The sequence below is a fragment of the Actinoallomurus rhizosphaericola genome (assembly GCF_024055675.1).
Lineage (GTDB): Bacteria > Actinomycetota > Actinomycetes > Streptosporangiales > Streptosporangiaceae > Actinoallomurus > Actinoallomurus soli.
In genome coordinates this window covers 114,047-171,717 of record NZ_JAMXMW010000008.1, presented here as the reverse complement: position 1 = coordinate 171,717, position 57,671 = coordinate 114,047, and the positions used below count along the sequence as shown (strand labels likewise).

49 protein-coding genes (1 of these 49 cut by a window edge) are annotated in these 57,671 nt (G+C 72.5%); 20 read left to right on the top strand and 29 right to left on the bottom strand.

Features of this window, described 5'->3' with window-relative positions:
- Nucleotides 1–143 precede the first annotated feature (143 nt).
- Nucleotides 144–1,394: a GDSL-type esterase/lipase family protein gene (locus NE234_RS19715; protein WP_252781924.1), complete on the top strand. Its 1,251-nt coding sequence runs from the start codon at nt 144–146 to the stop codon at nt 1,392–1,394.
- A 25-nt stretch (nt 1,395–1,419) separates the two neighbouring features.
- Here the strand turns inward: NE234_RS19715 and NE234_RS19710 are convergent, their stop codons facing one another.
- Complete coding sequence (locus NE234_RS19710) at nt 1,420–1,893, bottom strand: MarR family winged helix-turn-helix transcriptional regulator (RefSeq protein WP_252781923.1); 474 nt, start codon at nt 1,891–1,893, stop codon at nt 1,420–1,422.
- 122 nt (nt 1,894–2,015) lie between these two features.
- Here NE234_RS19710 and NE234_RS19705 point away from each other — a divergent pair, with 122 nt between their 5' ends.
- From NE234_RS19705 to NE234_RS19690, 4 genes are all read left to right on the top strand, one after another.
- Complete coding sequence (locus tag NE234_RS19705; RefSeq protein ID WP_252781922.1) at nt 2,016–2,783, top strand: pirin family protein; 768 nt, start codon at nt 2,016–2,018, stop codon at nt 2,781–2,783.
- A gap of 86 nt (nt 2,784–2,869) precedes the next feature.
- Nucleotides 2,870–3,373 (top strand): VOC family protein, encoded by a 504-nt coding sequence (locus NE234_RS19700; protein WP_252781921.1) that lies wholly within the window; start codon nt 2,870–2,872, stop codon nt 3,371–3,373.
- A gap of 145 nt (nt 3,374–3,518) precedes the next feature.
- A complete protein-coding gene (locus NE234_RS19695; protein WP_252781920.1) occupies nt 3,519–7,172 on the top strand; it encodes a hydantoinase B/oxoprolinase family protein in 3,654 nt (1,217 codons plus the stop codon).
- Between the two features lie 60 nt (nt 7,173–7,232).
- Nucleotides 7,233–10,007 (top strand): cation-translocating P-type ATPase, encoded by a 2,775-nt coding sequence (locus tag NE234_RS19690; RefSeq protein ID WP_252781919.1) that lies wholly within the window; start codon nt 7,233–7,235, stop codon nt 10,005–10,007.
- A gap of 8 nt (nt 10,008–10,015) precedes the next feature.
- Here the strand turns inward: NE234_RS19690 and NE234_RS19685 are convergent, their stop codons facing one another.
- From NE234_RS19685 to ftsH, 4 genes are all read right to left on the bottom strand, one after another.
- Entirely contained in the window at nt 10,016–10,444 is a 429-nt protein-coding gene (locus NE234_RS19685) for a CBS domain-containing protein (protein ID WP_252781918.1), read from the bottom strand.
- Nucleotides 10,445–10,515: 71 nt separating this feature from the next.
- Complete coding sequence (locus NE234_RS19680; protein ID WP_252781917.1) at nt 10,516–10,998, bottom strand: universal stress protein; 483 nt, start codon at nt 10,996–10,998, stop codon at nt 10,516–10,518.
- A 74-nt stretch (nt 10,999–11,072) separates the two neighbouring features.
- Entirely contained in the window at nt 11,073–11,321 is a 249-nt protein-coding gene (locus NE234_RS19675; protein ID WP_252781916.1) for a hypothetical protein, read from the bottom strand.
- A 162-nt stretch (nt 11,322–11,483) separates the two neighbouring features.
- On the bottom strand, nt 11,484–13,430 hold the full coding sequence (gene ftsH, locus NE234_RS19670) for an ATP-dependent zinc metalloprotease FtsH (RefSeq protein WP_252781915.1): 1,947 nt from the start codon (nt 13,428–13,430) through the stop codon (nt 11,484–11,486).
- 290 nt (nt 13,431–13,720) lie between these two features.
- On the opposite strand from ftsH, the gene NE234_RS19665 reads away from it, so the two are divergent.
- Nucleotides 13,721–14,605, top strand: coding sequence for a universal stress protein (locus tag NE234_RS19665; protein ID WP_252781914.1), 885 nt, complete (start codon nt 13,721–13,723; stop codon nt 14,603–14,605).
- 30 nt (nt 14,606–14,635) lie between these two features.
- Here NE234_RS19665 and NE234_RS19660 read toward each other — a convergent pair whose 3' ends face one another.
- From NE234_RS19660 to NE234_RS19635, 6 genes are read right to left on the bottom strand one after another with little or no spacing between them, the layout of a single operon-like run.
- Complete coding sequence (locus tag NE234_RS19660; protein ID WP_252781913.1) at nt 14,636–14,878, bottom strand: acyl carrier protein; 243 nt, start codon at nt 14,876–14,878, stop codon at nt 14,636–14,638.
- Nucleotides 14,875–16,344, bottom strand: a complete 1,470-nt coding sequence (locus NE234_RS19655) for a 2-oxo acid dehydrogenase subunit E2 (protein ID WP_252781912.1) — start codon at nt 16,342–16,344, stop codon at nt 14,875–14,877. Before NE234_RS19655 ends, NE234_RS19660 begins: the two co-directional genes overlap by 4 nt.
- Nucleotides 16,337–17,329: an alpha-ketoacid dehydrogenase subunit beta gene (locus NE234_RS19650; protein ID WP_252781911.1), complete on the bottom strand. Its 993-nt coding sequence runs from the start codon at nt 17,327–17,329 to the stop codon at nt 16,337–16,339. Before NE234_RS19650 ends, NE234_RS19655 begins: the two co-directional genes overlap by 8 nt.
- Nucleotides 17,326–18,303: a pyruvate dehydrogenase (acetyl-transferring) E1 component subunit alpha gene (gene pdhA, locus NE234_RS19645; protein ID WP_252781910.1), complete on the bottom strand. Its 978-nt coding sequence runs from the start codon at nt 18,301–18,303 to the stop codon at nt 17,326–17,328. Before pdhA ends, NE234_RS19650 begins: the two co-directional genes overlap by 4 nt.
- On the bottom strand, nt 18,300–20,063 hold the full coding sequence (acsA, locus tag NE234_RS19640; protein WP_252781909.1) for an acetate--CoA ligase: 1,764 nt from the start codon (nt 20,061–20,063) through the stop codon (nt 18,300–18,302). The genes pdhA and acsA overlap by 4 nt, the downstream gene beginning before the upstream one ends.
- Nucleotides 20,064–20,112: 49 nt before the next feature.
- A complete protein-coding gene (locus NE234_RS19635; RefSeq protein WP_252781908.1) occupies nt 20,113–20,709 on the bottom strand; it encodes a CBS domain-containing protein in 597 nt (198 codons plus the stop codon).
- A 246-nt stretch (nt 20,710–20,955) separates the two neighbouring features.
- Between NE234_RS19635 and ppsA the strand changes: the two genes are divergently transcribed.
- Nucleotides 20,956–23,346 carry a phosphoenolpyruvate synthase gene (gene ppsA, locus NE234_RS19630; RefSeq protein ID WP_252781907.1) on the top strand — a complete coding sequence of 797 codons (2,391 nt, stop codon included), beginning with the start codon at nt 20,956–20,958 and terminating at the stop codon, nt 23,344–23,346.
- Between the two features lie 34 nt (nt 23,347–23,380).
- Here ppsA and NE234_RS19625 read toward each other — a convergent pair whose 3' ends face one another.
- Genes NE234_RS19625 through NE234_RS19615 form a run of 3 tightly spaced genes read right to left on the bottom strand, consistent with a single transcriptional unit; the run spans nt 23,381 to nt 26,204 of the window.
- Nucleotides 23,381–24,502: an N-acetylglucosamine-6-phosphate deacetylase gene (locus NE234_RS19625; protein ID WP_252781906.1), complete on the bottom strand. Its 1,122-nt coding sequence runs from the start codon at nt 24,500–24,502 to the stop codon at nt 23,381–23,383.
- Complete coding sequence (locus NE234_RS19620) at nt 24,499–25,251, bottom strand: glucosamine-6-phosphate deaminase (protein ID WP_252781905.1); 753 nt, start codon at nt 25,249–25,251, stop codon at nt 24,499–24,501. The genes NE234_RS19625 and NE234_RS19620 overlap by 4 nt, the downstream gene beginning before the upstream one ends.
- 35 nt (nt 25,252–25,286) lie before the next feature.
- A complete protein-coding gene (locus tag NE234_RS19615; protein WP_252781904.1) occupies nt 25,287–26,204 on the bottom strand; it encodes a LysR family transcriptional regulator in 918 nt (305 codons plus the stop codon).
- A gap of 124 nt (nt 26,205–26,328) precedes the next feature.
- Between NE234_RS19615 and NE234_RS19610 the strand changes: the two genes are divergently transcribed.
- The 8 genes from NE234_RS19610 (at nt 26,329) to NE234_RS19575 (ending at nt 34,250) form a co-directional block, all read left to right on the top strand.
- A complete protein-coding gene (locus tag NE234_RS19610) occupies nt 26,329–27,321 on the top strand; it encodes a fumarylacetoacetate hydrolase family protein (RefSeq protein ID WP_252781903.1) in 993 nt (330 codons plus the stop codon).
- A complete protein-coding gene (locus NE234_RS19605) occupies nt 27,311–28,273 on the top strand; it encodes a cyclase family protein (RefSeq protein ID WP_252781902.1) in 963 nt (320 codons plus the stop codon). Before NE234_RS19610 ends, NE234_RS19605 begins: the two co-directional genes overlap by 11 nt.
- Before the next feature lie 17 nt (nt 28,274–28,290).
- A complete protein-coding gene (locus NE234_RS19600; RefSeq protein WP_252781901.1) occupies nt 28,291–29,418 on the top strand; it encodes an FAD-dependent oxidoreductase in 1,128 nt (375 codons plus the stop codon).
- A complete protein-coding gene (locus tag NE234_RS19595) occupies nt 29,415–30,446 on the top strand; it encodes an amidohydrolase family protein (protein ID WP_252781900.1) in 1,032 nt (343 codons plus the stop codon). The genes NE234_RS19600 and NE234_RS19595 overlap by 4 nt, the downstream gene beginning before the upstream one ends.
- Complete coding sequence (locus tag NE234_RS19590; RefSeq protein WP_252781899.1) at nt 30,443–31,381, top strand: VOC family protein; 939 nt, start codon at nt 30,443–30,445, stop codon at nt 31,379–31,381. The genes NE234_RS19595 and NE234_RS19590 overlap by 4 nt, the downstream gene beginning before the upstream one ends.
- A gap of 24 nt (nt 31,382–31,405) precedes the next feature.
- Entirely contained in the window at nt 31,406–32,350 is a 945-nt protein-coding gene (locus tag NE234_RS19585) for a fumarylacetoacetate hydrolase family protein (protein WP_252781898.1), read from the top strand.
- The gene (locus tag NE234_RS19580) at nt 32,347–33,099 is read left to right on the top strand and encodes an SDR family NAD(P)-dependent oxidoreductase (protein ID WP_252781897.1); all 753 of its coding nucleotides are present in this window, start codon (nt 32,347–32,349) and stop codon (nt 33,097–33,099) included. Before NE234_RS19585 ends, NE234_RS19580 begins: the two co-directional genes overlap by 4 nt.
- A 302-nt stretch (nt 33,100–33,401) precedes the next feature.
- Nucleotides 33,402–34,250: an FHA domain-containing protein gene (locus tag NE234_RS19575; RefSeq protein WP_252781896.1), complete on the top strand. Its 849-nt coding sequence runs from the start codon at nt 33,402–33,404 to the stop codon at nt 34,248–34,250.
- A 5-nt stretch (nt 34,251–34,255) separates the two neighbouring features.
- Here NE234_RS19575 and NE234_RS19570 read toward each other — a convergent pair whose 3' ends face one another.
- On the bottom strand, nt 34,256–35,827 hold the full coding sequence (locus tag NE234_RS19570; protein WP_252781895.1) for a serine/threonine-protein kinase: 1,572 nt from the start codon (nt 35,825–35,827) through the stop codon (nt 34,256–34,258).
- 83 nt (nt 35,828–35,910) lie between these two features.
- On the bottom strand, nt 35,911–36,660 hold the full coding sequence (locus NE234_RS19565; RefSeq protein WP_252781894.1) for a TetR/AcrR family transcriptional regulator: 750 nt from the start codon (nt 36,658–36,660) through the stop codon (nt 35,911–35,913).
- A gap of 114 nt (nt 36,661–36,774) precedes the next feature.
- On the opposite strand from NE234_RS19565, the gene NE234_RS19560 reads away from it, so the two are divergent.
- Nucleotides 36,775–38,004, top strand: a complete 1,230-nt coding sequence (locus NE234_RS19560) for a saccharopine dehydrogenase family protein (RefSeq protein ID WP_252781893.1) — start codon at nt 36,775–36,777, stop codon at nt 38,002–38,004.
- An 8-nt stretch (nt 38,005–38,012) separates the two neighbouring features.
- Here NE234_RS19560 and NE234_RS19555 read toward each other — a convergent pair whose 3' ends face one another.
- The 4 genes from NE234_RS19555 to NE234_RS19540 form a co-directional block, all read right to left on the bottom strand.
- The gene (locus NE234_RS19555; protein ID WP_252781892.1) at nt 38,013–38,216 is read right to left on the bottom strand and encodes a hypothetical protein; all 204 of its coding nucleotides are present in this window, start codon (nt 38,214–38,216) and stop codon (nt 38,013–38,015) included.
- Between the two features lie 137 nt (nt 38,217–38,353).
- A complete protein-coding gene (locus tag NE234_RS19550; RefSeq protein ID WP_252781891.1) occupies nt 38,354–39,370 on the bottom strand; it encodes a tellurite resistance/C4-dicarboxylate transporter family protein in 1,017 nt (338 codons plus the stop codon).
- A gap of 116 nt (nt 39,371–39,486) precedes the next feature.
- On the bottom strand, nt 39,487–40,965 hold the full coding sequence (locus tag NE234_RS19545; protein ID WP_252781890.1) for an FGGY-family carbohydrate kinase: 1,479 nt from the start codon (nt 40,963–40,965) through the stop codon (nt 39,487–39,489).
- A gap of 81 nt (nt 40,966–41,046) precedes the next feature.
- Nucleotides 41,047–41,664 (bottom strand): TetR/AcrR family transcriptional regulator, encoded by a 618-nt coding sequence (locus tag NE234_RS19540; protein WP_252781889.1) that lies wholly within the window; start codon nt 41,662–41,664, stop codon nt 41,047–41,049.
- A gap of 117 nt (nt 41,665–41,781) precedes the next feature.
- On the opposite strand from NE234_RS19540, the gene NE234_RS19535 reads away from it, so the two are divergent.
- Together NE234_RS19535 and NE234_RS19530 are read left to right on the top strand one after the other, a co-directional pair.
- Nucleotides 41,782–42,747 carry an amidohydrolase family protein gene (locus tag NE234_RS19535; protein WP_252781888.1) on the top strand — a complete coding sequence of 322 codons (966 nt, stop codon included), beginning with the start codon at nt 41,782–41,784 and terminating at the stop codon, nt 42,745–42,747.
- Nucleotides 42,748–42,823: 76 nt separating this feature from the next.
- Entirely contained in the window at nt 42,824–43,120 is a 297-nt protein-coding gene (locus NE234_RS19530; protein ID WP_252781887.1) for a hypothetical protein, read from the top strand.
- 17 nt (nt 43,121–43,137) lie between these two features.
- Here NE234_RS19530 and NE234_RS19525 read toward each other — a convergent pair whose 3' ends face one another.
- The 3 genes from NE234_RS19525 to NE234_RS19515 all read right to left on the bottom strand — a co-directional run bounded on the left by NE234_RS19525 (nt 43,138) and on the right by NE234_RS19515 (nt 47,946).
- A complete protein-coding gene (locus tag NE234_RS19525) occupies nt 43,138–45,015 on the bottom strand; it encodes a bifunctional metallophosphatase/5'-nucleotidase (RefSeq protein ID WP_252781886.1) in 1,878 nt (625 codons plus the stop codon).
- A 222-nt stretch (nt 45,016–45,237) separates the two neighbouring features.
- Entirely contained in the window at nt 45,238–46,848 is a 1,611-nt protein-coding gene (locus NE234_RS19520; RefSeq protein ID WP_252781885.1) for a glycoside hydrolase family 27 protein, read from the bottom strand.
- A 12-nt stretch (nt 46,849–46,860) separates the two neighbouring features.
- Nucleotides 46,861–47,946, bottom strand: coding sequence for a cellulose binding domain-containing protein (locus NE234_RS19515; RefSeq protein WP_252781884.1), 1,086 nt, complete (start codon nt 47,944–47,946; stop codon nt 46,861–46,863).
- A gap of 181 nt (nt 47,947–48,127) precedes the next feature.
- Between NE234_RS19515 and NE234_RS19510 the strand changes: the two genes are divergently transcribed.
- Nucleotides 48,128–49,873 carry a glycoside hydrolase family 15 protein gene (locus NE234_RS19510; RefSeq protein ID WP_252781883.1) on the top strand — a complete coding sequence of 582 codons (1,746 nt, stop codon included), beginning with the start codon at nt 48,128–48,130 and terminating at the stop codon, nt 49,871–49,873.
- 45 nt (nt 49,874–49,918) lie between these two features.
- Here the strand turns inward: NE234_RS19510 and NE234_RS19505 are convergent, their stop codons facing one another.
- The 4 genes from NE234_RS19505 to NE234_RS19490 all read right to left on the bottom strand — a co-directional run bounded on the left by NE234_RS19505 (nt 49,919) and on the right by NE234_RS19490 (nt 53,478).
- Nucleotides 49,919–50,422, bottom strand: a complete 504-nt coding sequence (locus NE234_RS19505; protein WP_252781882.1) for a MarR family winged helix-turn-helix transcriptional regulator — start codon at nt 50,420–50,422, stop codon at nt 49,919–49,921.
- A 9-nt stretch (nt 50,423–50,431) separates the two neighbouring features.
- Nucleotides 50,432–51,172: a polysaccharide deacetylase family protein gene (locus NE234_RS19500; RefSeq protein WP_252781881.1), complete on the bottom strand. Its 741-nt coding sequence runs from the start codon at nt 51,170–51,172 to the stop codon at nt 50,432–50,434.
- A gap of 126 nt (nt 51,173–51,298) precedes the next feature.
- Complete coding sequence (locus tag NE234_RS19495) at nt 51,299–52,330, bottom strand: class I mannose-6-phosphate isomerase (protein WP_252781880.1); 1,032 nt, start codon at nt 52,328–52,330, stop codon at nt 51,299–51,301.
- 203 nt (nt 52,331–52,533) lie between these two features.
- On the bottom strand, nt 52,534–53,478 hold the full coding sequence (locus NE234_RS19490; protein ID WP_252781879.1) for an alpha/beta hydrolase: 945 nt from the start codon (nt 53,476–53,478) through the stop codon (nt 52,534–52,536).
- A gap of 407 nt (nt 53,479–53,885) precedes the next feature.
- Between NE234_RS19490 and NE234_RS19485 the strand changes: the two genes are divergently transcribed.
- Nucleotides 53,886–54,689: a rubrerythrin family protein gene (locus NE234_RS19485; protein WP_252781878.1), complete on the top strand. Its 804-nt coding sequence runs from the start codon at nt 53,886–53,888 to the stop codon at nt 54,687–54,689.
- 8 nt (nt 54,690–54,697) lie between these two features.
- Here the strand turns inward: NE234_RS19485 and NE234_RS19480 are convergent, their stop codons facing one another.
- Both NE234_RS19480 and NE234_RS19475 read right to left on the bottom strand, forming a co-directional pair.
- Nucleotides 54,698–57,415 (bottom strand): cation-translocating P-type ATPase, encoded by a 2,718-nt coding sequence (locus tag NE234_RS19480; protein ID WP_252781877.1) that lies wholly within the window; start codon nt 57,413–57,415, stop codon nt 54,698–54,700.
- A gap of 244 nt (nt 57,416–57,659) precedes the next feature.
- On the bottom strand, nt 57,660–57,671 hold the 3' end of the coding sequence (locus NE234_RS19475) for a V-type ATP synthase subunit D (protein ID WP_252781876.1). 600 nt of this gene lie beyond the right edge of the window; the window shows 12 of its 612 coding nt (coding positions 601–612); its start codon lies off the right edge, out of view; its stop codon occupies nt 57,660–57,662.

Below are 57,671 nucleotides of genomic sequence, written 5' to 3'. Positions count from 1 at the left end.
CCGTGGCGCGGGAGGCACCTGCTGGGGAGAATGCGCCGCCCAAGGGTCTTCTGGCGCGCGAAGCACGGAGTTATGTTGCAGGGCGCAACATATTCGCCGGTACGCCGCTGACCCCCTGCGGGCCCCTGTCGACGGAGAACCTGATGATGACGCTTCGACTGCCCGCGATCCTCGCCGCGGCCGGTGCCGTGCTCCTGGCCTCCGGCACCACGGCGAGCGCCTCCCCGCCCCGTCCGGCGTCCCCGTCGATCACCGTGACGGAGTCCGCGCTGGAGGGCGTCCACGGCACCTCCCCCGACGCGACCGTGCGCAACGTCCTCACCGTCACCGCCTCCGGCACCCGGCTGCGCGTGCGGTTGAGCAATCCGTTCGGCGACGGCCCGGTGAACGTCCGGTCGGTGTGGGTCGGCCTGCAGCCGTCCTCCGACTCCCCGGCGCTGAGGCCGGGCTCGGACCGTCACGCCACGTTCCACGGGGCCCGCACCGTCAGCATCGCGCCGGGCGCCGGCGCCTGGACCGACCCTCTCCCCATCCGCGTACGGCCGGGCGACCACGTCTCGGTGAGCGTCTACGCTCCCGGCGCCCCCGTCGACGACCACACCTTCCCGCCGCCGCAGGCCGACACTCCCGGCTCGTTCCTGTCGACGACCGCGGGTGACGCGGGATCGGACGTGACCGGGACGGCCTTCGGCGAGTTCCAGCCCGGAACGCTGTGGTGGGCCGACGCGGTCAGCGCCGTGTCGCCGGCGCACGGCACGATCGTCGCCCTGGGCGACTCCATCACCGACGGCTACAACGCGGAAGGCGGCGGCCCGCGCTGGACCGACGTGCTCGCCGAGCGGATCAACGCCTTGCCGCCCGGACGGCGGCTCGCCGTCGCCAACGCCGGAATCAGCGGCAACACGGTCAGCGTCCAGCCGAACCCGTACGACCCGACGGGCCAGTGCTGCGGACCTCCCGCCCCCGAGCGGCTTGACCGCGACGTCCTGTCGCTGCCCGGCGTCCGCTACGTCCTGCTGCTCGAGGGGACCAACGACATCGGCGGCGGAACGTACGCGCCGTCCGCCCCTGCCCGGCAGGTCATCGACGCGATGCGCGGCATCGCCGCCCGCGTGCACCGCGCCGGTCACCGGATCGTCGGCGCCACCATCCTGCCGATGTGCAACACCGCCGGCAGTGCCCGGGAACAGACCCGGCTCGCGGTGAACGCCTGGATCCGCACGTCCGGGACGTTCGACGCCGTCCTGGACTTCGACGCCGTCCTCCGCGATCCGGACGACCCCACCGTGATCTACGAACCCTGGCGTCACGACTGCTACCACCCGAACGCCGCCGGCGACCTGCGGCTCGGCCGGTCGATCGACCTGTCCGCGTTCGGCCTGCCCGGCCACTGACGCCGTCGGCGGCTGCTCCGCGGCGTCAGTCGCCGGTGTCGGCGCCCGTGTCGAGCCGGGCGAGCACCTGGTCGGACACCTGCCGGAGCGTGGCGAGCTGGTCGCGGGTGAGCCCGTCGAGGAACAGGCGTCGTACGGTCTCGACGTGCCCCGGGGCGGCGGCGACGATGGCGCGACGGCCCTCGTCGGTCAGCGCGATGAGGGCGCCGCGGCCGTCCTCGTCGCACTCCTCCCGCGTCACCAGGCCACGGCGCTGCATCCGGGTGAGGTGATGGGACAGGCGGCTCTGCTCCCACTGCAGGCCCCGCTGCAGCTCGAACGGCCGCAGCCGCCCGTCCGGGGCGTCGGTGAGCTGGACGAGCACCTCGTAGTCGGCCAGTGAGAGCCCGGAGTCGGTCTGCAGCTGCCGGTTGAGCCGGGCGGTCAGTCGCCCGTGCATGCGGATGAACGCACGCCAGGCGCGCTGCTCCTCGTCGTCGAGCCACCGGGTGCCGCTCATGAGCCCCACTTCGGATCGTGGATGACACGTCTCGTACCGAGGGAAATATATGACGTGTCATGTGGGTTGGGCGGCCTAGATGATGCATCATCTACCTCGACGATCGAATGAGAGGCCACCTCATGCGCACCCCGATGAGCCCGCAGATCGACGTCCGCCGTGCGGACGACCGCTTCAAGACCGAGATCGGCTGGCTCGACTCGAAGCACTCGTTCTCCTTCGGGCATCACCACGACCCCCGCAACACCCACCACGGGCTGCTGCTCGTCAACAACGACGACGTGGTCACTCCCGGCATGGGCTTCGAGACCCACCCGCACCGTGACATGGAGATCGTCACCTGGGTCCTCCGCGGTTCGCTGGTCCACCAGGACTCCACCGGCCACAACGGGGTGATCTACCCCGGTCTCGCCCAGCGGATGAGCGCCGGCACCGGCATCCTGCACTCCGAGAAGAACGACTCCTGGCATCTGCAGGGCGAGCGGCACGATGAGCCGGTGCACTTCGTCCAGATGTGGGTGGTGCCCGATGAGGCCGGCATCACCCCCGGCTACGAGCAGCTCGAGATCGACGAGAAGCTGCTGTCCTCCGGCGCGCTCGTCCCCGTCGCCTCCGGGATGGAGCGGCACGACGGCGAGGCCGCGATCCGGATCAAGAACCGGTACGCCGCGTTGTACGCCGCCCGTCTGGCGCCCGGTCAGACCGCCGAGCTCCCCGACGCTCCGTTCCTGCACCTGTTCGTCGCACGCGGCGCCGTGAACCTCGAGGACGCCGGTCCGCTCGGCACCGGTGACGCCGTGCGCTTCACCGCCGTCGGCGGGCAGCGGGTCACCGCGACGGAGCCGGCGGAGATCCTGGTGTGGGAGATGCACGCCACGATCGCCGCCTGACCGGCCGCGCACGACCGTCCACGGGCGGGGAGTCCATCCCCCGCCCGCGGGCAGGGAACCACCACCATCCCGATTCGGAGGAGACCATGACCGACACCCCGACCGATCTCGGCGCGATCGAGGCCGAGCGGCAGCGCATCCGTGACGCTCATCTCCGCCCCGCCGCCGAACGTCCTCCGTCCACGGCACGCGGCCTGCATCACACCGCCCTGATCAGCAGCGACGTCGAGCGCACCATCCGCTTCTACCAGGACGTGCTGGGCTTCCCGCTCACCGAGCTGATCGAGAACCGGGACTACCCCGGCTCCTCGCACTTCTTCTTCGACATCGGCAACGGCAACCTGCTCGCCTTCTTCGACTTCCCCGGCCTCGACCTCGGCCCGTACGCCGAGGTCCTCGGTGGCCTCCACCACTGCGCGATCTCCGTGGAGCCCGCGCGCTGGGAGGAGATCGTGCGCCGCCTGGACGAGGCCGGCGTCGAGCACGTCGTCCACAGCGAGGTCTCGGTCTACTTCCGCGACCCCGACGGCGCCCGTATCGAGCTGATCGCAGACCCCTTGGGCGAGATGTACGGCAACCAGGTGCTGTGACGAGCGGACGGCCCGCCGGCGACGGGCGGGCCGCGGCGGAGGAACGCCGGGCCGGGCGTGACCTTCGGCCCTTCCCCGCCTCGCCCTCCGTCGTCGAACGTGGTGTCCATGGCGCGAGACGCTCATCGAGGTCACGGGCGCTGAGATGGCCGGGGGCTGGGAGTTCTGGATCGACCGTGGCGGCACGTTCACCGATGTGGTCGGCAGGCGGCCCGACGGCGTGCTGGTCATGCACAAACTGCTCTCGGAGAGCCCGGGACGTTACACGGACGCCGCCGTGGCCGGGATCAGGCATCTCCTGGGGGTCCCCGCCCACCTCCCGATCGAGCCCGGGCTGATCGAGTCCGTCCGTCTCGGCACGACGGTGGCCACCAACGCCCTCCTCGAACGCAGGGGCGAGCCGACGGTGCTGGTGATCAGTGCGGGTTTCCGCGACGCGCTGCGGATCGCGTACCAGGACCGGCCGCGTCTGTTCGACCGGCGGATCGTGCTCCCCGAACCGCTCTACTCACGGGTCATCGAGGCGCGCGAGCGCGTCGGCGCGAACGGCGACGTGATCCTTCCTCTCGACGAGGAGGCGGTCACCGGGGACCTGCGGGAGGCGTACGAGGCGGGGTTCCGGTCGGTCGCCGTGGTCTGCCTGCACGGCTACCGGTACCCCCGGCACGAGACGCGCATCGGGGACATCGCGCGCCGGATCGGTTACACCCAGATCTCGGAGTCCCACCGGACCAGCCCGCTCATGAAACTGGTGCCGCGCGGCGACACGACGGTCGTGGACGCCTACCTGTCCCCCATCCTCGACCGGTACGTCGGCCAGGTGTCCCGTGAGCTCCGCGGCGTACGGCTGATGTTCATGCAGTCCAACGGGGGGCTCACCGACGCTCGTACCTTCCGCGGGAAGGACTCCATCCTGTCCGGTCCGGCGGGAGGCGTCGTCGGGATGGCCCGCACGTCCGCCGCGGTGGGCCACCGCCGCGTCATCGGCTTCGACATGGGCGGGACCTCCACCGACGTCTCCCACTACGCGGGCGAGTTCGAGCGGCGGTACGAGACCGAGGTGGCCGGGATCCGGATGCGGGCTCCGATGCTGACGATCCACACCGTCGCGGCGGGCGGTGGTTCGATCCTTCACTTCGACGGCGGCCGGTACCAGGTCGGCCCCGACTCCGCCGGTGCCGACCCCGGGCCCGCGTCCTACCGGCGAGGCGGTCCGCTGACCCTCACCGACGCCAACGTCATGCTGGGCCGGATCCAGCCCGGGCACTTCCCGCGCGTCTTCGGGCCGGCGGGCGATCTGCCGCTCGACTCCGAGGTCGTCCGCCGGCGCTTCACCGCCTTGACCGCGCGGATCGGTGACGGTCGCACGCCCGAGCAGGTCGCCGCGGGTTTCGTGGAGATCGCGGTCGCGAACATGGCGAACGCGATCAAGAAGATCTCCGTTCAGCGCGGTTACGACGTGACGCGGTACGTGCTCGCGACCTTCGGCGGGGCGGGCGGCCAGCACGCCTGCGCGGTCGCCGACGCCCTCGGTATGACGAAGGTGCTCATTCATCCGCTCGCGGGCGTGCTGTCGGCCTACGGGATGGGCCTGGCCGACCTGACGGCGATGCGCGAGGCGGCGATCGAGCGGTCACTGGGCGCGGACGTTCCGCCGGAACTCACCGCGGTCCTCCAGAGGCTGGAAGCGGAGGGCCGGGCCGAGATCCGGGAGGAGGGCGTGACGGCCGACCGGATCCGCGTGGTGCGACGGGCGCACCTGCGGTACGCGGGCACCGACACCGCGCTGCAGATACCGGTCGGCACGGCACCGGCGATGGTCCGGGAGTTCGAAGAGCGGTACCGGCGGCATTTCTCCTTCCTCATGCCGGGCCGGACGATCGTCGTGGAGGCGGCGTCGGTCGAGGTCGTCGGCGAGTCCGGCGAGGCGCCGCCCGCGCCGGGCCGGCGTCGGCGGCGTGGCTCTTCGGCGTCCGTGCGGGTCCCGGCGTACGTGGGCGGGTCCTGGTCCCGGATCGCCCTGCACCACCGGGACGGCCTCCGCCCGGGGGATTCCGTCAGGGGACCGGCGATCATCGCCGAGGCCAATGCGACGACCGTCGTCGACCCGGGCTGGGTGGCCGTGGTCGACGACCTGGAGAACCTGGCCCTCACGCGTGTCGAGGCGCGCCTCACCCGGCGGGCGATCGGAACGGAGGTCGATCCCGTCCGATTGGAGATCTTCAACAATCTCTTCATGTCCATCGCCGAGCAGATGGGCGTGCGGCTGCGGAGCACCGCGCACTCGGTCAACATCAAGGAGCGGCTGGACTTCTCCTGCGCGCTCTTCGACCCGGCGGGCAACCTCATCGCCAACGCTCCGCACATCCCGGTGCACCTCGGCTCGATGGGCGAGAGCATCAAGGAGGTGATCAAGCGCCGTACGGGCCGGATGAGGCGCGGCGACGTCTACGTTCTGAACGATCCCTACCACGGCGGCACCCACCTGCCGGACATCACCGTCGTGACCCCGGTCTTCGGCGAGGGAACGAAGGACGGGGCCGGATCGTCCACGGGCCCGCGCGACGGACCGGAGCGGCTCCTCTTCTTCGTGGCGTCCCGTGGTCACCACGCGGAGATCGGCGGCATCACCCCCGGCTCGATGCCGGCGTTCAGCACCCGGATCGAGGAGGAGGGCGTCCTCATCGACGTCCGGCTCCTCGTCGACGGCGCGGCGGGCGACGCCGACGGCGGCCGGTTCCGGGAGCCCGAGACGATCGACCTGCTCCGCTCCGCGGCGCACCCTTCCCGCGACCCGCTCGACAACATCGCCGACCTGCGCGCCCAGGTCGCCGCCAACGCGAAGGGCGTCCAGGAACTCCACGCCATGGTCCGCCACTTCGGTCTCGACGTCGTCCACGCCTACATGCGCCATGTCCGGCAGAACGCCGCGGAGGCCGTACGCCGCGTGATCCCGCTGCTGCGGGACGGCTCCTGCTCGTACGAACTCGACAACGGCGCGGTCATCCAGGTCGCGGTCCGCGTCGACCGCGCCACCCGGACCGCCGAGATCGACTTCACCGGCACCTCGCCCCAGCTGACGGACAACTTCAACGCCCCATCGTCCGTCGCCATGGCCGCGGTGCTCTACGTCTTCCGGACCCTGGTCGCGGCGGACATCCCGCTGAACGCCGGATGCCTCGAACCGATCCGGGTGCGGATTCCGCCCCGGACGATGCTCTCTCCCGAGTACCCCGCCGCCGTGGCCGCGGGCAACGTCGAGACCTCACAGGCGGTCACGGGGGCGCTGTACGCCGCGCTCGGCGTCATGGCCGAGGGCTCCGGCACGATGAACAACGTCACCTTCGGCGACGAGGAGTATCAGTACTACGAGACGGTGGCGGGCGGCTCCGGTGCCGGCGAGGGCTTCGACGGGACCTCCGTCGTGCAGACCCACATGACCAATTCCCGGCTCACCGACCCCGAGATCCTGGAGTGGCGTTACCCGGTGCGCCTGGAGGCGTTCGAGATCCGCCGGGGCAGCGGTGGTGCCGGACGCCGGCGAGGAGGCGACGGCGGCAGGCGCCGGATTCGTTTCCTGCGGCCCATGACCGTGACCACGCTGGCCGGTCACCGGCGCGTCCCGCCGTACGGCATGGCCGGCGGCGGACCCGGCGAGGTCGGCCGGCAGTGGGTGGAGCACGCGGACGGCTCCGTGACGAAGATGCGGGGGTGCGACTCGCTGCCGGTGGACTCCGGAGACGTCTTCGTCATCGAGACCCCGGGCGGCGGCGGTTACGGCCGTCCGGGCCCGTCGTGACACCGTCGCGCCCTGCCCGGGGGTGGCGACGGACGCCACGGGGTACTGATCCGGGTGCCGATGAGACATGAGGCTTGGCTCCAGCCGCCCGGCGTCGACCCGGAGGAGGCCGCCGAGCTGTTGCTGCGCGATCTGCGCAGTTCTCAGCGGGGGCTGTCCGGCGCGGACGCGCGGCGGCGGCTGCTGCAGTACGGCCGCAATGAGCTGCGGCGTCGCGGCGGGCGACGCTGGCCGAGGGAACTGGCCCGTCAGCTGACCCATCCCCTGGCCCTGTTGCTGTGGCTGGCCGCGAGCCTGCTGCTGATCGTCGGGTCGGTCGTCGTCGCGGTCGCCGTCGTCTCGATCATCGTGCTGAACGCCGCCTTCGCGTTCGCGCAGGAACTGCAGGCTGAGCGGGCCGTGGAGGCGCTGGCGGAGTACCTTCCGCTCCGCGCGAAGGTACTCCGCGACGGCGGTTCGACGGAGATCGACGCCGCCGAACTGGTGCCGGGCGACATCGCGATCATCGAGGAGGGCGATCGGATCGCCGCGGACGTGCGGCTCCTGGCCGGTGCGATCGAGGTGGACATGTCGGCGCTGACCGGCGAGGCCGTCCCGGCGGTGCGGTCGGCGTCCATCCTGGACGTCGACGTGCCCGTGCTCAGAGCGCACGACCTGGTGTTCAGCGGGACGAGCTGCACGGGAGGCCAGGCTCGGGGCGTGGTGTTCGCCACCGGCATGGCGACCGAGCTCGGTCGCATCGCGGCGCTGTCCGAACGCGTCCGGCAGGATCCCAGCCCCTTGGAGCGGCAGGTCCGCCGGGTCGCCTGGCTGATCGCGGTGGTCTCGGTCGTGCTGGCGATCGCGTTCATCCCGATGGCCACCTTCGGCGCTCACCTGTCGGTGCTGAACGCGCTGGTCTTCGCGGCCGGGCTGCTGGCCGGAATGGTGCCGGAGGGCCTCCTGCCCGTCATCACACTGGCGCTCGCGGTGGCGGTACGGGTGCTCGCGACGCGGGGCGCGCTGGTCAAACGGTTGAGCGCGGTTGAGACCCTCGGCTCCACGGACGTCATCTGCACCGACAAGACCGGAACGCTCACCGAGAACCGGATGCGTCCCGTGGCGGTCTGGACCGCGGCGGGCGTCGTCGACGGGCTCACCGCAGGGCGGGGCCCGGCCGCCGGCCGGCCCGGCGCGACGGTGAGCGCGGCGGGCAGAATCGCCGCCGCGTGCAACAACGCGCGTCTCCGGCCGGGCGAGGAGCCGATCGGCGATCCGACGGAGATCGCCCTCCTGCTCGCGGCGCAGGCGCTGGGCGCCGACGTCGAAGCGGACCGCAGGGAGGCCGGGCGCCGCTGGCAGTTCCACTTCGACCCGGAGCTCAAGCTGATGTCGACCATCGACCTGCACCGCGACGGGCTCTTCGTCCATACGAAGGGAGCGCCCGAGGCTCTGCTGCCCCGCTGTTCGGAGTTCCTGCGCGACGACGGCCGACGCGTCCCGCTCGGCGCGGCCGACCGGCGCCGCATCACCGCCCAGGTGGACTCCTTCGCCCTCGACGGACTTCGCGTCCTCGCGCTGGCCGAGCGCGCCCTGCCACCGCGTGAGCGTCCACCGCATCGGCGCGCGGACGCCGAACGCGACCTGTGTTTCGTCGGGCTGATCGCCATGCTCGATCCGCCGCGCCCGGGAGTCACCGAGGCGGTCGCGCATTGCCGGACCGCCGGCATCCGCGTCATCATGATCACCGGCGACCATCCGCTGACCGCCGTCGCGATCGCCCGCCGGGTCGGCATCACCGACCGCCATCCCCGTGTGGTCACCGAGGGGGAGCTGGACCGGCTGCACGACCATCAGCTCGATGAGCTCCTGCGGGACGAACGCGACGTGATCTTCGCCCGCGCGACACCAGAGGCCAAGCTGCGCATCGCCGACGCGCTGCGCGGCCAGGGGCACGTGGTCGCCATGACCGGCGACGGGGTCAACGACGCCCCGGCGCTGCACCGCGCCGACATCGGTGTGGCGATGGGCCGCTCGGGCACCGACGTGGCCCGTGAGGCGGCCACCATGATCCTCACGGACGACGACTTCACCTCGATCGTCGAAGCCGTACGGTCGGGACGGCGCGTCTACGACAACGTCCGCAAGTTCATCATCTACATCTTCGCCCACGCCACCCCGGAGGTGGCCCCGTTCCTGGTCTTCGCGCTCGCCGGCGGGGCGGTGCCGCTGCCCCTGACGATCCTGCAGCTGCTGGCCTTCGACGTCGGCAGCGAGACGCTCCCGGCCCTCGCGCTCAGCCGTGAGCCCGCCGAGCCGGGCGTCATGGAGCGCCCGCCCCGGCCGCGGTCCGAAGGCGTGATACGCGCGCCCATGCTGCTGCGCGCCTGGCTCTTCCTCGGCATGCTGGTCGGCGTCCTGCAGCTGGCCGGTTTCTTCCTCGTGCTGACCCGGGCGGGCTGGCATCCCGGTGCGCCGACCGGCGTCGGCGACCCTCTGCATCACGCCTACCGGCAGGCGACGACCATGACATTCCTCGGAATGGTCGCGGGGCAGATCGGGACGGCCTTCGCCGTGCGCACGCAGCGCACGTCGCTGCGCTCCGTGGGCGTCCTGTCCAACCGTTACCTGCTGGCGGGAATCGCCGGAGAGCTGCTCCTCGTGGCGCTGTTCGTGTACGCCCCGGTCTTCCAGGACCTGCTGGGCACCGCCCCGCTTCCCACCGGCGATCTGCTCCTGTTGCTCCCGTATCCGTTCATCGTCTGGGGAGCCGACGAGCTGCGCCGCCACCTGGTCCGGCGCCATGCCGGCCGTACGGCGGGAACCCGCGCAGACTCGCCGGCGCCACTGCGATGAGGCCGTCGTCAGTGCGACGTGGTGGAGATGGCGGACACGAGCTCACCGACCTTGTCCTCGGGCAGCTTCGCCGCCAGATCGGCCTGGCTGATGATCCCGATCAGGTGGTCGTTCTCCATCACGGGCAGGCGCCGGACACGGTGCTCCATCATCTCGTGAAGGACGTTGTCGATGTCGCTGGCGGCGTCGACGTAGAAGACCTCCTCGCCCTCGCCGATGAGGTCTCCGGCGCGAACCTCGGCGGGGTTCCTGCCCTGCGCGATGGCCTTCACGACGATGTCGCGGTCGGTGATGATCCCCTTCAGCCGGCCGTCCTCTCCGCAGACCGGCAGCGCGCCCACGTCCGACTCGGCCATGCGGCGGGCGGCCGTGGTGAGATCCTCGTTGAGCGACAGGCACTCACAGCCGTGGTGCATGACCTCGCGTGCGGTTGTCATGATCAAATCCCCCTTTTCGACGCCTCTTATTCGGAATCTGCTCTCTCGTGCTGAGCCCGAAACGGGCCTGCTCAGCCTCCGGTCTGCGGATCGGTGTCCTCCGGCTTACCGGGGACCATCACCACCGGACACGACGCGTAGGAAAGGCAGTAGTGGCCGACCGACTGAGCGGTGAGGCGTCGTCTGCCGGGACGGTCGTGGGTGGCCAGGACGAGCAGCGACGCGTTCCGGGCGAGTTCGACGAGGATCGGGCCCGCGGGTCCTTCGAGGATCTCGATGTCGGCGGCGACGTCCGGTGCCGCCCGGCCGAGCACCCGTTCGATCGAGGCCCGGCAGTCGGCGACCACGGACTTCCGTCTCTGCTCACGCTCATCGTGGCTGAGCACCGCCGCCTCTCCGGGCCCCAGTTCCCACGCGTGGACGATGCGCAGCCGGCACCCCTGTCGGCGCGCCTGGCCGACGGCCCAGCGCAACGCCGCCGTCCGGGCCGGGGACTCGTCGATTCCGACGAGGATCGGCGCCGGCTCGGCACTGGAAGAAGTGCTACCGGTCATCGTGCTCACCTCTGGGCGGCCGCCCGGAACGCGTCGCGCACACGCACCGGGACCACCCGCCTCGCGCGAACGGCTCATCGCGGGGCTTCGCGGTCTTCCTCATCGCGGTGAGGATCGGTGATGAGCAGGAGTTCGTACGCGCGGCGGGCGGCCTCGGCGACCGTCCGCTCCCCGGGCTCGGCCAGCGGGCCCTCCTCGAGCCCGTGCGCCAGTGACCGGATCGCCTCGGCGACCGCCTCCGTGCGGGTCTCCAGCCGAGCGACGCGTTTCTCCAGGTCGGCCACGATCGACCGCTCATCCGTGTGGTCACCGTCTCGGATCATCGACACCCTCCTTAACCGGTTCCTTCCTGCGTTCCCCGCCGAGTCCCAGAATCCGTGCGACGGTCCTGTCTTCAGCTTTTCCCGCCACGTGGAGACGTCCCAGGGTCTTTCGTCACCAGGCGCCCGTCCGCCGTTCCCTGCGCCCGCCCCCCGGTCCGGTTCTCACCCCGCGGCGGAGGAACCGAGAGCCGAGGTCACGGTGCGATCGGCCCCTTCGTCGCTCAGCACGCCCAGCACGGCGGTGCCGTCGACGGTCTCGTGCTCGACGAGCAGCGTCGCGAGCCGGTCCAGAGCGGGGCGATGTTGCCGGATCACGGCGATGGCGCGCTCCTCCGCGCGGCGGAGCAGCCGTGCGATCTCTTCGTCGATGATCCGCTGGGTCTGCTCGGAGTAGGGCCGCCGTAGCCCGTCCTCGGGGATGTTCCCGAGGTAACGCGGCTCCCCGGAGGCATAGCCGACCGGGCCGAGGGCCGGCGACAGGCCGAACTCGCGGACCATCCGGGCGGCGATCTGGGTCGCCCCGGCCAGGTCGTCGGCGGCGCCGGTGGTCCCTTCACCGAAGACGACGAGCTCGGCCGCCCGTCCGCCGAGCCGTACGGTGAGCAGGTCGTCGAGGTAGCCCTGGGTGTACAGACGGCGTTCCGCCTCGGGGAGCTGCTCGGTGACGCCGAGCGTCATCCCGGCGGGCAGGATCGTCACCTTGGCGACCGGGTCGGCGTGCTCGCAGAGTGCCGCCAGCAGCGCGTGCCCGGACTCGTGGACGGCCACCGAGTGGCGTTCCTCGGGCAGGAGCGCGTTCGAGGTCTCCCGGCGGCCCAGCAGGACGCGGTCGCGGGCGGTGTCCAGGTCACGGGCCTCGATGACCGTCCGTCCCGCGCGGACGGCATTGATCGCGGCCTCGTTGACGAGGTTGGCCAGATCGGCGCCGGAGAACCCCGGAGTGCCGCGCGCGACCGCATCGAGGTCGACATCGCCGGCCAGATGCTTGCTGCGGGCGTGGACGGCCAGGATGGCGGCGCGTTCGGCCTGGTTGGGGAGCGGGACGACGACCTGGCGGTCGAACCGGCCGGGACGCAGCAACGCCGGATCGAGCGTGTCAGGCCGGTTCGTGGCGGCCAGCACGACGATCCCGCTCGACTGGTCGAAGCCGTCCATCTCGCCGAGCAGCTGGTTCAGCGTCTGCTCGCGCTCGTCGTGACCGCCGGTGACCGCACCCACGCCCCGGCGCCCGCCGATCGCGTCGATCTCGTCGATGAAGACGATGGAGGGCGCCCGCTTGCGCGCCTCCTCGAACAGGTCGCGCACCCGCGAGGCGCCGACGCCGACGAACATCTCGACGAAGGCCGACCCGGTGACGGACAGGAACGGCACCTCGGCCTCACCGGCGACCGCACGGGCGATCAGAGTCTTGCCGGTGCCGGGCGGACCCACCATGATCACTCCGCGCGGCGGTTTGGCGCCCGCCGCGGCGTACCGGTCCGGGTCGCGCAGGAAGTCCACGATCTCGCTGATCTCCTGCTTGACCCCCTCATAGCCGGCCACGTCGCCGAAACGCGTCACGGGCCGTTCGGCCTCGATGATCTTCGCCTTCGACCGGCCGAACCCGCCGATGCCGCCCGACAGCGAACGCTGCGCCGCCCGGCCGCTCCACAGGAACAGACTCATGATGATCAACAGGGGCAGGAAGCTGAGAAGGAGGGCCGTGAGGGATCCGCCGCCGCGGGTCGCCGTGATCTTCACATCTTTCGCCCGTAGCTCGTTCGTGAGCTGCGAGGTGTTCAACGCGGTCGGGATCCGGCTGGCGAACCTCTTACCGCCCTTCAGCGTCCCGCTCACCGCTCCGGTGTCGTCCACCCGGATGTCCGAGACCCGGCCGGCGTTCACATCGGTCACGAACTCGCTGAAGGACAGCGTCGCCGGCCGAGGCCCGGTGACGAGACCACGTCCGATGAGCAGGAGAAGGGTGATGGCGACGCCGATCGGCAGGAGCCGGCCCCGCCAGGAAGGAGCCTCCTGCGGTGCCGGCCTCGGCGGCTCGTTCGGCGGGCCGGGCTTCGCGGACCTCGTCCGATGACACGAGGAGTCCCGCAGCACCCTCCACGCGATCACGGCCGCCCTCCGCCCGCCCTCGTCCTCACCGATGTCCTCCTCCCTTGCGCCATGGAACGGACTCCCCACCCGGCCTCACGATCTCCCGATCGGCGAAGCGGCCGGTAGGGGCGTACGGTCGCCGGTCGGGGACGAAGGTCCCTGGGGTCCGCATCAGTCGTTGGTCACCGTCTCCCGGGACCTTCGCCGCTCCGTCCGGCCGGTGCGGGGAAGGAAGATGGTGCTGTCCAGAGGCGGGAGCCGGAGCACCCGGCAGAGCCCTCGGACGGTCGAAGCGGAGAGGGGGCATCATGCGCGAACCCGTCGTCGTCGGCGTCGATGGATCGACCCAGGCCCTGCTGGCGGTGGACTGGGCCGCGGCGGAGGCCGGGTGCAGACGGCTACCGCTGCGGATCGTGCACGTCTCGACCGGCTGGGAGCGCGGTGACATTCCGGCGTATCGCGGCCGTGGGGCGCCGTCGGCTGAGCCGGAGAGCCCGGGGCTGCGAGTCCTGGACGCGGCCGAGGAACGCGCCCGGACCTTCACCTCGGTCCCGATCGAACGCCGGCTCGGTGTCGGCCCCGTTCCTCGCACTCTTCTCGAGGAATCGGCCGGGGGCGTGCTCCTGGTGCTGGGGCAGCGGAGTTCCGGCACCCTCACCCGGCTGCTGCTCGGCTCGGTGAGCCGGCAGGCGGCAGAACACGCCGGCTGCCCGGTCGTCGTGGTCCCCATGGACCCCGACCGCAGAGCCCGGCGGCCGGAGATCGCCGTCGGGGTCGACGGCTCCGACGCGTCCATCGAGGCCGTGGGCTTCGCCCTGGAGGAGGCGGCCTTGCGCGGGGTGGGGCTGCGCGCGATCCACGTGTGGAACCGCCCGGACAGCCCGCCGGACATGCGACCGGTCTGCTATAACGCGCTGACCGCCGAGGAGGAGGGCGCCAGGGTTCTGTCGGAGTCCCTCGCCGGCTGGAGGGCCAAGTACCCCGACGTGCCGGTGACCGAACAGGTGATCGAGGACCGGCCTGTCACCGTCCTGGCCGAGGCCTCACGCACGGCCGAACTCCTCGTGGTCGGCGCCAGAGGACGCGGCGGATTCCCCGGCCTGCGCCTCGGGTCGGTCGGCCACGCGGTCCTGCACCACGCCAAGGGGCCGGTGGCCGTCGTACGGCGAACCGGCCACGGCGCCGGCAGGTGATGAGCGGCCCGGTCCGCCGCCCTCGGGAGCTCAGCCCTCCTCGGTGAGGAACGCCACGCCGGCGTTCATCGTGGCCAGGCGCGGGTAGTCGTCCTCGTCGACGCGGCGGCCGGATCCGTCGCTGAGGGCCGTGACGAAGGTGAGGAAGTCCATCGAGTCGAGTTCCAGTGACTCGCGCAGGTCGGCGTCGGCGTCCAGCGCCGTGAAATCGGTGCCGGGCACGATGTCGGCGAGGACCTCTTCGATCATCTTCCGCGCCTCGTCCGGTGTCATGACAGCTCCTCGGGTCGCTGCAGGAGTCGGTCGACGGCCTGGAGGTAGCACCCGCCCGTACGGCCGTCGGTGGCCCGGTGGTCGGCGGAGAGGGTCGCGGACACGACGGGCCGTACGCCGATGAGGCCGTCGACCGCCCAGGGGCGGTCGAGGATCGCGCCGAAGCCGACGAGTGCGACCTGCGGCGGATAGATCACGCCGTGGACCGACTCGACGCCCTGGTCGCCCAGGTTGGTGACCGTGATGGTGGGGTCCGTCAGCTCCGATCCGCGCAGCCGCCCGGTACGGGCCCTGGCGACGAGGTCGCGCAGGCCCGCCATGAGGTCGGCGAGGGAGAGATCGTCGGCGTCGTGCAGGGCCGGCGCGATCAGGCCGCCGTCGCGCAGTGAGATCGCGACGCCCAGGTGGACCCGGTCGGCCGGGACGAATCCGTCGTCGGCCCAGAAGCCGTTGAGCCGGGGGACCTCCCGCAGTGCCACTGCGGCGGCCTTGAGCAAGAGCGCGGATGGGATGATCCGGTCTTCGACCGGGAGTCTCCGGTTCCGCCTCCGCAGCCAGTCCATGGCGGGTGCCAGGTCGATGGCGTTCGTCAGGTAGTAGTGCGGAATCTCCCGCTTCGACCTGGCCATGGCCCGCGCGATCGCCTGGCGCATGGACTCCTGGCGATCGGCCGCGGCCCCCTCGACGGAACGCGGCTCGGCGGGCTGCGGCTCGGCGGGCTGCGACTCGGCGGGCTGCGACTCGGCGGGCTGCGACTCGGCGGGCTGCGGCTCGGCGCGGGCGGACCGCGCGGCGGCCGGCCGCGCGGCCTTCGCCCCGGCGCGTACGTCGTCGGCGCGAATGGCTCCTCCGTATCCGCTGCCGGTGAGGGTGGCCAGGTCGACGTTCAGTTCGGCGGCGAGCCTGCGGGCCAGCGGAGACGCCTTGACGCGTGCGGGCGCGGCGTGTTCGACGTCCGCCCGCGTGATCTCGCCGGACGGCCCGGTCCCCCGGACCTCTCCCAGGTCGACGCCGCGCTGATGGGCCAGGTGCCGGACTAGGGGCGAGGAGACCTTCGCCGCCGGCGGCGGCCGTCGTCCGGCCCCCGGCCCGGGCGCCTCGCGCGGCGCACGGTGCGTGCGCGGTCTCGCGGACGGCACCCGGGCGCCGGTCCCGGGCTCCGGCTCCGGCTCCGCCGCCGACGGTGGCGGGCGTTGCGGCTCTGCGGCCGGTGCCGGGGCGGACACGGGAACGGCCATGGTGATCGTGGCGAGGGCGGTACCGACCGGGACCCGTGTTCCCGGCTCCACGAGGAGTTCCCCGATGGTGCCGCTGTCGAAGCACTCGGCCTCGACCGTGGACTTGTCGGTCTCGATGATGGCGACGATGTCGCCCTTCTCGACCTGGTCGCCGGGATGGACGAGCCACTCGGTCAGCGTCCCGGCGTCCATGTCGGCGCCGAGGGCGGGCATCCGGAACTCAGCCACCGGCGCCCACCACCCGATGAACCGCGTCGACGATGTCCGTGACCTGGGGGATCGCGGCCTCCTCCAGATGCCTGGCGTACGGGATGGGGACCTCGGCGGTGCACACCCGCTCGATCGGCGCGTCCAGGTCGTAGAAGGCCTGCTCGACGATGCGGGTGGTGATCTCGGCGGAGAGGCTGCCCGAACGCCAGCCCTCATCGACCACGACGGCGCGATGCGTGCGCCGCACCGAGTCGATGACGGTGGCGTCGTCGAGCGGCCGGAGGGTGCGCAGGTCGATCACCTCCGCCTCGATGCCGTCACCGGACAGCTCACCCGCGGCGTCCAGGGTCTTGGCGAGAGTGCCGCCGTAGGTGATGAGGCTCACGTCGCCACCGGCCCTGCGCACGGCCGCGCGGTCGATGCCGACGGCGCCGGTATCGGCGGGCAGTTCCCCTGCCACGTTGTAGAGCGACCCGTGCTCGAAGATCAGCACGGGATCGGGATCCTGGAGCGCGGTCCACAGCATGCCGCGGGCGTCTTCCAGCGTCGCCGGGGCGAGGATGCGCAGACCCGGGATGTGGGCGTACCAGCCCTCCAGGCTGTGGGAGTGCTGAGCCGCGAGCTGCCGCCCCGCGCCCGTGGTCATGCGGACCACCAAGGGGACGGGCACCTGCCCGCCGGACATGTGCAGGAGCGTCGCCGCGTTGTTGAGGATCTGGTCGAGGGCCAGCAGGCTGAAGTTGACCGTCATGATCTCGACGATCGGCCGCATGCCGTTCATGGCGGCCCCGATCCCCGCGCCGACGAACGCCGACTCCGACAGCGGCGTGTCCCGGATCCGTTCCGGCCCGAACTCCTCCAGCAGGCCGAGGCTCACCGCGAAGCAGCCGCCGTACCGGCCGACGTCCTCGCCCATGAGGAAGACGCGCTCGTCGCGCAGCAGCGCCTCCCGGAGCGCGGCGCGCACGGCCTCACGGTAGGTGGTCTTCAGCACGGCGTTCATCCCGCGCCGGTCCGCTCACTGTGGACGAAGCGGGTGAGGTCCTCGGCCGGTTCGAGCGGGGCGGCCTCGGCGAACTCGATCGCCTCGGAGATCTCGGCGGCCACCTCTTTCTCGATCAGCTCGAGTTCGTCGCGGGTGACGTTCTCGCGCCGCGCCAGGCCGTCGATCGGGTCGTGCCGCTTCCACGCCTCGATCTCGGCCTTGTCCCGGTAGCGGTCGGGGTCGTACATGGAGTGCGCCCGGAACCGGTAGGTGCGCAGTTCCAGGAAGTGCGGGCCGCCTCCTTCGCGTACGGCCTCGGCGGCGTGGCGGGCCGCCTCCTCGACGGCCACCACGTCCATGCCGTCGACGGGCCAGGACGGGATCTCATACGTCGCGGCGCGTACCGCCAGGTCGGTCTCCTTGTGCTCGACCGCGAGCGCGGTGCCCATGGCGTACAGGTTGTTCTCGCAGGAGAAGAGGACTGGCAGCCTCCAGAGCGCGGCGAGGTTCAAGCACTCGTGGAACTCCCCTTCGGCGGCGGCTCCGTCGCCGAAGAAGCAGGCGGTGACCCGCCGGTCGCCGCGCAGCCTGTCCGCCAGGGCGAGCCCGAGTGCGATCGGCAGCCCGCCGCCGACGATGGCGTTGCCGCCGTAGAAACGCCGGCCCACGTCGAACAGGTGCATGGACCCGCCTCTGCCGCGGCTGCAGCCGGCGGCGCGGCCGTACATCTCCGCCATGATCGAGCTCGCGGGCACGCCGCGGGCCAGCGCGTGGCCGTGCTCGCGGTAGGTGGAGACGACGTTGTCCTCTTCGGTGAGCGCCTGCAACGCACCGACCGCCACGGCCTCCTCGCCGATGTACAGGTGGAGGAAGCCACGGATCTTGGCCGCGCTGTACAGCTCGGCGCACTTCTCCTCGAACCGCCGGATGAGCAGCATCTGCCGCAACAGTTCCCTGCGGTGCTCCCCGACCGGATCCCTGGTGTACGTCATGAGGCACACTCCAACGTCGAGACGTCGCCTTCCGGCAGGCCGAGCTCGCGCGACTTGAGGAGACGGCGCATCACCTTGCCGCTGCGGGTGTGCGGCAGGTCCTGATCGAAGACGATCTCCTTGGGGGCCATCGCCCCGAGCCGCCGACGCGCGAAGGCGATCAGCTCGCGGCGCAGCACGTCGTTCGGCTCGTGCCCCTCCCGGAGGGTGACGAAGGCCTTGACCACCTCGCCCGCCACGGGGTCCGGCCTGCCGATGACGCCCGATTCGGCCACCGCCGGATGTTCCATCAGCACGCTCTCGACCTCGAACGGGCCGATGAGGTGCCCGGCGGACTTGATGACGTCGTCGGCGCGGGCCACGAACCAGAAGTAGCCGTCCGCGTCACGGCGGGCGATGTCGCCGCTGAGGTACCAGCCGCCGGCGAACGCCTTGGCGTACCGGTCCTCCTCATGCAGGTAGCCGCGGAACATCGACGGCCATCCGGGGCGCAGCGCCAGTTCGCCGACGCCGTCCGCGATGACGCGGACGCGACCGTTCTCCACCCTGGCGCGCCCGTCGGGTCCGCGTTCGAGCAGGGCCGCCTCGATTCCCGGCAGGGGACGCCCCATCGAGCCTGGCCGGATATCCGTCGCCGCGAAGTTCGCGATCATGATCGCGCCCGTCTCGGTCTGCCACCAATTGTCGTGGATCGGCAGGCCGAGGGCCTCCTGCCCCCAGACGACCGCCTCCGGGTTCAGCGGCTCGCCGACGCTGGCGATGAACCGCAGCGCCGACAGGTCGTAGTCCCGGGCGACGGCGGCGCCGTGCCGCATGAGCATCCGGATCGCGGTGGGCGCGGTGTACCAGACGGTCACCCGCTGCTCCGCCAGCACCCGGTACCAGCGGCGTGCGTCGAAGTCACCGGCGTCGGTGACCATCGTCAGCCCGCAGGTCAGCGGCGCGATCACTCCATACGACATGCCGGTCACCCAGCCCGGGTCCGCGGTACACCAGAAGACGTCCTCCTGGTGCAGGTCGAGCGCGAACCGCGCGGTGGCGTGGTGGGCGACGACCGCGTCGTGCACGTGGATCGCTCCCTTCGGCCGCCCGGTGGTACCGCTGGTGAAGTGCAGCAGCGCCATGTCCTCCGGATCGGTGTCCGGGATGTCGAAGACGTCGCTCGCCGCGGCCAGCGCCCTGTCGAAGGAGATGGTCCCTTCGGGCGCGCGGCCACCGACGACGAGGACGTGTTCGAGACCGGGCAGCCGGTCCCGGATCCCGGCGATCTTCCGCTGGTAGAGGTCCACGCTGGTCACGAGGACACGGGCGTCCCCGAGGCGGAGCCGCTCGTAGATCGGCTCCGGGCCGAACGCCGAGAACAGCGGCGCGAGCACGCCGACGTTCTTCAGCGTGCCCAGCACCGTCACGTACAGCTCGGGTACGCGACCGAGGAGGGTGAAGACCCGATCGCCCCGCCCGACGCCCAGGGCGCACAGCACATTCGCGAACCGGCTGGTGTCCCGCCGGAGGTCCGCGTACGTCACCTCGGTCAGCTCGTCGTGCCGCCCGACACACCGGAGCGCGACGGCGTCCCCGGACGCCCCGGACGCATGGCGGTCGACCGCCTCGTACGCGATGTTGAGACCGCGGCCGCCCGGCAGGCCGGACATGCGCGCTCGCGCGTCGTCCCACGAGAACTCCCGTCCGGTCCGGTGGTAGTCGACCAGGTTGGGCCGCACCCGCGGCGTCCCTCGCTTGCTGATCGGCGGCAGGCTCATCCGCACGCCACCCGTACGAGCGTCATGACGGTCTCCCCGCTTCCCCGGGTCACGGACGGTGAACGACACGGACGACACCCGGCACCGTCTGGGCGATCACGTCGGCGATCCGCGCCGTCCTCTCGTCGCCGTCCCCTCGCAGTTCGACGACACCCTCATGCACCGTCACCCGTGTCGCCGCGGTCTCCGCGGACAGTTCCCGGAGCGCCGCCCGCACGTCGTCGCGGATCCGCTCGTCTCCGTGGGCGAGGATCCCCATCAGGTCACGACGGCTCACGATGCCCACCAGCGCCGCGTCGCGGACGACGGGAACGCTCTTGACCCCGGTGGTGATCATCACCTCGACGAGGCCCAGGACGTCGTCGGTCTCCCGCGCGGTCCGCACGTTCGGTGTCATGACCTCTTCGACCCCGGTCGGCGGCGATGATTCGGGCGGCGCGGCGAGACGCAGGTAGGCCCGTGGGTCCGCCTCGAACTGCCCGCGCAGCAGATCCATCTCGCTGACGATCCCGACCATCCGGTCCTCTTCGTCGACGACCGGCGCGGCCGTGATGTCCGCCTCGTAGAGGAGGCGGATCGCCTGCCGGACCGTCCAGTCCCGCGGCACGGTGACCACGGGGGCCGTCATCACCTCATGCACCAGCATGCCGGTCACCTCCAGGGCTCCATCGCACCGCCCGGTTCCGGCGGGCGCCAGAGGGCGAAGGTCCCGCGGGGACGTCCGTACGGCCTCGGTCGTGTCCCGGGCGGCGGGTCCGGAGCGGCGGCCGAAGGACCATCGACCCTGGTCACCCGGCTTTCTGCGGGCAGAGCCTGGAACCGGAGGACCGAACCGGTATCGCGTCGGCGCCTTGCGTGCCTCCCGCCGATGAAACGAGAAAGGTGGCCCGTCGTGCGGACCGATGACCGTGTCGTCTGGTTTCCCGAGCTCGGCCGCGCTGATGTCGGCGTCGTCGGCGGCAAGAACGCCTCGCTCGGCGAGCTGATCCGGAATCTCGCGGCGGCGGGCGTCCGCGTCCCCGGGGGATTCGCGACGACGGCCGAGGCGTACCGGGAGTATCTCGCGGTGGGCGGCCTCCGCGAACGGGTCGCCGAGCAGATCGACCGGTTGCACCGGGGAGCCGGACTGGCCTCCGTCGGCCGGGCCGTCCGGCGGGCGTTCGCGGAGATCGACCTCCCCCCGGATGTCGCTCGTGCCATCGTCCACGCCTACCGGCGTCTCGGGAACGACCTCGGGCGGGCCGACCCCGACGTGGCCGTACGGAGCAGCGCGACGGCGGAGGACCTGCCGGAGGCCAGCTTCGCCGGTCAGCAGGAGAGCTTCCTCAACGTCACCGGGGAACAGGCGCTGCTCGCCGCGTGCCGGCGGTGCTACGCGTCCCTGTTCACCGACCGGGCCATCGACTACCGGGAGAGACTCGGCTACGACCATCTCAAGGTCGCCCTGTCGATCGGCGTCCAGCGGATGGTGCGATCCGACCTGGCCGGCGCGGGAGTGATGTTCTCGATCGACACCGAGAGCGGCTTTCCGCACTCGGTGCTGATCAACGCGGCGTGGGGCCTGGGCGACACGGTCGTCGGCGGGCTGGTCGACCCGGACGAGTACCTCGTCTTCAAACCGCTCCTCGGCCGGCCCGGCGTGCGGCCGGTCCTGTCCAGGACCCGTGGCCGCAAGCAGCGGAAGACGGTGTACGCCGACGGCGCCGGCGGAGCGGCCACGCGCACGGTGGAGACCGATGAGGAGGAGCGCCGCGGACTCGTCCTCGACGAGGACGAGATCCTCACGCTCGCCCGATGGGCGACCGACATCGAGCGCCACTACGGCGTCGCCATGGACATCGAGTGGGCCAAGGACGGCGCCGACGGCGGGCTCTTCGTCGTCCAGGCCCGGCCCGAGACCGTCCAGGCCCGTCGCGAGGCCGCGCTGCTGCACTCCTACCGGCTGCGCGCCGGTGGGGAACGGCTGGTCACCGGCCTGGCGATCGGGGACGCCATCGCGACCGGTCAGGTCCGCGTGCTGCACAGCGCCGCGGAGATCGACCGTTTCTCCCCCGGCGCGGTCCTCGTCACCGAGATCACCGACCCCGACTGGGAACCCATCATGAAGCGGGCCGCCGCCATCGTCACCGACCACGGCGGCCGGACCTCACACGCCGCCATCGTCAGCCGGGAACTCGGCGTCCCGGCCATCGTGGGCACGGGACGTGCCACGACCGCCCTCGCGGACGGCCGGCCGATCACCGTGTCCTGTGCCGAAGGCGACCAGGGCTTCGTCTACGCGGGAACGCTCGACTTCGAGGAGCGCGACCTCGACCTGACCGACGTCCCGCGGACGGACACGAAGGTGATGCTCAACCTGGCCAACCCGGCGGCGGCGTTCCGCTGGTGGCGCCTGCCCGCCGACGGCGTCGGCCTGGCCCGCATCGAGTTCATCGTCAACAACCACGTCAAGATCCATCCGATGGCGCTGCTCCGCCTCAACGCCGTCGACGCCGAGGACCGGCGGCGGATCCTGGACCTGACCCTGGGCTACGACGACAAGCCCGAGTACTTCGTCGAACGGCTCGCCCACGGCGTGGCCCGCATCGCCGCCTCCCGCTGGCCCGACCCCGTCATCGTCCGGATGAGCGATTTCAAGACCAACGAGTACGCCCGGCTCATCGGCGGGCGGGGCTTCGAGCCCCGCGAGGAGAACCCGATGCTCGGCTGGCGCGGCGCCAGCCGCTACTACAGCGACGCCTACCGGGACGGGTTCGCCCTGGAGTGCCGCGCGATCCGGCGGGTCCGCGACGAGATCGGCCTCACCAACGTGGTCGTCATGATCCCCTTCTGCCGGACCGTCGAGGAGGCCGACCAGGTCCTGAAGGTGATGAGCGAGAACGGCCTGGCGCGAGGGCAGAACGAGCTGCGGGTCTTCGTGATGGCCGAGATCCCCTCGAACGTCATCCTGGCCGATTCCTTCGCCGAACGGTTCGACGGCTTCTCCATCGGCAGCAACGACCTGACACAGCTCACCCTGGGCGTCGACCGCGACTCGGCGGCGCTGGCACACCTGTTCGACGAGCGCAACCCCGCGGTCACCCGCAGCATCCAGCAGCTGATCGCCACCGCTCACGCCGAGCACTGCAAGGTCGGGTTGTGCGGGCAGCGCCCGAGTGACGATCCCGACTTCGCCCGGATCCTGGTGCGCGCGGGCATCGACTCGATCTCCGTGACGCCCGACAGCTTCCTCACCGTCAAGCAGAACGTGGCCGCGGCCGAGCGCGATCTCCCCCGGCTGTGAGGCCGGGGGCCGGAGTCCATGCGCAGATGGGCGGTCAGGTCACCGGGTGTCCGGCGACGAGGACCTCGCGGACGTCCAGCGTGGAGTCCCCCGGCTGCCAGGCGAAGGTGATCAGGTCGGCGGGCCGGCCGGGCCGCAGCAGGCCGCGGCCGCCGGCGAAACGTCCGGGGTTGGCCGTCGCGAGGCGCAGCCCGGTGGCGAGGGTCAGGCCGGCCATCGTGATCGCCGTGGCCACGCCGTCGGCGAGAGAACGGGAGGCGCCGGCCAGCAGCGGCGTGCCGACGTAGGACAGGCGGCCGTCCGCCGACAGTTCCACGTCCCCGCCGACCGGGGTCCGGTAGCGCCCCGGCGGCATGCCCGCCAGCGCGGTCGCGTCGGACACCAGGTGGGAGCGCTCGACGCCCTTGGCGCGCAGCATGGCGCGGAACGTGTCGGCGGGCAGGTGGTGGCCGTCCCCGATGAACCCGGCGTGCAGGCGGTCGTCGGCGAGCTGGGTCCACAGGTGGTTCGGATGCCGGGGCAGCACGGTGTACGTGGCGTTGCCCAGGTGCGTGGCGAGTTCGGCGCCGGCGTCGATGGCCCGGGTGATCTGCTCGGGCGTGGCGTGGGTGTGCCCGATCGAGCAGCGCACGCCCCTGCGGGTGGCGCGGGCGATGAAGTCGATCGCCGCCTCGTCGTGCGGCGAGATGGTGACCATGCGGACGAGATCGCCCCAGCGGCGCAGCTCCTCGATGTCGGCGGGCCGCAGGTGGCGCGCGTCGTGCACGCCGCGCGGGCCGTCCTCCGCCGACAGGAACGGCCCCTCGACGTGGACGTACGGGATGGCGCGCGCGACGAGCGGGTCGGCCCCGCGCGCCCGCGCGATCGCGGACAGGGCCGCACGGATGCGTTCCTCGGGCGCGGTCACGATCGTCGGGACCACCGTGGTCGTCCCCACGCGGCGCAAGGCGTCCACCAGCGCGGTCACCGTGGCCTCGTCGACGTCGGCGGCGTTCACGTCGTGCCCGGCGAACCCGTTGACCTGCAGGTCGACCAGGCCGGGCGCGAGCCACAGGTCCGTGGGCGCGTCCGTCTCGGTGATCGCGCCGATCTGCCCGTCCTCGACGCTCACGCGCAGCGTCCGCCCGGTCGCCGGATCCCGGCCGCTGATCCTCATCGGGGCGCGGACTCCTCGTCCACGTACACGACGCAGCGGGGGTGGGTGCGCAGCGCGCTCGCGGGCAGGTGCCCTCCGATCGGGCCGCGCAGCGCGGCGGTCACCGCCTCGCGCTTGCGGGCGCCGGGGACCATGCAGAAGATCTCCTCGGCCGACAGCAGCGCCGGCACGGTGAGGGTGATCGCCCGGCGGGGCACCTGGTCCAGGGCCGCGAAGCAGCCGTCGTCGACCTGCTGACGGCGGCAGACCTCGTCCAGTTCGACGATCTTGACGGGCGCGGGGTCGTCGAGGTCGGCGGGCGGGTCGTTGAACGCCAGGTGGCCGTTGACGCCGATCCCCAGGCAGGTGACGTCGATCGGCGCGGCCGCCAGCAGCCGGGCGTACGCCTCGGGGGGCGCGCCCGGATCGATCAGGTGGACCGCGCCGAGCGGCACCCGGTCGAAGAACGCCCGCCGCAGCCACGTGCCGAAGCGCTGCGGGGCGCCGCTGCCCAGGCCGAGGTACTCGTCCATGTGGAAGGCGGTCACCCGCGTCCAGTCGACGCCCGGATGCTCCGCGAGCGCGCGCAGCGTCGCCTCCTGGCTCGGCGCCGCGGCGAAGATCATCCGAACTTCGGGCCGGGTCTCCAGCCGTCTGGCGATCGCCGCGGCGATGTCCCGCGCGGCGGCGCTCCCCAGTGCCTCGGCATCGGGGAACCGGCGGAGGACGGGTTCGTACGTCGCGGCGCCCGGCCGCTGTCCCTCTGTCATCGCCGGCAACGGTACTCCCCGTCCGTGAGACCTCATCACCGTGCCGGTGGGGAGGTCACGCCGGCGCCGACCCGGGCCACGGCCTCGCGGAGCCACAGGTGCGCCGCGTCGTGGGTGTGGACCGGGTGCCACCACAGGGCCTCGCGGAGCGGGACGGCCTCGTACGGGGGCGCCAGCACGCGGATCGGGGCGGTCGCGCGCAGCCGGTCGGCGAGGAGCCCCTGGATGAGGGCGATCCTGCGGGTTCCGGCGATGAGGAACGGCAGCGCCATGAACGAGTCCGCGGACACCTCGACCCGCGGCTCGACGCCGAGCATGCTGAGCTGGCGGACGGCGGGGGCGTCGTAGGTCCGCTGGTACGTCACCCAGGGCAGCCGTGACAGGTCCTCGGCGCTCAGCCGTTCGCCGACCTCCGGGTTGTCCTCGGCGACGACGAACACCCAGCGGTCGGTGAACAGTTCGACTGCGGGGAAGCCGCCGATGACGCCGTGCGGCATGAGGAGACCGTCGGAGGTGCTCAGCACCGCTCCGGTGTGCTCGACGATGTCGGCCGTCGGCTTGCGGAAGTGCAGCCGGACGCCCGGCGCCTCGGCGTGGACGACGCGGGTGAGCTCGGCCCCGAAGACGGCGATCGCGTAGTCGCTGGCGATCAGCGTGAACTCGTGCTCCTCCCGGGCGGGGTCGAACCCGGCGCGGCTGCTGAAGACCCGTTCGAGCAGGTCGCAGGCGGTGCCGGTCCGGTCCCTCAGCGCCATGCCGAGGGCCGTCAGCTCGTAGCGGCCGCCGACCCGCGCGAGCAGGTCGTCGTCGAAGTGGCGGCGCAGCCGGGCCAGCGCCGCGCTCATCGCGGGCTGGCTGAGGCCGACGCGCTGCCCGGCCCGCGTGACGTTGCGCTCCTCCAGCAGGGCGCGCAGGGCGATGACGAGATTGAGGTCCAGGCTGGCGAGGTTCACGGCTGCCCCGTAGAGATCGATCGTCGGTATCCACCGCGCGGATGGCCGGGATCAGAACAATCGATTTCCCTTATCCACATCGGTGGCCTCAGATTAGTCGCACCGTAATCAGGAGGACATCTACGTGAAATCCACAGCCGCGGCGACGGGGTTCTCCGGTCCGTTCGCCCTTGGAACCCTCTCCGCACCGGAACGTCCCCCGTTCCCCGGCCTGGTCGTGCCGGACGGCCGGGTGCTCGATCTCACCGCCGCCCTCGGCCTGCCCGACGTGCGGGCGCTGCTGGAGCGCTGGGACGAGGTCCTCCCGCACCTGGCCGAGCTGGCCGGTGACGCGAGCCTGGACTGGCTGCCGCTGGAGAGTCTGCGCGTCCACGCGCCGGTCGAGCCGCGGCAGGTCTTCCAGTCGGGCGCCAACTACCGCACCCACGTGATCGACCTGGCCGTCGCCCACGAGCCGGAGGGCGGGCGACCGGCCGAGCAGGTACGGGCCGAGACCGCGGCGATGATGGACCGCCGGGCGGCCGAGGACCAGCCGTACCTGTTCATCGGTCTCCCGTCGGCGATCACCGGGCCGTACGACGACGTGGTCCTGCCGTCCTGGTGCCGCAAGCCCGACTGGGAGCTGGAGCTGGCCGCCGTCATCGGCCGTCCGGCCTCCCGCGTGCGGCCCGACCAGGCGCTCGCGCACGTCGCCGCGTACACGATCGCCAACGACCTGACCGCCCGCGAGCTGGTCTTCCGCCGGGACATGCCCGAGATCGGCGCCGACTGGCTGCGCAGCAAGAACGCGCCGGGCTTCACGCCCCTGGGGCCGTGGCTGGTCCCGGCCGGGTTCGCCGGCGATCCGGGGAACCTGCGGGTCACGCTGCGGCTCAACGGTCAGATCATGCAGGACGAGTCGACCCAGGACATGATCTTCGACATCGCCCGGCTGGTCTCGTACGCGTCGCAGACGACGACCCTCCTGCCCGGCGACCTCGTGCTGACCGGCAGCCCGGCCGGCAACGGCATGCACTGGGGGCGGCTGCTGCGCGACGGCGACGTCATGGACGGCACGATCACCGGGCTGGGCGCCCAGCGCACCCGCTGCGTCGCGGAGGCCGGCGATGACGCTTGACCGCACCGACCCGGAGACCGCGATCGCCGAGGCGGCCCGGGCGTACTCGAACTGGGGACGCTGGGGCGCGGACGACCGCCTGGGCACCCTCAACTTCCTCACCGAGGACAGGCGCCGGGCGGGCGCCGCGCTGGTGCGCCGGGGTGTGAGCTTCTCGCTGTCCCAGAGCTTCGACATGGACGGGCCGCAGAAGGGCTGGCGCCGGCGGACGAACCCGGTCCACACGATGCTGGACACGGGTACGGACGCGGCGCTGGGCAACCAGGGTTTCCCGCACGGGATCGGCGGTGCCGACGACGTCATCGCCATGCCGCTGCAGTGCTCCACGCAGTGGGACGGCCTCGGGCACATCTTCGACCACGGGAAGGCGTGGAACGGCCGCCCGGCCGAGAAGGTCGTCACCTCCGACGGCGACCTCGTCACCGGGATCGAGCACATGGCCCCGCACGTGGCCGGGCGCGGCGTCCTGCTGGACGTCGGGCGGGTCGTCGGCGCCGACGGCGAACTGCCGGACGGCTTCGCCATCACCGAGGAGCACCTCACCGCGACGGCCGAGGACCACGGGGTCGTCGTCGGCCGCGGCGACATCGTCTGTGTGCGGACCGGGCGGCTGGCGCGGGCGCGCCGCGAGGGCTGGGGCGAGTACGCGGGCGGGCCGTCGCCGGGGCTGTCCTTCACCACCGCCGGCTGGCTGCACCGCACCCAGATCGCCGCGATCGCCACCGACACATGGGGGTTCGAGGTGCGGCCGAACGAGTTCGACCACGCCTTCCAGCCGCTGCACCAGGTCGCCATCCCCAACATCGGGCTGCTGATCGGCGAGATGTGGGACCTGGACGCGCTCGCCGCCGACTGCGCCGCCGACGGGACGTACGAGTTCTGGCTCACCGCCGCGCCGCTGCCCATCACCGGAGCCGTCGGCTCTCCGGTCAACCCCATCGCCGTCAAGTGACCCGGAAGGAGCCGGCCATGCCCAGTGTCCGCACGGTGCTCGTCGTGGGAGGAGGGACGTCCGGCAATGCGGTCACCGTGCTGCTGCGCCGGGCCGGCGTCGAGGTCGACCTCGTGGAGATCGAGCCCGGCTGGAACGTCCGCGGGTCCGGCATCACCCTGCAGGGCAACGCGCTGCGCGTCCTTCGCGAGCTCGGCGTCTGGGAGGAGATCCGCGCGCACGGCTTCGCCTTCGACACCGTCGGGCTGACCGCGCCCGACGGGACCGTGCTGCACGTCGCCGAGGACCTCCGCACCGGCGGCCCCGACCTGCCCGCCACCGTCGGCATGCAACGCCCCGTGCTGCAGCGCATCCTCACCGACGCCGTCCGCGCGTCCGGCGCGCGGGTCCGTCTCGGCACCACGGTCGAGAGCCTGGACCAGGACGCCGAGGGCGCCGACGTCGTCTTCACCGACGGCACGACCGGCCGGTACGACCTCGTCGTGGCCGCCGACGGCCGCGCGTCGGCGACGCGCGCGCTGGCCGGCGTCCCGGACCGGCCCGAGCCCATCGGCATGGCGATCTGGCGCGTCCCCGCACCGCGCCCGGCGGACGTCGAGCGCACCGACCTGACCTACGGCGGTCCCTGCTACATCGCCGGCTACTGCCCCACCGGACCGGACACCGTCTACGCCTACCTGGTCGAGCCCAACCGCGACCGGGGCGCCGTCGCCCCCGCCGCGTACGCCGACGAGATGCGCCGGCTCGCCGAGGGGTACGGCGGTGCCTGGGCGCGGATCCGCGAGTCCATCACCGACCCGGAGCAGGTCAACTACACCTGGTTCGACCAGATGCTGGTCGAGGACGCCTGGCACCGCGGCCGCGTGGTGCTCGTCGGCGACGCCGCGCACTGCTGCCCGCCGACGCTGGCCCAGGGCGCCGCCATGGCCCTGGAGGACGCCCTGGTCCTCGCCGAACTGCTCACCGGAGGCGACGACGCGCTGAGCGACGCCCTCACGGAGTACCACCGGCGCCGTCTCCCCCGCGTCCGGATGGTCGTGGAGGGCTCCGTGCAGCTGTGCCGGTGGCTGATGGACGGCGTACGGGACGCCGACGTGCCCGGCCTCATGGGCCGCACCCTGACCGCACTGGAGAAGCACCCGTGACCGAGATCCCGACGATCGACGTGCACGCGCACGTCCTGCTGCCCCAGGTCGAGGAGGCCGTCGCCGGGCGGCCGGGCCTGGCCGCCGCCCGCGAGCTGGACGCCCGCCGCAACGGCCCCGACGCCCTCGCCGTCAGCGGGACGATGATCCGCGAGCGGATCCCGAGGCTCACGGACGTCACGGCGCGGCTGGCCGCGATGGACGCCGCCGGCGTGGACGTCCAGCTCGTCTCGCCCTCCCCCTCGCACTACCACTACTGGGCGGAGCCGGACCTGGCCCGTACGGTGTGGCGGCTCGCGAACGCCGGAACCGCCGCGCACTGCGCCCAGGCCCCCGGCCGGCTGTACGGGCTGGGCCTCGTACCGCTGCAGCACCCGGACCTGGCCGCCGAGGCGCTGGACGACGCCCTCGATCATGGGCTGCTGGGCGTGGAGATCTCAAGCCACGCCCCGTCCTCCGGCCACGGCCCGGGCCGGGAGCTGTCCGACCCCGCCTACGAGCCGTTCTGGGCCCGCGCGGAGGAGACCGGGGCGATCGTGTTCCTGCACCCGTTCGGGTGCACCCTCGACGAGCGCCTGGACCGGTGGTACCTGTCGAACACCGTCGGCCAGCCGACCGAGAACGCCGTCGCCCTGTCACACCTGATCTTCTCCGGCGTCCTGGACCGGCACCCCGGACTGAAGATCATCGCCGCGCACGGCGGCGGCTACCTGCCCACCCACATCGGCCGCTCCGACCACGCCTGGCGGGCCCGCGCCGACGCCCACGGCTGCGCGCACCCGCCCAGCGCGTACCTGCGGCGCCTGTACTTCGACTCCCTCGTCCACGACCCGTACGTGCTGCGGGAGCTCGTCCGCGTCGCGGGAGCCGACCGGGTGCTGCTCGGCTCGGACTTCCCGTTCGACATGGGCGCCGGCGACCCGCTGGGCGCGCTGCGCGCCGCGGGCCTGCCCGACACCGACCACGACGCCGTACGCGGTGCCAACGCCGCCGCGCTGCTGCGCCTCCCCTCAGGAGAGAAGTCATGACCGATCGTCCCCTGACCCATCTGCGGCACGTCGACCTCGCCGTGCCCGACTACGACCGTCAGCTCGACTTCTACGCCGGCGTGTGGGGCCTGACCAAGGTCGCCGAGGACTCCGGCATCGCGTTCCTCGCCGCCGAGGGCAGCCCCGAGCAGTACGTGGTCCGGCTCCGCAAGGCCGAGGAGAAGCGCCTGGACCTGGTCTCGTACGGGGCGGCGTCCCCGGCCGACGTGGACGCCCTCGCCGAGCGGCTGATCGCGGACGGTGTCCGGCCGATCTCCGAGCCGGGGCGGCTGGACACCCCGGGCGGCGGATACGGCTTCCGGTTCTTCGACCTCGACGGCCGTACGATCGAGGTCTCCGCCGACGTCGCCGCCCGGCGGCACCGGCGCATCGAGGAACGCGAGTCGATCCCCGTCCGGCTCTCCCACGTCGTCCTCAACTCCCCCGACCTGAACCGCACCCGCGCGTGGTACGAACGCCACCTGGGCTTCCGTCTCTCGGACACGCTCGGCCATCCGCGCATGGGCGAGGTCATGCACTTCATGCGGATCAGCTCACAGCACCACAGCATGGCCATCGCCCAGGGCCCGCACACCTCCCTGCACCACGTCTCCTTCGAGATGCGCGGCCTCGACGAGTACATGCGCGGCTCCGGACGGGTCATCCGCGCCGGGTTCCGCAAGATCTGGGGGCCCGGCCGGCACCTCGCGGGCGACAACACCTTCACCTACTTCCTCGACCCGCACGGCAACACGGTGGAGTACACGACCGAGCTGGAGGAGCTGGACGAGGACACCTGGCACCCGCACGTCTACGACTTCTCCCAGCCGGAGGTCACGGACCAGTGGGGCACCGCGAACGCGATGAACGAGTTCGTCGCCAAGGAGTCCTTCAACGACCCCGACCAGGGCTGCTTCGTCGCCCCGCCGGTCTGACCGCCCGCCCCTTCGAGGAGACCCATGCGCATCGCCACGTACGAACACCGGGGTTCACAACGCTGCGGCGTCGTCGAGGACGCCGCGGTGCGCCCCTTCCCCGACGGCACCGACCTGCTCGACCTGATCCGTTCCGGCGGCCTCACCGACCCGCCTCCGGCCGGGGCGGCCGTCCCGCTGACCGAGGTACGCCTGCTGGCACCGCTGCGACCGCCCACCGTCCGGGACTTCGTCGCCTTCGAGGAGCACGTCGAGGGGGTGCGCCGCAGCGTCGACGGGGCGGCGGGCGTGCCCGACGCCTGGTACGACGCCCCGACCTTCTACTTCACCAACCCCTACGCGGTGATCGGCCCCGGCGACGACGTGCCGGTGCCGCCCGGCAGCGGGGCGCTGGACTTCGAGCTCGAGGTCGCCGTGGTCATCGGCCGGGAGGGCCGCGACCTGACCCCCGAGCAGGCCCGCGACCACATCGCCGGGTACACGCTGTTCAACGACTGGTCCGCGCGCGACCTCCAGTCCCGCGAGATGCAGGTCGGCCTCGGCCCCTGCAAGGGCAAGGACACCGCGACCACCTTCGGCCCGTACCTGGTGACCCCGGACGAGCTGGAGCCCTACCGGGACGCGGACGGCCTCCTCCGCCTCGCGCTCACCGCCGAGATCAACGGCGAGGTCGTCGGAACCGACCTGCTGTCCAACATGAGCTGGACGTTCGAGGAGATGATCGCCTACGCCTCCCGGGGCACGTGGGTGCGGCCCGGCGACGTGCTGGGCTCCGGGACGTGCGGCAACGGCGGTTGCCTCGCGGAGCTGTGGGGCCTGCGGGGTGAGCGCACTCCGCCGCCGCTGCGGCCCGGCGACACGGTGACGCTCGCCGCCGAGGGCATCGGCACGATCTCCAACACGGTCGTCCCCGGCCCCGACCCCGTCGCCGTACCGCGCGGCCGCAGACGCGACCGGAGCCGCCCGTGACCAGGCTGGCAGAGAAGATCATCGTGGTGACCGGGGCCGCGCGCGGCCAGGGCGCGGCCGCGACCGCCGCCTGCGCCCGGCAGGGCGCCACGGTCATCGCCGTCGACGTGGACGAACAGGCGGCCGGCGACGCGCCGGGCGTCGTCCGCCGCCCGATGAACGTGGCCGACGCCGGCGCGTGGGCGGCACTCGCGGAGCGGTTGCGCGACGCGTACGGGCACGTCGACGGCCTGGTCAACAACGCGGGCGTCACCTGGCGAGCGCGGGTGGACGACCTGGCCGTCGCGGACCTGGAGCGCCTCCAGTCGGTGAACCTGACCGGGCCGCTCCTGGGCATGCAGCACCTCGCACCGCTGATGCCGCCCGGGTCGTCCATCGTGAACGTCGGGTCCGCCGCGGCGCTCACCGGCCACTACCCGGCCGCCTACACCGCGAGCAAGTGGGCGCTGCGCGGCCTGTCCAAGGCCGCCTGTGTGGAGTTCGGTCCGCGCGGCATCCGGGTCAACTGCGTCCATCCCGGCTTCATCGACACCCCGATGACGGCCTCGGCCGCACCCGCCTTCCGCGACGCGAACATCCGCGAGACGCCCCTCGGCCGGACCGGCGCACCGGAGGAGGTCGCGGCCGTGATCGCCTTCCTGCTGTCCGACGAGTCGTCCTTCATCACCGGGGCGGACATCCCCGTCGACGGCGGCCTCACCGCCCACGGCGGCACCAAGTCCATCTCCGACGCGGTCAGGGAACGATGATCGACGGCTCGCCGTAGACGACCGTCACCGTCCAGGACCCGTCTTCCCGCGACTCGGGTCAGGGCAGCCAGGGTGGACCCGGAGCACCCCTCCAGAATGCTCCGGGTCGCCCCGGACGGTGCCGCCCCTACCGAACCGCCCCCGCGCGCCCGGTATGAGCCGGCGATGATGGAACAGGTGGCCCCCGCACGTGACGTCCACACTTCCGGGGCTCTCACAGCAAAGCCCCGGGCGGGCGCCCACGGCTACCCCCGGATTCGGGGATGGCCGGGCCGGACGCGCCGGTCCTACACTCGGCGGCCATGAGCCAGGGTGCCCCGATGACACCGCGCGCCACGCCGCCCGCCGTCACGCGCGTCACGGCGCCGTCCGGGTCCGTCCGGGAGCTCGCCGAGCATGAACGCCTGGTGTTCGGCCGGGGACCGGACGCGGACCTGGTGATCTCCGCCGACCGGGGACTCTCCCGCCGGGCGGGCATGATCAGCGCCCTGTGCGGAGGCGCGTGGGTGGCCAATCTCAGCCGGACCCACGCGCTGTACGCCGAGAGCGAGGGCTACCAGATCCGGCTGCCGCCGATGGAGGCGGGCGGCGAGCCGTCCGCCGGCTGGTTCATCAGGACGGGGGCGACGCTTGTCGGTTCGCGGGCCATGCTCGACGAGGGCCAGGCCGTACGCGTGACCGTGCTCGCCGCCGTGACCGACGCCCTGAGGACTCCCCCTGCGGGACGGGCGGACGACGACTCGACGCTCCTGCCGCTGTACCTGGATCCGCACACCAAGCTCTTCCTGGTGGCACTCCTGCTGTGCCGGCCGTGGCTGCTGGACCCGACCCGTACGACTCCGCTGCCGCGGACGCCGGAGATCGCCCGTGCGGCGTTGGAGGTGACGGACGCGTTCTACGAGATCGAGCAGTTCGATCACGACCCCGTCTTCCGCGACCGGCTCGCGGCCCGTGTCGGCGAACATCTCAAGGTGCTCCGCCGCAAGATCAATTCACGCGGGCTCGCGCGGGCCGGAACCCGGCTGTCCGACGAGGTGGTCGTCGGCGTGCTGATCGAGCACGCCATCGTCACCCCGGCCGATCTGGAGCGCCTCGCCGATCCGTCCTGGTGCTCCCGGCAGGAGGACCTGTGGTGGGACCGTACGCGATAGCCGGGCTACAGGTCGTTGACGGTGAACTCCAGCTCCAGGGGGCGGTCCACGCCGGGCACCGTCACGGTGACGCGATGACGCCCGGGCGGGATCTTGCCGGGGAAGAACTCGTGGCTCTGATTGATCACGTAGTTGAACGTGCCCGCGAAGTCGACGACCGGTGTCACCGCCGCCACCCGTTTCCGGTCCAGGCGGATGCCGACCGGCCGGCCGGGGGTCAGGCCGGCGCCGTGGACGACGAACCCGGTGCGCCCGTCACCGTAAGGCTGGTTCAACGTGATCCGTGGGCGTCCCGACGGCCGTGCCGTAGGCGCCACGCCGGGCGCCCCCGGAGGCGCGGCGCCGGGCGGGGGCGGGCCCGCCGGCTGTCGTGGCCGGTCATCGTCGTCCATCCGGCCCAGTCCGACCCCGATCAGCAGTGCCACGCCCGCTCCCAGCAGAGCCGCGAGGACGCGCCCGCCCCTGCCGACCCGCCGGGACGCCACCGTGCGCCGTGACGCCAGGACGCCGGAACGATCCTGCCGCGACTCCGAGCCGCCGGAACGGCCCGGCCGGCGCGGATCCGAGTCGCCGGAGCCGTCCGGGCGCCCGGCGGGAGGCGGTCCGTCGGGCGCCCGGACGGAGGTGGGCGAGTCCAGGGTGTCCTCGGCGGCGCGGTCGTCCGCCGGCGACTCCACCGGCGGAGGCTCCCGCCGGTACTCCTCGAGCAGGGAGAGCGCCTCGAAGGGCAGCGGCGCCGCGCCGCTGCCGTCGAGTTCGACCGCCAGCCGGGCCAGCAGGGCGCCCGCCGCGGGACGGTCCGCCGGGTCGCGGCGGAGACAGTCCAGCAGCAGGTCGGCCGCCTCGTCCGGCATTCCGGTGAGGTCCGGCGGATCACTGGCCAGGCGGAGCAGCACGTCGGTGACCGACTTCCCCGTGTACGGCGGGTGCCCGGTGGCGGCGAAGAGTAAGGTCGAGCCGAGCGCGAAGACGTCACTCGCCGGCGTCGTCTGCCGGCTGTCGCGCGCCTGCTCGGGTGCCATGTACGCCGGGGTGCCGACGGCCTGGTGCGTGGCGGTCGCGGTGACGCGCTCGGTCGCCCGCGCCACGCCGAAGTCGATGACCCGTGGCCCCTCGATCGACACCAGCACGTTGGACGGTTTCAGGTCCCGGTGCACCAGTCCCGCCTGGTGGATCGACTCCAGCGCCTCGGCGCATCCGGCCGCCAGCCAGCGCAGGGCGGGCACCGGCAACGGCCCGCAGGTCCGTACGAGCTGCTCCAGGGAGGGCGCCGGGATGTACGCGGTGGCCAGCCACGGGATCTCGGCCTCCGGGTCGGCGGCGACCACCGCCGCCGTGAACACCCCGCTGACCCGGCCGGCGGCCGCGACCTCGCGGGCGAAGCGGGAGCGGAAGTCCGCGTCGCCGGCGAACTCACTTCTGATCGTCTTGACCGCCACCAGCCGCCCCGACGCCGAGCGGCCGAGGTAGACCCGGCCCATCGCGCCGCTCCCCAGCCGTCCCAGCAGCGCGTATCCGCCGATCCGCCGAGGGTCGTGCCGGGACAGGGGCTCCAGCCTCGTGCGACCTGACGCCATCCCGTCTCCTCCGCTTCGCAGGGCACGCCGGGGCACCATCTTCCCGGTTCCGGACAGGAAGTCAGCCGGACTGTATGACTTCGTTACCGCCCTCCGCCGCCGTCATCGCCCTCCGCGGCGCGGCCGCCGAGCGCGGCGGAGGCGAGGTCGGAGGCGGCGCTGGCGAGCAGCAGGTCGAGGGCCACCGGGAAGGCGCTGGAGTTCATCTGCTCGGCCAGCAGGTCCGCGACCGCGGTGATGTGGGGATGCGTTCGTTCCGGGAGCCGCGCGTACGTCGCGCGCCAGATCGTGCGGTCGGCGCGGAGGGCGGGCTCCGGGAGGGTCAGCGTCGCGGCGTCCAGCGCGGCGAAGGCGAGGGCCTGGTCGATGAACGCGTGGTAGATCCGCACCGCCGACGGGTCGGGGAACCCCGCGCCGCGCAGGAGTCCCAGGATCGCCTCGTCGGCGGCGATCTCCTGCGACCGTCCGCTGACGCGGGCGGCCGTGAGCACGGCCGCCTGGGGGTGGGCGAGGTAGGTGGCGTGAATGCGCAGTCCCAGTTCGCGCAGGTCGCGCCGCCAGTCGCCCGTCGTGCTCCAGCCGGAGACGGCCCGCCCCATCAGCTCGTCCGCCAGGGCGAGGATCAGGTCGTCCATGCCGTCGAAGTACCGGTAGACGGTGCTGGGGTCCGCGCCCAGGGCCAGGCCGAGGCGCCGCGCGGTGAGGCCCTGCGCGCCGTGTTCGCGCAGCAGGCGCAGCGCCGTCTCGATGATCAGGTCGTGGCTGAGCACCAGGCCCTGCTTGGTCCGCCGGCGCCGCCGGCGCTCTCCGTCCTGCACCACCTTCTTCGCCATGGACCGAGCTTATGCCAACAGGGTTGACGTTATGGGGGGATCGGCCGTTGGATCGGTCTCAAGCGAGCGAACCGCTCATATGCCCATGAACTACGCGAAAGGTGATGTATCTCCGTGCGAATTCTGCTGGTGGGCGCGGGAGGCGTCGGCTCCGCGATCACTCGGATCGCCGCCCGGCGCGACTACTTCGAGCACATGGTCGTCGCCGACTACGACCTCCGCCGCGCGGAGGCCGCGGTGGCCGCCGTGACGACCCCGGGGACCACCGGGTCGCGCTTCGGCTCCGCCAGAGTCGACGCCGGCGACCGGGCCGCGGTCGCCGCCCTGCTGCGCGAGCACCGCTGCGACGTACTGCTCAACGCGACCGACCCCCGCTTCGTCCTGCCGCTGTTCGAGGCGGCTCACGACGCCGGCGCGCACTACCTCGACATGGCGATGTCCCTGTCCCATCCGCACCCGGAACGCCCGTACGAGCTGTGCGGGGTCAAGCTCGGCGACGACCAGTTCGCGCGCGCCGAGGAGTACCGCGAGTCCGGGCTCCTGGCCCTGGTCGGCATGGGCGTCGAGCCCGGCCTGTCGGACGTCTTCGCCCGGTACGCGGCGGACGAGCTCTTCGACGAGATCGAGGAGATCGGCATCCGCGACGGCGCGAACCTGACCGTGGACGGCTACGACTTCGCGCCCTCCTTCAGCATCTGGACCACCATCGAGGAGTGCCTGAACCCGCCCGTGATCTACGAGAAGGAGCGCGGCTGGTTCACGACGGCGCCCTTCAGCGAGCCCGAGGTCTTCGACTTCCCCGAGGGCATCGGCCCGGTCGAGTGCGTCAACGTCGAGCACGAGGAGGTGCTCCTGGTCCCCCGGTGGGTCGACGCCGGGCGCGTCACCTTCAAGTACGGACTCGGCGAGGACTTCATCGACAAGCTCAGGACCCTGCACGACCTCGGCCTGGACCGCACCGCCCCGCTCACCGTCACCACCGACCGCGGTCCCGCGGCGGTCTCCCCGCGCGACGTGGTCGCCGCCGCGCTGCCCGACCCGGCCGGACTCGGCGACCGCATGCACGGCAGGACCTGCGCCGGCACGTGGGTGAAGGGCGCCAAGGACGGGCGGCCGCGCGAGGTGTACCTCTACCACGTCGTCGACAACCAGTGGTCGATGCGCGAGTACGGCTCCCAGGCCGTGGTCTGGCAGACCGCGGTCAACCCGGTGGTGGCCCTCGAACTCGTCGCGACCGGTGCCTGGACCGGCACCGGCGTGCTCGGCCCCGAGGCGTTCCCGGCCCGGCCCTTCCTCGACCTGCTGAGCGAGTACGGCTCACCCTGGGGAATGCGCGAGCAGTGACGAGGCGGTCATCGGCGTGATCGGCCCAGGAAGCTCCCCAGCAGCAACCCGACGGCCAGCCCGAGGACGAGGCCGAGGAGCAGGCCCGCGATCAGCCCGGCCACGAGCCCGGCCGTCAGGAACACGACGAGCCCGACGACGAGGCCCACCAGCACGCCGGCGACCAGGCCCGCCACCAGGCCGAGGAGAAGTCCGGCGATCAGCGTTGGCATCGCCGTTCCCGGGATCCTGAGTCGTGTGCGGGCATCATCCGCGTGAGGCCGGTCGGTGAACGAGGCGGGCGCCTCACCTCCGACGTTACGCCCCCGGCCGTCGACGCCGGGAGGGCACCGCCCCGCCGGAGACCAGGTCAGACTCCGGCGGACGGCGTGCCACGCGGTCCGCGCGCGAGGTGGACGAGCATGGCGGCGAAGGTCAGTCCCCATACCGCCAGCGCCACCCACATCGCGCCGTCACCGATGAGGCGCATGAGGGGGAAGCGCTCGGCCCGCCCGAGATCGCGGCTCGCGACGCCGTACATGCCGAGCGGAAAGACGATCGACCACAGGGCGGTGTCGTAGCGCAGGGGGATCCGATGGGTCACGTGCCGCCACCATTCGGCCGCCACCAGGGCGGGGATCAGCCAGGTCCCGAAGGCCCAGAACACCACCGAGGCGGCCGCCGCGCCCCGGACGGTCTCGATCGCCGGCGCGTCGGTCATCCGGACGAGGCGCGCCCCGGCCAGGGCCGTGATCGCGGTGGCGCCCATGGCCACCCAGTACGGCGGGGTGAGGTCCTCCGGGCGCGGCGGGCGGAACAGGAGCCGCACCGCGACCAGGACACCGGTGACGGCGTAGAGGAAGACGCCCACCGCCCAGGACACGATGGCGGCCGGCGCCAGCGCGGACCGGAGCCCGGGACTCACCGGTTCGAGGGTCGCGGCGAGGACGGCCACGGACTGGACGGCCACCGTCCACAGGAACCACGTCCCGTCGGCGCCGACCGGCCCCGGCCGGTCCGCCCGGTCCCGGAGAACGGCCGCGGGGACGAGGTACCCCAGGACGAGCCAGCCCAGGCAGCCGATGGCCAGCAGCGCGAGCGCGATCCGCTCCTGTCCCGCCGCGGCGAGCCGGGTCCCGAGCACGTCGGTGCCGGCGACGAACGTGAAGGACCCGAAGGCGCGCCGCGGGTCGGTCAGCTCGGCCCACAGGCCGGACCGGCAGGCGACGGCACGCCATCCGGTCACGGCCACGAGCACGGCGTACGCCGCGACGGCGGTCCACAGCAGAGCGCCGGACAGGACGCCCAGGCCCTGGTCACCGACGCCGACCGAGACGACGCCGGTGGCCATGACCACGGCGAAGCAGGCGAGGTCGAGGACACCCACGCTTACCAGTGAACCGCCGGCGAGACCGGAGTTCACCCACCCGTGCCCCGGCCGCGCCGCTCACCCGCCGACCGCGTCGGCCTTCGTCGAGGGCCGGAGGGCCGGGGCGGCTCGGCTCAGGCCGGGTCGCGGGAGAGGGCGGCCAGGGCGTGGGCCGCCTCGCGGGTGGCGGGGTACAGGCCGCGGTACAGCTCGTACAGCGCGTCGTAGATCCGTCCGGCGGCCGGGTCGGGCTCGACGACGCCCGCGGGAGGGTTCCACCCCGCGCCGTCCGACAGGCCCGTGGCGCGCGCGGCCAGCAGCGCGTCGCCGTAACAGGCGCCGATCGTGACCGAGGGCAGCTCCTGGGAGCGGCCGAGCACGTCCGACACGATCCGCGTCCACAGCCCGCCCTTGGTGCCGCCGCCCACGGCGACCAGCCGCCTGGCCTCGCCGCCCGCCGCCCGCATCGCCTCCAGGTTGTGCCGGACGCCGAACGCCGTGCCCTCCAGGGCCGCCCGGTAGAGGTGCCCGCGGCCGTGGTCGAGGGTCAGGCCGAGGACGAGTCCTCGCGCGTCCGGGTCGAACAGCGGAGTGCGCTCGCCGGCGAAGTACGGCAGCATGATCAGCCCGCCCGCCCCGTGCCCGGCCGCGCGCGCCTCCTCGGTGAGCTCGTCGTACTCCGCGCCGGTCAGCTGCCGCAGCCAGTCGGTGACCGCGCCCGAGGTCGCCATGCCCGCCGCCAGGTCGTACGTGCCGGGCGTCACGCCGACCGTGCCCCACAGGCCCGGCCAGGTGCGGCGTGCCGCGAGGACCTCGATGAGGAACATCGTCGTGCCGTACATCACCATGACGTCGCCGGGCTCGGTGACCCCGACGCTCACCGCCTCGGCCCACGCGTCGATGGTGCCGGCGATGACCGGGATCCCCGGGGGAAGACCCGTTCGACCGGCCGCCGTCTCGGTGACCACGCCGACGACCTCGCCGGGCCAGGCGAGCGGCGGCAGGTCCAGGCCCGGGGCGATCTCCGCCGCCCAGTCGGGGATCCAGGCGTGCTCGCGGCTGTCGTACAGCGGCGAGCTCTGGCTGGCCGAGTGGTGGTCGAGGACGTACTCCCCCGTCAGCTCGTGCACGAGGTAGGAGCTCGCCATGAACAGCCGCCGCGTGCGCTCCCACACTTCCGGCTCGTGGCGGCGCAGCCAGGCGAGCTTGGGCCCGACCGCCTGGGTGGTCAGCGGCGAGCCGCCGCGTTCGATGACGGTCTCGGCGCCGTAGCGCGCGGTCAGCTCCTCGATCTCGGCGACCGCGCGCGTGTCGACGCCGTAGAGGATCGCCGGTCGCAGCGGTTCACCGGCGGCGGTCGCGGGCAGCGCGCACGGCCCGATGCCGCTGACGCCGACGCCCGCGATCGGGGCGCCGGCCCGCGCGAGCAGCTCGCGGGTGACGGCGGCGAACCCGGCCCACCAGACCGTACGGGCGTCGTGCTCGGCCCAGCCGGGACGCGGCCGGGACACCGCGTGCTCGCGCACCGCCGTCGCGACCACCTCGCCGTCCGGAGTGGTCAGCACTCCTTTGGAACTGGACGTGCCGATGTCGACTCCGAGCAGCAGGCTCATCCGGCATCCCCTCCTCCCGGGAACGCGGCCGTACGACCGGGTCCCCGCATGGCGGCTCGGTGGTCGGTGCGGTCGACGCGGTCAGCCCTGCCCATCGGTCGCGTTCCCGCGCAGCACGAGCAGCGCGGCGTCCAGGGCCTGTGACAGCCTCTCGATGGATCGTGACGCCTGCATGAGGACGAATCCTCCCTGCACGAGGGCGAGGATGGCGCGCGCGAGTGCGGGCACGTCGGTGGTCGGTTCCAGGTCACCGTTCGCGCGCATGGTGTCGAGTCCGCGTTCGAAGTGTGCGGCCCAGGCGTCGAACCCGGCGTCGATCAGTCGCGCGGCCTCCGGGTCGCTCTCCGCCATCTGCGCGGCGAGCGAGCCCAGTGGGCAGCCGCCGGCGGCGCCACGGGCCGAGTGCACCGCGAGCAGCCGGCTGCGCCATGCCTGCCATGACTCCCAGGAATCGAGCGCGTCGAGTTCGGGACGCTGGTCGTCCAGTGCCTGCCGCGTCTGGCGCTCCACCACGGCCCGCAGGATCTCGGCCCGGCCGCCGGGGAAGTAGTGGAAGATCTGCCCGTGGCTGGTGGAGGTGACCTCCCGGACATCGTTGATCCCGACCGAGGCGAGTCCACGCTCGTAGATCAGCGCCGCCGCCGCATCGATGATGCGGGACCGCGTCGCGGCCCCTTTCGCCGTCCACCTCTCGGCCACGACCGGCCTCACCCCTTCCTCGACGCCGACCCTACCGGATTCTGGTGTTGACTCTCCAAAAAATCGGCCCTACGGTTCTGGAGAGATCTATCCAAACTTTCACGAGGAGCGGTTCCGGTGCCCACGATCGACGTCCACACCCACTTCCTGCCCGAGCCCTACGTGCAAGCCCTCGTCCGCCACGGCATCAACTGGACCGGCGGGGTCGACCTGGCGCCCTGGACCCCCGAGGCTCATCTCCAGTTCATGGACGAATGGGGCATCGACACCGGTGTGCTCTCCTGCCTGGCCGAGACCGGGGTCTACTTCGGCGATCAACATGAGGCGAGCGAGCTGGCCAGGAACGTCAACGACATCGGCGCCGACGTCGTCCGCCGGCATCCACGGCGGTTCGGCGTCTTCGGCGCCGTCCCACTGCCGGGCGTGGACGCCGCCCTCGCCGAGATCGACCACATCTACGACGACCTCGACCTGGACGGGGTGTACCTGGTCTCGCAGGTGGACGGGACCTACGTGGGAGACCCGCGATGGGAACCGGTGTACCAGGCACTCGATGCGCGGGCCGCCACGGTCCTGCTGCACCCGGTCGAGCCCAAGGAGACGCCGGATCTCCCCTGGCAGCACTGGATCGGCGAGTACGTGTTCGACACCACGCGGGTCTTCATGACCCTCGTGTTCAACGGGGTCCTGGACCGCTACCCGAACATCAACTGGATCCTGTCGCACGGCGGTGGCGCCGTCCCCTACCTCGGGCACCGGATCGCCGCAGCACCCCGGGTCGTCGCCGCGTATCGGGAGCTGGTGCGGCGCCCGATACGGGAATACCTGCGGTCGGTCTACTACGACGTCGCGGTGGCCGACTCCCCCGTGCAGGTGAACACCATGGTCGACGCGGTCGGCACGGACAGGATGCTGTTCGGGACCGACTGGCTCTACGCCGACGGGCTGTTCGACCGCGACCAGGCCGGCGAACACGATCTGACGCGCCTGCTCGGAGCGAGGCTCGGAGCCCGTGTCGCCGGCACCAACGCGCTTCGCATCCTTCCCCGCCTCGCCGAGCGCCTGGCGGACGCCGAAGGCTGAGCCGCGGCGCTCGCGGTGGCGACCGTACCGACCGGCGTCGCCGTTACGCGAGGTCGTAGCGGGGCAGGGCAGGCGTGTGGCCGGAAAGAGGCAGGCGGCGGTGGCCGCGTCCGGGAGCTGGACCGACCCCGACGGGGTGCGGGCGCCGGCGGGTGAGGTCCACGCGTGGCTCGCCGGGACGAATCAGACCCTGTGCGGGCTGGCGCTCAGCCGTACGCGGCTGCTCCGGTTCCCGCACGTCCCCTGGGAGGAGATCATCCCGGAGTCGGGCGGCTGGGCGGACCGGGTCCAGCGGGTCTGCCCGCGATGCGACGCCGCCGTGAGGAGGCGCCCGCAGGCTCACCGCTGGACCCGTACGTCACCTCGTCCCTGAGGTGCCCCGGGAACCGCTCAGAAGACCGGCGCGCCGTCGCGGACCAGCCTCCAGTTCTCCTCGTGGAAGGTCGCGGGGTCGATGGTCTTGGCGGCGGAGGCGTAGGCGACGATCGCCTCCCGGATCGCCACCTGGGCGTTGTAGACGACCGGGGCGGTGGCGATGTGCGGGAAGCCGCCGCCGCCGGACTGGCGGTAGTTGTTCACCGCGACCACGAACTGCTGGTCCCCCGTGACCGCCGCGCCGTTGTAGGCGAGATCGCGGATCCGGGAGCCCTCCGGCTGAGCGAGATCGATGTCGTAGGTGACGCCGGAGAACTGGTCGTAGTTGTAGTCGGGACGGCCGTGGGCGTTGGTCCACGACGCCGGGTCGACCGGGGCGTTCGCGGCGACCTGGGCGAAGTACTGCGCCGAGTACTCCAGGTAGTCCTTGATCTGGGAGCCGGTCAGGACACTGGCCAGCAGGGTGTTGTCGTAGATGTAGAGACCGGCGATGTCCCTGATCGTGACCTTGCCGGCCGGGAAGGTGGCGAGGCGGCTGAACGGCGCGGCGATCGACACGACCGGGAGCGACGCGTACGCGGTGCCGGCGAGGGCCTCCTTGACCTTCGCGATCTGCACGACGTGCACGTAGTCGAGGATCGCGGTGTCCTTCCAGCAGGACTCCGCGGCGGACATCGCCTCGGTGGAGGTGGCGACCTCCTGGTTGACGTAGGCGACCACCGCGTCGTGCTGCTTCTTCACCACGGCGACGAGCGCCGGGTCCTCCTGGACGGTGTTCGTGTTCACCGTCGTGGCGGACTTGCCGGTGACCTTCCAGCGGCCGCGGTCCCGGGTCAGCGTGATGTCGAAGACCGACAGCCGCTGGCCCCAGCACTTGGGCTCGCTCATCACGACGCTCTGACCGGTGGCCTTGTTGGTCACGAACCGTACGGGGACGTCGTTGTGCGCGTGGCCGAAGAGGATGGCGTCGATGCCGGGCACCTGCTCGGCCACCATGGCCGAGGCGTTCTCCACCGGGATGTCGCCGGTGTAGGAGGACAGGCCGCTGTCACCGGCGTGGGCGCTGACGACCATGACGTCGACGCCCTGCGCGCGGATGATCGGCACCCACTTCTTGGCGGTCTCGATCAGGTCCAGGAAGTCAAGCTTGCCGGAGACATTCGCCTTGTCCCAGATGGCGACGCCGGGGTTGGTCAGGCCGAGCAGGCCGACCCGGATCGGCGGATGGCCCGGCACGCGCATCGTCTTGATGATGTACGGGCGGAACGCCGGCCGGTCGGTGCCCGCGTGCACGGCGTTGGCGGCCAGCACCGGAGCGCGCATCTGGCCGATCCACTTGCGCAGCAGCGGCAGCCCGTAGTTGAACTCATGGTTCCCGAGCGCCACGGCGTCGAAGCCGAGGGCGTTCATCTGCAGCGCCATCGGGTGGACCTGGCCGGTCTCGGTGATCGGCTCGACGGTGGCGTAGTAGAAACCGAGCGGGGTGCCCTGGATGGTGTCCCCCGCGTCGAACAGCAGGGTCCGCCCGCGTCCCCGGTCGGCACGGATCTGCTTGACCAGGCTCGACACCCGCGCCAGGCCGACCACGTTGCCGGCGCTGTCCCTGTAGGCCGCGTCGTTGTAGTAGTCCCAGTCGACGGCGTGGCTGTGGATGTCGGAGGTGCCCATGATCGTGATGGTCACCGGCCCGTTCCCGCCCTTGCCGGCCGTCGCCGCCTCGGCCGACCCCGGCCAGCCCGCCAGGGCGAGCGCGCCCGCGGCGGTCAGGCCGCCGAGCACCTTCCGCCGGTCGACGCCGCCGCCCTCGACGCCGCCGCCCTCGGCGGCGTCGGCCGGGACCCGGCACGAGCACCATCGCGGCACCGGGCTGAAACGTCCCCCTGATCTCTGCATGACGTACGGCGTTCCTTACTTCCCGCGGGTTGAGACGAAGGCCAAACCTAGCGGTCGGACACCGTGGTACATATCGGCGAAAATCTCCTATAGGAGCCTCCGAACCTTGGCAGAAGTTGCGGCCGTCACCCGGCCCTCCGCGTCCGGGTGACGGCCGCCGTGGCCGGCGCACCGGCCCTCAGAGACGGCTCTCGCTCCTCCTTCGGAACGTACGTGGTCCGCTCAGCCGACGGTCCACTGCTGGTTCGCGCCGCCGTTGCAGGTCCAGAGTTCGACCGCGGTGCCGTTGGCGGTGCCGTTGTCGTAGACGTCCAGGCACAGCCCGGACTGGACTCCGGTGATGGTGCCGTTGGAGTTGACCTGCCACTGCTGGTTCGCGCCGCCGTTGCAGTCCCAGATCTCGACCTTCGTCCCCGGAGCGGTCTGGTTGTCGTAGGCGTCCAGGCACTTGGTGCCGCCGTAGACGGTGAACCGGCCGGAGGCGTAGGTCCACGTCTGGTTGGTCTGGCCGTTGCAGTCATAGATCTGCAGCTGGGTGCCGTTGGCCTGCGTGGAGTTCGGCACGTCCAGGCACTTGCCCGCCCCGACCGCGTGGATGGGGCCCGAGGGGTTCGTGCCGGTGCTCCCGCCCGCGACGCGGTACATGACGGCGCCGTGCGCCGGCACGGAGGCGCTGATGCTCCCGGTGGTCGTCGACGTGCCGCCGCTCCACAGGTCGGTCAGCGTGTAGCTCGACGCGCCCGACTTGCCGACCGCGGCCGCGGTGGTGGAGATGGTCGCGGTGGATCCGGTCTCGTTGAACAGCACGACGGACACGTCTCCGTTCGCGAGCGGCCTGGCGAGGACGTCGTGGCCGCCGGAGGAGGAGACCTGGGTGCCCGGCCTGCCGAGGGAGTCCTGGTCGACCGCGATCACGGCCCGGTTGGTCAGGATCGACAGCGTGGTGGAGCTCGCGTTGACCAGGTTGCCGCCCTCGATCAGCGGAGCCGCCATCTCGGCCCACAGGCTGAAGTGCGCCCGGTCCTCGGTCGCGCTCATCCCGTTGCCGACCTCCAGCATGTCGGGGTCGTTCCACGCGCCCGGACCGGCGTACGACGCCAGGCCGACGGTGTTGTGGAAGTTCGACAGCATGCTGTTGAAGTTGGGCTGGATGTCGGACGTCGTGCGCCACAGGTTGGCCACCGGGCCCGCCCACGTCGCCGGCTGGACGCTGCCGTCCCAGCCGTTGCACATGCTGAAGACGATCGGCCGTCCGGTGGCCGACAGCGCGTCGCGCATCCGCGTGTACAGGGTCTTGGCGACCTGCTGGTGCGACTGGCCGGAGAAGTCGCCGAACGGGATGTTGCACCAGTCGTACTTGACGTAGTCGACCCCCCAGGAGGCGAACAGAGTCGCGTCCTGCCGTTCGTGCCCGTAACTGCCGGGGTAGCCGGCGCAGGTGGCCGTCCCGGCGTCCTCGTAGATCCCGAACTTCAGGCCGAGGGAGTGCACGTAGCTCGCCACCGCGGCGATGCCGTGCGGGAACTTCGAGGAGTTCGCGACCAGGTTGCCGCTTCCGTCCCGGCTCGACGCCATCCAGCAGTCGTCCATGTTGACGTACTGGTAGCCGGCCGCCTGCAGGCCGTCGTTGTGCATGGCGAGCGCGGTCTGCTCGACGAGCTGCTCGCTCACGTTGCAGCCGTAGGCGTTCCAGTCGTTCCAGCCCATCGGCGGCGTCAGCGCGAGCCCGTTGCCCAGCGCCGACGCCGACGGGGCCGACACCAGCGCCAGAATGGGGATGATCAGCACGGCCATGATGGCGGCGAGCCGACGTCGACGGTGCGAGAGTTTCATCGGGTCCTCCGGTCAGTTCGCCGTGCAGGTGAGCGTGGGCACCTCGTTGACGCCGGTCGAGGTGCCGAGGAAGCCGAACTCGGCGCCCGCCCCGGCGGCGAGCGCGCCGTTGTAGCCGACGTTGCGGGCGGTGACGGCGGAGCCGGAGCTCGTGACCGTCGCGTTCCATGCCTGGGTGACGGCCTGGCCGTTGGCGTACCGCCAGGTGACGGTCCACCCGGTGATGGCGGTGCTCCCGGCGGTCACCGTGACCGAGGCCTGGAACCCACCGGACCACTGCCCGGTCACGGTGTACGCGGCGGTGCAGGTCCGGCCCCCGGGCGGCGGGGTGGGAGTCGGGGTGGGCGTCGGGGTCCCGCCGCCGGTGTCGCCGATGCTTCCGGGCACCGATCGCAGGGCGCTGAACCAGGCCGCGGCCATCTTGTCGAATCCGGTCGCGTTGGGATGGATGCCGTCGGACAGCAGGTCGGCGGTCGTGAGCGCCGCGTGCATGTCCACCAGGTGCACGTGCTCGCCCGCGTTCACCTTGCTCTGCACGATCCCGGGAATGGCGCTGTTGTACGCGCGGGCGTTCGCCTCCTGACCGGAGTTCGCGAGCGGGATGATCGTGGCGACGAACACCTCGGCGGTGGGCACCGTGGCGGTGATGTGGTCGATCAGCGCCGACAGCCGCGCGGGCGCCCCGGACAGGTTGTAGTTCTGGAGGACGTCGTTGGTGCCGATGTGCAGCAGGACGGTGTGCGGCGAGTAGGCGTGCAGCCAGTTGACGATGTTGGCGTCGATCTGGTCGATCCGCCAGCCCGAGTGGCCTTCGTGGTCGTGGTCGCCGAGCGAGGCGGGCCCGTTGGACAGCGACCCGACGAAGTCCACGCGGTACCCGCCGCCGGTGAAGCGCTGCCACAGCCCGGTCCGGTACGCGCCGGGGAGCGTCACCCCGTCGGTGATCGAGTCACCGAGCGGCATGACCCGTACCCCGCCGTTGGACTCGGCGCGAGCGGTGCCGACGCCGATGAGGGCGCCGGCCGCCAGGATCACGGCCGCCAGGACGACGGCCCACCGATGGCGGACGTCCGGGAGAGGAGAAAGACGCGACGGCATTCCGGGGAGCCTTTCGTTCGGTATGTCGAACGGGGTTCGACATGTGCTGCATCGCGACGCTAAGAGCGGCCTTGAATTCGGTCAATGCGGCTTTCACGGTCTTTCACGCCGTGGCCCGGGACCGGTGCGAACTCACCACCGGCCGATGCATAGGAGGCCGGGTTCGGGAAAGGCAGCGGGTATGACCGGTCCGGACGTCGTCAAGCCCCACGTGCTCCGTGAGTACTCCCTCATCGCCGACGGAGAGCGCGGCGCGGTGATGGGCCCACAGGGGAACATCGCGTGGATGTGCTTCCCGGCCTGGGAGTCGCCGGCGGTCTTCGGCGGTCTGGTCGGCGGCCGTGGCCTCTACAGCGTCCACCCGGTCGACGAGTGGCGGGTGTGGGGAGGTTACTACGAGGACCGCAGCCTGATCTGGCGCAACCGGTGGGTCACGGGCGACGGCGTGGTGGAGTGCCGGGAGGCGCTCGCCGTTCCGGCCCGCCGGGACCGCGCGGTCCTCCTCCGCCGGATCGAGGCCGTCCGCGGCCCGGCCCGCGTCCGAGCGCGCCTGGATCCGCACGCCGGGTTCGGGGCGGGCGGGATGACCGGCCTGCGCGCCGAGGACGGCGTCTGGACCGCGCGCAGCGGCCCGGTACACCTGCGCTGGTGTGGCGCCGCGCGGGCCGCCGAGGACGACGGCCTGGTCCTGGAGCTCGAACTCGCCGAAGGGCAGACCCACGACCTGGTGCTCGAGCTGAGCACCGGCCGATCCGACGAGCCGCTCGACGCCGGGGACCTGTGGGCGGCGACCGAGGCCGCCTGGCTGAGGAACGTGCCGCGGTGCGATGACACGCTCGCCTCCCGTGACGCCCAGCTCGCCTACGCGGTGCTGACCGGGCTCACGAGCGAGGGTGGCGGGATGGTCGCCGCCGCGACCACCTCCCTGCCCGAGCGGATGGGGGACGACCGCAACTACGACTACCGCTACGCCTGGATCCGCGACCAGTGCTACGCCGGGCTGGCGGTGGCCGCCCACGGGGCACGGCCGGCCCTCCTGGACACGGCGGTGCGGTTCGTGGCCGAGCGGCTCCTGGCGGACGGCGACCGTCTCCGTCCGGCGTACACCGTCGCCGGAGACCCGGTGCCGGCGGAGGAGCACCACGACCTGCCGGGCTATCCCGGGTCCCGGCTCGTCACCGGCAACCGCGTCCAGGGGCAGTTCCAGCTCGACGCGTTCGGCGAGGCGCTGAACCTGTTCGCGGCCGCGGCCCACGCGGACCGCCTCACCGTGGACGCGGCCCGCGCCGCCCGCGTCGCGGTCGACGCCATCGCCCGGCACTGGCGACGGCCCGACGCCGGGATCTGGGAGACGTGCGATCGATGCTGGACGCACTCACGGCTGGCCTGCGTCGGCGGGCTGCGCGCCGCCGCGGCCGCCATCGCCGGGCGTCCGGAGATCCCCGAGTGGCTCTCGCTGGCCGAGTCGATCCTCGCGGACACCACCCGGACGAGCCTCAGCCCCTCCGGCCACTGGCGCCGCGCGCCCGACGACGACCGGATCGACGCGTCGCTGCTCATTCCCCCGGTCAGAGGCGCCCTGCCCGCCGACGACCCACGCACGATCGCCACCCTCGAGACCGTCCGCGACCGCCTGGTCGACGACGGGTTCGTCTACCGCTACCAGATCGACGAACGCCCGCTCGGCGCCGCCGAGGGCGCCTTCATGCTCTGCGGGTTCTTCCTCGCGCTGGCCGAGCACCAGCAGGGGCACACGGCCCAGGCCGTACGGCGCTTCGAGCGTCTCCGCTCCGGTTGCAGCACCACCGGCCTGTTCACCGAGGAGTACGACATCCGGCAGCGTCAGCTTCGCGCCAACCTGCCGCAGGCGTTCGTGCACGCCCTGTTCCTGGAGACCGCCACCCGCCTCGCCGCCGGTCCGCGGTGAGCCGACGCGCCCGGCAGGGCGACCGCCGGCGGGGCGACCGGCCGGTCAGTCCCAGGCGCGGGTCTCGGTCACGAGCGGCTCGCCGCCGGCGTCGGTGAACGCCTTGAGGGCTCCGACCAGCCCCGCCCGCTGCTCGGCGGGCATCGCGGCGACGATGGCCGCGATCTCGTCCCGGCGCCGGGCGGTGACCTCGTCGACGACGCGACTGCCGTCATCGGTCAACCGCAGCAGGACCTCACGGCGGCTCGCCGGATTGACGCGCCGGTCGATCAGCCCCGCGGCCACCAGGCGCTCCACCATCCGCATCGCGGTCGAGGGATTGACCCCCAGATGATCGGCCAGGGTCACCAGCTTGGTCTCCTCATGGGTGGCCAGCACCACGAGCAGGCGGAACTGCGGCAGCGTCACCTGGTCCCGCACGGCCGTGAGCGATCGCAGCGAGATGCCCACCAGCAGACGCGACGCGGTGAGGACCGCGGAGGTCACCGCATCGATGTCGTCCTCCGGCACCTGTCCCAGGCTCACGGATTCGATCGCGCGTTCCACCATGTCTCTGTTCTACCCGGCGCGCCGACCGGACGGCACCGGTTGCCTTGAACCGTGATCGCGTAGCGGCCCGACCCGCAGACCGGCCGAGCGGCACCGGGCCACCAGTTCGGGCAGCGCGCCCAGGGCCGAGCGCCACGCGCCCGGGGCCGAGGTGTCGTCGCAGTCGTGCAGCAGGATCGTCGCCCCGCCGCGGAGGTCCGGGGAGAGCGTCGCCAGGACCGAGGCCGGGCTCGCCGAGCGGGTCCAGTCCCTCCCCCACGCCGTCCACAGCACGGGCCGCAGGCCGCGCCGGCGGGCCGCCGCCAGCGCCTCCGCGCTGAGCACGCCGTACGGCGGCCGGTACCAGACCGGTTCGACGCCGGTGACGTCGGCGACGAGGTCGGCGGCCCGGCGGATCTCCCCGGTGACCCGGCCCGGGCGGGTCAGCAGCGTGTACCGGTGCCGCCAGCCGTGCACGGCGATCTCGTGGCCGTCCGCGACGATGCGCCGGCCCACGTCCGGATGCCGCGCGAGGGTCTCCCCGACGACGAAGAAGGTGGCGCGGCAGTCCAGCCTCCGCAGCTCGTCGAGGAAGCGCGGCGTCGAGTCCGGGTCGGGGCCGTCGTCGAACGTCAGCGCGACGTGGTCACGGTGGCCCTCTCCGGCCAGGCCCGGCAGGCGGCGGCGCACGACGGTCAGCCGGCTCGCGGCCGGCGCGGCGTGCACGAGGGCCAGCCCGGCCATGCCCAGCGTCAGCGTGGTCCGTGACATCGATCCGAGCGTACGCGGCGGGGTCGGCACGGAGTACGGACGCGGCCGCGCCGAGACGAACGGCGGACCGATCCTAAGGCGTGTCGTGGACGTTGCGTGGCCACCCGCCGGGCCGAGGAGCCCGTGTCAGGGCGTGTCGTACGGAGGACGGCAGCGGATCGCCCGCAGGTCGCCCCGGAGAGTGCAGTGGCCGGCGGCGTACGGGACGAGCAGCGTCTGGCCGGAGCGGACCGCGAGCGGGCCGCCGTGCTCGGCCTCCAGCACCCCGGAGCCGTCCGTGATCACGACCACCGAGAAGGCCGGGTCGAGCACGCCGACCGGATCCGGGTGGACGCGCTCGGCGGCGAAGAACGGGTCGGCCGCCGCGGAGAACAGCCGGTCGACCCCGGGACGGATGCCGCGGCCCGCGCGGCCGGCGCCGCGCAGCGCGTCGATCCGCCGGTCGTCCCACGCGGAACGGTCCACGCACGCCAGCGCCGCGTCGTAGCCGAGCCCCAGGTGACCGGCCTCGGCGTCGACGTCATAGCCCTCCCACTCGAGCAGGACCGAGAAGTCGGTCGGCTCCTGGACCTCCACCAGCAGGATGTCCGCGCCGATGGCGTGCGGAAGGCCCGCCGGGCAGACGATGGCGTCGCCCGGGCGGACGGGGATCCGGTTGGTGGCGGCCAGCAGGTCGCCGGTCCGCTGCTCGACCACCCACCGGCGGAGTTCCCCGGCGTCGACGTCCCGCCGGAACCCGAGGTGCACGGCCGCGTCCGGAGCCGCGTCGACGATCACCCATGCCTCGGTCTTGCCGTACGGCGAGGCCAGGTGGGCGGTGGCGTACCCGCGGTCCGGATGCACGTGGACCGGGAGGCGCTCGCCCGCGTCGAGGAGCTTGACGAGGATGGCCGGGTCGGCGCCGTGGCGGGCGAGGTGCGCCGGGCCGAGCCAGGCCTCCGGGTCCTCCGCGACGGCCGTGGCCAGCAGGCGCCCGTCCGGCAGCGTCGTGAGGCCGGCCGGCGCGGCCCCGTGCCGTGCGGTGACCGACCCCACCCAGTCCTCCGGGAAGTACGGGTCCCCGGCGGCGGGCGTCGGCGCGTCGCGGAACCGGCCGATGCGTCCGGCGCCTCGGTAGAACGAACGCGGCATGTTGGGCGGCAGCACGACGGGGCGCACGGGTCTCTCCTCCGGTCGGTCCGCGGCCGCCGGAGCCGGCTCCGGCGGCCGCGGTGGAACACTCGTTCGCCAGCGTGCCACGCGGGCGTCCGGCGCGGTACGGCGGGCCTCCCGGGAGCCGAAGCGCCCGACGGCGCCGGCCGAGGATCCCCCGTGGGCGAGTGACCTAGGCGAATCCGCCTGCCTGGGCGGCCCCGTCAGCGTCAGGAGCCGACGGCGCGCGCGACGTACTCCCGCTGGCGGGCCAGCTCGCGCTCGGCGACCTTCAGCGGGAAGCCGACGAAGCCGTGGGGCGCCTCCGCGACGACCTCCAGTTCGGTCGCGTTCCCGGCGGCCCGCCAGCGCGCCGCCATGAAGAGGGTGTCGTCCAGCAGCGGATCCTGGGTTCCGACGACGAACCGGGCCGGCGGCAGCCCGGAGAGGTCGGCGTACAGCGGGGACACGTCCGGGGCGCGGCGCTCCTCGAGGCTCATCCCGGGCAGGAAGTTCGCGGTGAACCACTGGATGACCGGTGTCGACAGCGCCAGGTTCCGCTCGCCCCAGTGGCGCTGGCTCGGCGTCATGGACAGGTCGTAGGCGCCGAAGGTCAGCTGGGCCGCGCGGAAGGCGCCCGCCGCCTCGCCCAGCCGGAGCAGGGTGACGGCGGCGAGGTGGGCGCCGGCCGACTCGCCGCCGATGACGAGCCGCTCGGCGCCGAACTCCGGGCCGGCGGCGCCGATGAGCCAGCGTGCGGCGTCCTCACAGTCGTCCGGGCCGTTCGGATAGGGATGCTCGGGGGCGAGCCGGTAGTCGACGCTGACCACGGCGACACCGGTCTCGGTGGCGAGCCGCCACAGCATGGGGTCCTGTGAGTCGGCCGTGCCGAGGGTCCAGCCGCCTCCGTGGAAGTGCAGGTAGACGCCTCGCACCTCGGGGGGCGTGAACACCCGGACCGGGATCGGACCGGCGCGCCCGGGGATCGTACGATCGCGGCCTTCGGCGAGCCTCCCCGGCGGGGCGAGCGGTCCTTCTCCGCGAGCGCGGGCCGCCCGGGACGCCGGCGGATCGTCGACCTCGTGCAGTTGCGGGGCGGCGGCGTACAGGGCGGCGAGCTCGTCGTTGAACGCGCGGGTCTCCTCCGCGACGTCCGTTCCTGTGGTGACCAGCATGCGGCCATCGTCCCGCAACCCGCCCGAACGTCGGATCGTCGGCCCCCTCAAGCACCGGCAAACGGGGAAACGGAGTACGCCCCGGTACGAGGCACGGTGCGGGAAAGCCTCCGGGCGAACGGCAAAACCTGCCTCACGCCAGGTGACCGATTCAAGCAGGATGTCCAGTGAGCGGCGGTTTGCACGGGTAGCCCGTTCATATCGGTCCATGGACGCGTCAGCGTCCGGCGAGGAGGTCCACTCATGAACCCTTTTCGGCACGCGCACTGATCGTCGCCGCGGTCACGATCGCACTCGGAAGCCCGGCGAGCGGAGCGTTCGCCGCCTCGGCGATCTCTGCCGGGATCCCATCGGCGCCCCGGGCGTCCGACCCCGCTCCGCAGACGCGGGCCGACCTGGCACAGGCGATGCGCGGTGAGGCCTTCGCCAACGCCTCGTACCGGCTGTACGCCGAGCAGGCCCGGCGGGAGGGGCTGCCGTCCGTGGCGCGTCTCTTCGAGCGCACGGCCGACACCGAGCTGAACGAGCACTTCCCGACCACGGCCAGGCTGAGCGGCCAGGTGAAGGGCGACGCGGCCAACCTGCGCGACGCGATCGCCGGCGAGCGCTACGAGTCCCGGCAGATGTACCCCGGCTTCGCCCGCGAGGCCCAGAGCGCCGGCGAGACCGCCGCGGCCGACCGCTTCCGGGAGATCGCCGGCGATGAGGCGAAACACGCTCGCGCCTTCAACACGGCACTCCGCGTCGTCGAGTCCCGGTCCCGGCTCGGGAGGGTCCCCGCGGCGCCGAGCGTGCGGCCGGTCGAGGTCCCGGCCGGTCCGCCCATGGTCCGTGCGCAACGGACCAAGGAGAACCTGGACACCGCACTGCACGGGGAGGCGCTGGCGTACGCCAAGTACCGGCTGTACGGGCAGCACGCCGCCCGCCCCGACGTCGCGCGGCTGTTCAAGGGCACCGGCGACGTCGAGTTGCGCGAGCACCTGCCCGAGTCGGCGCGACTGGCCGGGCTCGTCGGCACGACGCATGAGAACCTGACCAAGGCGATCGCCGGTGAACGGTACGAGTCGCAGACGATGTACCCGACCTTCGCCGAGCGCGCCAGGGCCGCGGGCGACACTGAGGCGGCCCGGTCCTTCGAGCACAACGCCAAGGACGAGGCACGGCACGCCCGTTCCTTCGAGCGGGCCCGCGACCGGCTGTCGGAGTCCTGACGAAGAGGTCACGACCGTACGGTGTCCTGTTCCGGGCCGGGTTCCGCCCGCCGTCTCCGCGCGGAGGGCGGAACCCGGCCCGCGACGTCGCCGGCGGCCCGGCCCGGATGGAGCCTCCGGTCGAGGCGTACGGCGGCGTAGCCGAGGCTCGACAGGGCGAGGACGACCGCCAGCTCCGGGCCGGTCAGCGGCCGGGTGCCGAGCAGGTCGCGGAGAGCGGGGAGATAGAGCCCCGCCACCTGCAGGGCCAGCGCCGCCGCGATGGCCGCCGGCAGCATCGGGTTCGCCCGGCTGCGGAGCCGGGAGCGGGAGCCGAGGGCGACGCCGAGCTGGGTGGCTCCGAGCGTGAAGAACGCCATGCTCTGCCACGGACGCCCCGCGTGGTGCGCCCAGACGGCGACGCCCAGGGTGACGGCGCCGACGACCACGGCGATCCGGATGACGCGCAGCCACAGTCCCGCGCCGAGGATGCTCTGGCCCGGTGGCCGGGGCGGGCGGGTCATGTCGCCGGGACGCGCGGGCTCGCCGCCGAGGGCGACCCCGGGCAGTCCGTGGGTGAGCAGGTTGATCCACAGAATCTGGGCCGGCAGGAGCGGAAGCGCCAATCCGAGGAACGGGCCGACGAGCATGACGGCGATCTCGGCCGCGCCGCCGGACAGCGCGTAGATCAGGAACCGCCGGATGTTGGCGTACACGCGCCGGCCCTCTTCGACGGCGGCGACCACGGTGCCGAGCGCGTCGTCGGCCAGTACGAGGTCGGCGGCCTGGCGGGCGACCTCGGTGCCGCGCCGCCCCATGGCCACGCCGATGTCGGCGCGGCGCAGCGCCGGTCCGTCGTTGACGCCGTCACCGGTCATCGCCACGATCTGCCCGTCCGCGCGCAGCGCCTGGACGATCCGGAGCTTGTGCTGCGGGGTGGCCCGTGCGAACACCCCGACGCGGCCCACCTCCTCGTCGTCCAGGTCGGCGCCGTCCAGGGCCCGGCACTCGGGCCGGCCGTCCGCGGCGTCCAGGATGCCCAGTTCGGCGGCGACGGCGACCGCGGTGCCGGGGTGGTCACCGGTGATGAGGATCGGCCTGATTCCGGCGCGGCGGCAGGCGGCGATGGTGCCGGCGGCGGCCGTACGCGGTGGATCGAGAATGGCGACGAGGCCGAGCAGGTGGAGGCCCTGTTCGAGTTCGTCCCCCGGTCGCTCGCGATCGGCCCGCGCCACGGCGAGCACCCGGAAGCCCTCCCCTGCGAGTTCGTCGGCCCGGCCGGCGGCCGCGGCGAGCAGCCCCGGGTCGTCGGCCAGCACCGACGGGCGCAGCAGCGACTCGGGCGCTCCCTTGCAGATCACGCGGAGCCGGCCGTCGGGCAGGCGGTGGGCGGTGCTCATGCGCTTGCGCTCACTGTCGAAGGGCTGCTCGGCGACTCGGGGCAGCCGGGCGTTCAGCTCCTCCCGGTCCAGTCCCAGTTTGGCCGCGGCGGCCAGCAGCGCGGCCTCCGTCGGGTCGCCGAGGGCCTCCCACTCCCCGTCGGAGGCCTGAGGCGGGGCGAGTCTGGCGTCATTGCACAGCGCCGCCGCCGACAGCAGGGCGGTCACCGCCTCACCGCCCGCCGGCCCCGGCCCTTCCGCGCCGGGAATCTCGGTGGCACGGGCGACGACGATCCTCGGCGTCGACGGCGGCTCAGGACCCCCGGCCGGCAGGATCTCCCCCAGGGGTGCGTATCCGGAGCCGGTGATCGTCGCTTCGCCGGCAGGCGTCCAGAGCCTCCGGGCGACCATCCGGCCCTCGGTCAGCGTGCCGGTCTTGTCCGTGGCGAGCACGGTCACCGATCCCAGCGTCTCCACGGCAGGCAGCCGGCGCACGAGGGCGTGACGCGCGGCCATCCGGCGGGCGCCCAGTGCCAGGCTCAGGGTCACCACCGCGGGAAGCGATTCGGGAACCGCCGCGACCACCAGGCTGATCGCGGTCACGACCATGAGCTCCACGGGTTGCCCCCGGACGAGCCCGAGCGCCAGGACCGCGGCGCACAGCACGACCGTGGCCCCGGCGAGCATCCGGCCGATGCCGACCAGGCGCCGCTGCAGCGGGGTCAGGCCACCGCCTCGGCCCATCATCCCGGCGATCCGTCCGGTCGCGCTGGCCGCGCCGACCGCCGTGACCCTGGCCCGGCCCCGGCCCTTGACCACGACGGTGCCCGCCCACAGCGATTCGTCGCCGCCGACCTCCTTGGCCACCGGCACGGACTCACCGGTGAGCGAGGACTCGTCGAGAAGCAGCGCCGCCGCTTCGACCAGCCGCGCGTCCGCCGGGACGATGTCGCCCTCCGCCGGCACCAGGAGGTCGCCGACGACGACGTCGGCGGCGGGGACCGTTTGCTGGATCCCGTCCCGGACAACCCGGGCCGTCGGCACGGTCAGCTCGGACAGCGCGGTGATCGCCCGGTCGGCACGGACCTCCTGCCCGACTCCCACGGAGGTGTTCACGACGATGACGAGGAGGATGGCCGCCGTGTCGGTCCAGTCGCCGGTGGCGATCGTCAACGCGGCGGCCGCCAGCAGCACGATGATCAACGGATCGCGCAGTTGGGCGAGAACCCGCCGCCAGAGAGGCGTCGGCGGCCGGCCCGGCAGGACGTTCGGGCCGTCGCGGCCGAGTCTTACGGCCGCCTCGTCCGACGACAGCCCTCGCTGGTCGGCTTCGATCATCTCTCCTCCGGCACCGGTCTCGACGGTCACCGCACTCTCCTCCCGGGGTACGAGCCGTGCCCGGACCACCGGCATGGCGGAGCGGCGGCGCGGCTCCGGCTGTGACCTCAACCCTCCATCGGAGACCGTCCGCGTCTCAGAGGCGTTCTCCCCGTGGAGGAGGGACCTTCGACTCCCCGCCGCGGGGGGCTGGGCCGATCAGGCCGACGGACGATCACCTCGTACAACGGCGATCGCGGTGTTCAGACGGTGGCCGGCGCCGACGCGAGATCCATCAGTACGCCTC

Coding starts and splice junctions, on each gene's coding strand:
- NE234_RS19525 (WP_252781886.1), bottom strand. CDS start 45,015: ATGCAGAGATCAGGGGGACGTTTCAGCCCGGTGCCGCGATGGTGCTCG.
- NE234_RS19565 (WP_252781894.1), bottom strand. CDS start 36,660: ATGGCGAAGAAGGTGGTGCAGGACGGAGAGCGCCGGCGGCGCCGGCGG.
- NE234_RS19675 (WP_252781916.1), bottom strand. CDS start 11,321: ATGATCCGAGACGGTGACCACACGGATGAGCGGTCGATCGTGGCCGAC.
- NE234_RS19575 (WP_252781896.1), top strand. CDS start 33,402: ATGAGCCAGGGTGCCCCGATGACACCGCGCGCCACGCCGCCCGCCGTC.
- NE234_RS19510 (WP_252781883.1), top strand. CDS start 48,128: ATGACCGGTCCGGACGTCGTCAAGCCCCACGTGCTCCGTGAGTACTCC.
- NE234_RS19635 (WP_252781908.1), bottom strand. CDS start 20,709: ATGCTGGTGCATGAGGTGATGACGGCCCCCGTGGTCACCGTGCCGCGG.
- NE234_RS19715 (WP_252781924.1), top strand. CDS start 144: ATGATGACGCTTCGACTGCCCGCGATCCTCGCCGCGGCCGGTGCCGTG.
- NE234_RS19620 (WP_252781905.1), bottom strand. CDS start 25,251: ATGACAGAGGGACAGCGGCCGGGCGCCGCGACGTACGAACCCGTCCTC.
- NE234_RS19695 (WP_252781920.1), top strand. CDS start 3,519: ATGGCCGGGGGCTGGGAGTTCTGGATCGACCGTGGCGGCACGTTCACC.
- NE234_RS19605 (WP_252781902.1), top strand. CDS start 27,311: ATGACGCTTGACCGCACCGACCCGGAGACCGCGATCGCCGAGGCGGCC.
- acsA (WP_252781909.1), bottom strand. CDS start 20,063: ATGAGCCTGCCGCCGATCAGCAAGCGAGGGACGCCGCGGGTGCGGCCC.
- NE234_RS19520 (WP_252781885.1), bottom strand. CDS start 46,848: ATGAAACTCTCGCACCGTCGACGTCGGCTCGCCGCCATCATGGCCGTG.
- NE234_RS19650 (WP_252781911.1), bottom strand. CDS start 17,329: ATGAACGCCGTGCTGAAGACCACCTACCGTGAGGCCGTGCGCGCCGCG.
- NE234_RS19625 (WP_252781906.1), bottom strand. CDS start 24,502: ATGAGGATCAGCGGCCGGGATCCGGCGACCGGGCGGACGCTGCGCGTG.
- NE234_RS19680 (WP_252781917.1), bottom strand. CDS start 10,998: ATGACCGGTAGCACTTCTTCCAGTGCCGAGCCGGCGCCGATCCTCGTC.
- NE234_RS19505 (WP_252781882.1), bottom strand. CDS start 50,422: ATGGTGGAACGCGCGATCGAATCCGTGAGCCTGGGACAGGTGCCGGAG.
- NE234_RS19590 (WP_252781899.1), top strand. CDS start 30,443: ATGACCGATCGTCCCCTGACCCATCTGCGGCACGTCGACCTCGCCGTG.
- NE234_RS19660 (WP_252781913.1), bottom strand. CDS start 14,878: ATGACACCGGACGAGGCGCGGAAGATGATCGAAGAGGTCCTCGCCGAC.
- NE234_RS19555 (WP_252781892.1), bottom strand. CDS start 38,216: ATGCCAACGCTGATCGCCGGACTTCTCCTCGGCCTGGTGGCGGGCCTG.
- NE234_RS19690 (WP_252781919.1), top strand. CDS start 7,233: ATGAGACATGAGGCTTGGCTCCAGCCGCCCGGCGTCGACCCGGAGGAG.
- NE234_RS19490 (WP_252781879.1), bottom strand. CDS start 53,478: ATGCTGGTCACCACAGGAACGGACGTCGCGGAGGAGACCCGCGCGTTC.
- NE234_RS19515 (WP_252781884.1), bottom strand. CDS start 47,946: ATGCCGTCGCGTCTTTCTCCTCTCCCGGACGTCCGCCATCGGTGGGCC.
- NE234_RS19685 (WP_252781918.1), bottom strand. CDS start 10,444: ATGACAACCGCACGCGAGGTCATGCACCACGGCTGTGAGTGCCTGTCG.
- NE234_RS19585 (WP_252781898.1), top strand. CDS start 31,406: ATGCGCATCGCCACGTACGAACACCGGGGTTCACAACGCTGCGGCGTC.
- NE234_RS19710 (WP_252781923.1), bottom strand. CDS start 1,893: ATGAGCGGCACCCGGTGGCTCGACGACGAGGAGCAGCGCGCCTGGCGT.
- pdhA (WP_252781910.1), bottom strand. CDS start 18,303: ATGACGTACACCAGGGATCCGGTCGGGGAGCACCGCAGGGAACTGTTG.
- NE234_RS19570 (WP_252781895.1), bottom strand. CDS start 35,827: ATGGCGTCAGGTCGCACGAGGCTGGAGCCCCTGTCCCGGCACGACCCT.
- NE234_RS19700 (WP_252781921.1), top strand. CDS start 2,870: ATGACCGACACCCCGACCGATCTCGGCGCGATCGAGGCCGAGCGGCAG.
- NE234_RS19500 (WP_252781881.1), bottom strand. CDS start 51,172: ATGTCACGGACCACGCTGACGCTGGGCATGGCCGGGCTGGCCCTCGTG.
- NE234_RS19705 (WP_252781922.1), top strand. CDS start 2,016: ATGCGCACCCCGATGAGCCCGCAGATCGACGTCCGCCGTGCGGACGAC.
- NE234_RS19485 (WP_252781878.1), top strand. CDS start 53,886: ATGCGCGGTGAGGCCTTCGCCAACGCCTCGTACCGGCTGTACGCCGAG.
- NE234_RS19665 (WP_252781914.1), top strand. CDS start 13,721: ATGCGCGAACCCGTCGTCGTCGGCGTCGATGGATCGACCCAGGCCCTG.
- NE234_RS19545 (WP_252781890.1), bottom strand. CDS start 40,965: ATGAGCCTGCTGCTCGGAGTCGACATCGGCACGTCCAGTTCCAAAGGA.
- NE234_RS19600 (WP_252781901.1), top strand. CDS start 28,291: ATGCCCAGTGTCCGCACGGTGCTCGTCGTGGGAGGAGGGACGTCCGGC.